Raw genomic sequence first — 55,829 nt, forward strand, 5'->3', positions numbered from 1 at the left:
AATGCTCTTACCTCACGCTTGAGAATCCACACCATCAACGACAGGCCTGCATAAAGACCTGCGCGTCTTCGCGATGATGCGAACAATTATCTCAGCCAGATAATCAATTTGATTAATGTGATGATATCGTCCGTCCGGACAGGGCAAGCCCCAACCGTCGATACGATACCGCCACGGCATCGATTTAAAAACCCATTCACAATGTCAAAGACAGCGACCGAAGCCGCCTACCCGCCAAATGCGGGATCCGCTTTCGTTTCATCTATCGGATCAGGTGCCTGGTGGAGCCTATCGGGATCGAACCGATGACCCCCTGCTTGCAAAGCAGGTGCTCTCCCAGCTGAGCTAAGGCCCCTAAGGGGCATGGTGGGCCTGAGAAGATTTGAACTTCTGACCTCACCCTTATCAGGGGTGCGCTCTAACCAACTGAGCTACAGGCCCACGCGCGCCGCGCCGGCCTTAATGGCCGCGAGGGGCGTAAGCCGGCTCAGGCAAACAACCGAGCAGGCATAAGCCCGCTGGCTGCATCCGATTGATGAAAGGACATGAGGACGACGGCATTGTTCTTTGGAAACCGCGAAGCACTTCCGACGGCTAGCGCCGGCGCTTTCGCGAAGATCCTTAGAAAGGAGGTGATCCAGCCGCAGGTTCCCCTACGGCTACCTTGTTACGACTTCACCCCAGTCGCTGAACCCACCGTGGTTGGCTGCCTCCCTTGCGGGTTAGCACACCACCTTCGGGTGAATCCAACTCCCATGGTGTGACGGGCGGTGTGTACAAGGCCTGGGAACGTATTCACCGCGGCATGCTGATCCGCGATTACTAGCGATTCCGCCTTCATGCCCTCGAGTTGCAGAGGACAATCCGAACTGAGACATCTTTTGGAGATTAGCTCACCCTTGCGGGATAGCTGCCCACTGTAGATGCCATTGTAGCACGTGTGTAGCCCAGCCTGTAAGGGCCATGAGGACTTGACGTCATCCCCACCTTCCTCCGGCTTATCACCGGCAGTTTCCTTAAAGTGCCCAACTAAATGATGGCAACTAAGGACGAGGGTTGCGCTCGTTGCGGGACTTAACCCAACATCTCACGACACGAGCTGACGACAGCCATGCAGCACCTGTCACTAGGTCCCCGAAGGGAAGGAATCTGTCTCCAGAAACCGTCCTAGGATGTCAAAGGCTGGTAAGGTTCTGCGCGTTGCTTCGAATTAAACCACATGCTCCACCGCTTGTGCAGGCCCCCGTCAATTCCTTTGAGTTTTAATCTTGCGACCGTACTCCCCAGGCGGATAACTTAATGCGTTAGCTGCGCCACCCAAGCTCTATGAGCCCAAGCAGCTAGTTATCATCGTTTACGGCGTGGACTACCAGGGTATCTAATCCTGTTTGCTCCCCACGCTTTCGCACCTCAGCGTCAATAATCGTCCAGCAAGTCGCCTTCGCCACTGGTGTTCTTCCGAATATCTACGAATTTCACCTCTACACTCGGAATTCCACTTGCCTCTCCGATATTCTAGCCATCCAGTTTCAAGGGCAGTTCCGGGGTTGAGCCCCGGGATTTCACCCCTGACTTGGAAAGCCGCCTACGCGCGCTTTACGCCCAGTAATTCCGAACAACGCTAGCTCCCTCCGTATTACCGCGGCTGCTGGCACGGAGTTAGCCGGAGCTTATTCTCCAGGTACTGTCATTATCATCCCTGGTAAAAGAGCTTTACAACCCTAAGGCCTTCATCACTCACGCGGCATTGCTGGATCAGGCTTTCGCCCATTGTCCAATATTCCCCACTGCTGCCTCCCGTAGGAGTCTGGGCCGTGTCTCAGTCCCAGTGTGGCTGATCATCCTCTCAGACCAGCTAAGGATCGTCGCCTTGGTGAGCCTTTACCTCACCAACTAGCTAATCCTACGCGGGCCCATCCAAAGGCGATAAATCTTTGGTCCGAAGACATTATCCGGTATTAGCTCAAATTTCTCTGAGTTATTCCGAACCTAAGGGCAGGTTCCCACGCGTTACGCACCCGTGCGCCACTCACCCCGAAGGGTTCGTTCGACTTGCATGTGTTAGGCATGCCGCCAGCGTTCGTTCTGAGCCAGGATCAAACTCTCAAGTTTGTGTCACTCACCTACCGATCACGATCCGAAGATCGCCAGACCGACAAGCAAGAGCTTCAAGGAGCCGATACCTGCACTGTCAAACGTAATGGATACGAATGAACATGCATCATCACAGGCCGAGCGTGGAGCTCGACCAGGATGTGGCGATCGGCTTGAGTTAACCGGTTACCGGAGCCTTGAGGTCCCCGGACCGGGCGCCGTCGCCCACATGTCCCTTCATCAAAAACCAACGATGTCAAAGAGCCACTCAACATTAATAGGCGGACAGCTAAGTGATCCCCGATTTACACCGGGGGACCGGCTATCCGACTGATGTTGGCGACCGCTTGCGGCGCGTTCCCCGTGGGGCGTCTCCGCTGCGGTGAGAGGGCATATATGGGGGGTCTCAGATTCGGGCAACCCCCTTTTTGCAATTTTGTTTCACTTTTTTCGCGAGGCCCCGGAAACCGCGGCTTTGCGTGCCTTCTCGTGTCGCACAGGTGGTTTGCCCCGCCCCGGCCCGCAAGGGGGCCAAGTGCGTAAAGGGGGCAAACAGGGCGCAAAAATCGTCCGAAGCCGCCCTCCCCGTTTGCCTCTTTCTTCATTTTTCACGGTTAACGGCGGCTTCGTGACCGAACAGGTGCCGATCGAGCGTCCGCAGGACGATTCGGGATTCGCTTCCCGTGTGCGCAGCGCGCTTGCGTGGCGTTGGGGCAGCCAGGTCGCGGCGCAGCTGGTGACCTGGTGCGCCACGATCGCGGTGTTCCGTATCCTCGACCCCAGCGATTACGGCTTGTTCGCCATGACGCAGGCGGTGCTCGCCGCGCTGAACTTCCTCAACGGCTATTCCTTCGCGACCTCCCTCATCCAGGCGGACCACATCGACCGCCGGAGAATCGGGCAGGTGTTCGGGATGCTGATTCTGGCCAATGTGGGAATCGCGGTGGCGCAGGTCCTGCTCGCGCCCAGCCTTGCCGACTATTACGGGCAGCCGCTGGTGGCGGACATGCTGCGGATCCAGGCGATCGCCTATCTCGCGACTCCGTTCGTCGCCCTGCCCAGCGCGCTGCTGGCCCGGCGAATCGAATTTCGCAGCCAGGGACTGGTGAACCTGCTGTGCGCTTTCGTGGGTGCGGGCATCGCGCTCGGCCTCGCGCTCATGGGCTGGGGCGTGTGGGCGCTCGTCTATGCGCCCATCGGCATGGCAGTGGTCCGGGCCATGGGCCTGACCATCGCGGCCCGCCTGCTGGTCTGGCCGGTGTTCGATTTCCGGGGCGCGCGCGACATCGTCACCTTCGGCGGCGCGCTGACCATCTGCCAGCTGCTGTGGATCGTGCAGAGCCAGAGCGACATCTTCATAGCGGGTCGCACCTTCTCGACCCATGATCTGGGCATCTATGCAGAGGCGCTGTTTCTGGCGCTGGTCATTACCGGCCGCTTCCTGCCGCCGGTCAACGACGTGACCTTCCCCGCCTATTCGGAACTGCACAAGGGCGGCAGGCCGCTCGGCCCGTTCTTCATCCGCACCTTCCGCACCGTCGCGCTGGTTACCGCCCCGCTCTATTTCGGCCTCGCGCTCACGGCCAATCCGGCGATCGTCACGCTGGGGGGAGAGAAGTGGGCGGAAATGGGCCCGATTCTCGGCAGCCTTGCAGTGGTGATGCCGTTCTTCGCGCTGCAGATCGTGTGTTCGCCCGCGACCAACGCGACCGGCAAGCCGCGCATCTACCTCCTGTCCAGCGCGGCGGGCGCAGTCATCTTCCCCGCCTGCTTCGTGATCGGCATGGCCTATGGCCCGCAGGGGCTGGCCCATGCCTGGTGGGTCGCCGCGCCGGCGCTGCTGATCGTGACGCTCGCCCTCACCCTGCCGGTCATCCGGGTTTCCTTGCGCGAACTGCTGGAAGAACTCGCGCCGGTGGCGGTCGCGTCCGGACTCATGTCGCTGGTCGTCTGGCTGCTGGGCCTCGCGGTCGCGGACCTGGCCGATCCGCTGCAGCTTCTGATCCTGATCCCCGCGGGCGCGGTGACCTACAGCCTTACCCTGCTCCTCGCCTGGCCGCGCCTGCTGCAGGAAAGCTGGGCGATGCTGCGCAACCGGAACGAGCCGGTGGACACGATGCTGCAGGCCTGACCGGCCGCAGCCCCCTTCCCTTTCGACCCCGGCCCTCTCTGTCCCGGCCCTCTCTTTGCCGTCCATCCCCCGTGTGGTATCGTCCCGGCCGGGAAGGATGACCGCCATGAAACGCTGGTCCTTGATTGCACTGTGCGCGCTCTGCGCCGCCACCAACGGCGTTGCGGAAGACGACGGGAACGCGAACCCCGTCACGCCGTCGCCCCCGGCCACGCTGGCAGAAGCCGCGCCCGATTTCCACGTGATCGAAAGCACACCCGACCGGATCGACCGCATGACCGTGCCGGTCACCATCGCGGGCGGCGGTCCCTATCGCTTCATGGTCGATACCGGCAGCCAGGCGACCGTGGTCACGCGGCGCATCGTGGACGAGCTGGCACTGGAATCCGTCGGACGCGCCACAGTGGTCGGCATGGCCAGCCGCGCGGATGTGGAGCTGGTCCGGGTGGAGGGCCTCAGTTTCGCGGACCGCACCTTCGACGATATCCACGCGCCGCTCCTGGAACAGGGGCATATCGGCGCGGACGGCATTCTCGGCCTCGACAGCCTGCAGGGGCTGCGCGTCCTGATCGACTTCCGGGCGGAAACCATCGCGGTCGGCGATCCGGAAGTTCTTGGCGCCAGTCGCGGATACGAGATAGTCGTGCGCGCCCGGCGCAAGCTGGGCCGGCTGATCATCACCGATGCCAGGGTGGACGGGGTCAGGGCTTCCGTCATCGTGGATACCGGCGCGCAAGGGAGCATCGGCAACCTCGCCCTCAAGCGCCGCCTGCGCGCCCGCGAACTGGCCGAGGTGGAAGCGACCGACGTCAACGGCGGAAAGATTCGCGGCAAGCGCGACTATGTCCGCTCCTTCCGGATCGGCAGGATGCATCTCAACAATCTGCCGATCGCCTTTACCGATGCGCCGGCCTTCGATGCGCTGGGCCTGAACGATCGCCCCGCGCTGGTTCTGGGGATGCGCGATCTGCGCTTGTTCGACCGGATCGCGATCGATTTTGACAGCCGCCGCGTGCTGTTCGACCTTCCTGAAGAGGTCGCATCGCCGGGCCCCGCGATGCGCCAGCTTTCCCCGACCCGCATCGGGACCTGACGCCTCGGCTCGCGCGCCCGCGCGCCGGGGGCGCGAGCCCACGCGGATTTGCCAATCCGGGCGCCACCCCCCACATGGCGCGGGAATGCCGCCCGACCCAGCCACTCTGCCCCCGAGGGATCACGACAGCTGGCAGACGGTCCGCCGGTTCCTCCCCTATCTCTGGCCCAAGGACCAGCCGGGCCTGCGCTGGCGCATCGTCGGCGCGCTGGTCTTCGTGCTGCTGGCCAAGGCCGTCACGCTCGCGATTCCCTTCGCCTACAAGGAAGCGGTCGACGCGATGGCGGAACCGGTCGGGGAAGCGGCGATGGCGGCCTTCGCGCTCGTCGCGGCCTATGCGCTGGGACGGTTCGGCGGGGTCGCCTTCGACCAGGTGCGCAACATCGTCTTCGAACGGGTGGGACAGGAAGCGACCCGGCACCTGGCGGAGGACGTGTTCCACCGGCTGCACCGGTTGAGCCTGCGCTTCCACCTGTCGCGCCGGACCGGGGAAATCACCAAGACCATCGAACGCGGCACCAAGACCATCGATTCGATGCTCTATTTCCTGCTGTTCAACATCGCGCCCACGATCATCGAACTCGTCGCGGTGGGGGTCATCTTCTACCTCAATTTCGGGTGGGAACTGGTGGCGGCGACCGGCTTCACCGTCGTCTCCTATATCCTCGTCACGCGCTGGATCACCGAATGGCGGACCAAGCTGCGGCGCGAGATGAACGATCTGGACGGCCGCGCGCTGGACCGGGCGGTCGATTCGCTGCTGAATTACGAGACGGTGAAGTATTTCGGCGCCGAGGCGCGCGAGGAAGCACGCTATGCCGAGGCAGCGAGATCCTATGCCCGTGCGGCGGTGAAATCGGAAAACTCGCTCGCCACGCTCAACATGGTGCAGGCGCTCATCACCAACCTGCTTATGGGCGGCGCGATGGCCTACACCGTCTGGGGCTGGAGCCAGGGGCGCCTCACCGTGGGCGACCTCGTCTTCGTGAACACCTACCTGATGCAGCTCTTCCGTCCGCTGGACATGCTGGGCTGGGTCTATCGCACCATCCGCCAGGGCCTTGTCGACATGGCGGAGATGTTCCGCCTGATCGACACCGACGTGGAAGTGAAGGACGTGCCCGGCGCCCCGGCCCTCGTCTCCGGCAATGCGAGCGTCGCCTTCGAGGATGTCGTGTTCGGCTACGAGAAGGACCGCACCATCCTCCACGGCCTGAGCTTCGAGGTGCCGGCGGGCCACACCATCGCGCTGGTCGGCCCGTCGGGTGCGGGCAAGAGCACGATCGGGCGGCTGCTGTTCCGCTTCTACGATCCCTGGCAAGGCCGGATCACGATCGGCGGGCAGGACATTTCGCAAGTGACGCAGAGTTCGCTGCGCGCCGCGATCGGCATCGTCCCCCAGGACAGCGTCCTCTTCAACGAGACGATCCGCTACAACATCGCCTACGGCCGCGAGGGCGCGACCGAGCACGACGTGCAGCAAGCGGTGTCGGGCGCATCGATCGAGCGGTTCATTCGCACTTTGCCGGCCGGCCTCGACACCGAAGTCGGGGAGCGGGGCCTGAAGCTGTCGGGCGGGGAAAAGCAGCGCGTCGCCATTGCGCGCACGCTGGTGAAGAACCCGCCGATCCTGCTGCTGGACGAGGCGACCAGCGCTCTCGATTCAGGCACGGAAAGGGCGATCTTGCGTACCTTGCGCAGCGTTTCGGAGAAGCGCACCACCCTCGCGATCGCGCACCGCCTCTCCACCATCGTCCACGCGGAACAGATCCTCGTAATGGACCACGGCCGCGTCGTCGAACGCGGCCGCCACGCCGATCTCCTGCGCCATGACGGCCTCTACGCCGAGATGTGGGCCCGCCAGGTCGCGGACGATCACGCGTCCGCGCACCCGGCGGAAATCCTCGACTAATCGCCCGTCGCAGCGCGCGCCCGACCGGTCGCGAGGTCAAGCTCTGCGGCCGGGATCACCTCGACGTCCGGCCGGAAGGTCCGCAGATCGTCGAGGAAATACTGCGAGTCCCCGACGATAATGACCGTCGCGTCGGATGCGCCGACATAGCGCTGCGCCGCGGCCGATGCGCTTTCCGGCGTCACCGTCCCCAGCTTCTCCGCATAGTCCACGGCCTCCTGAGGAGAGAGGCCGTTCAGCGTCAGCGCGCCCACGATCGAGTTGAACCCGCCCGACGTCTCCAGCGAACGCGAATAGCTCCCCGTCAGGTAGCGCGTGCGCTTCTCGATCAGGTCCGCGTCCAGCGGCTCCGTCCCGAGCCGGTCGAACTGCTGCAGGATGATCTGCGCCACCTCGTCGGCCGTCTCGTTCTTGGTCTGCGACGACGCCGTCAGGAAGGCGTCGTCCGTCCTGCTGCCGAAGCCGCTATAGGCGCCGTAGCTGAGCGAACGATTGGTGCGGATCTCCTCGAACAGCCGCCCGCTGGACCCACCGCCCAGAATGGCATTCGCCACCTGCAGCGCGTAATAGTCGTTGTCCTGCCGGTCGAGCGTGCGCACCGCGGCATAGACCGCAGCCTGCCCTGCATCGGGCAGGTCGATCACCACAGTCCGTGGCGCACGTTCCTCGCCCGCCCGGTTCTCCGGCAGCTCGGGCAGTTCGCCGGTCGATTGCCAATCCCCGAACAGATCCTGCGTCAGTTCGACGGCCCGTCCCGTGTCGATGCCGCCGCTCACGATGAGCGTCGTCGCCTGCGGTTGCCACCAGGTCCGGCGATAGGTCCGCAGGTCCTCCGCCGTCACGCGGGCGATCGTCTCCGGCGTGGACGTGATGCCGTATGGCGCATCGCCATAGAGGATCGCCGTGGACGCAAGGCTAGCCAGCTGGCCGGGATCGTTGAGCGCGATCTTGATGCCTTCCAGCGCGCGATTACGCTCGAGTTCCAGCTTGTCCTCGGGATAGGACGCGTCCCGGATAATCTCGACCATCAACCGCCCGGCGGCCTCAAGCGTCGCGACCGGGGCGGTCACGCTCACCAGCGTGCCTTCGGTGGACGGGCTGGCCGAGAAGTTCGCGCCGAGACTTTCGAACGTGGCGGCGATTTCCTCTTCGGTCCGGGTCGAAGTGCCCTGTTCCGCAAGCGTCGCTGCGAATTCGGACACGCCCGCATTCTCGCGCCGTTCGGTGATGACCCCGCCCGGCAGGACGGCCGTGATCGTGGCGATCGGCGTATCGCCGGTCTGCGCGGCGATCACTTTTACGCCGTTTGCGAACTGCGTCTCGACGATTTCGGGCGCAGCGACTTCCGGCTTCTGGCCGGGAGCGGGCGGTTCCATGCGCTGCCCCTCGGGCAGGACCGTTCTCGGTTCGCTGGTCACCGGCGGCAATGTCCGGAAGGTCGGCATCGGAACCGGGTTGCGGTACTTGGACGGATCTTCCTCCCCGGCGGAGTAGCGGATATCGACCCGCGAATCCGCCTTCAGCCAGGTCTGCGCCGCGCGCAGGATGTCGGCTGCGGAAACTTCCCGCATGGCCGCCAGCAGTGCGTCCGCGGCGCGCGGGTTGCCGGTCTGCACCAGCGCCTCGCCCAGTTCCTGCGCCCGGCCGGTGGCGGTCTGCCGGCGGCTGAGAGCGCTCGAGAAATACGCGTTGCGCGCTTCGTTCAGTTCCGCCGCGGTCACTTGCGTGGTTCGCGCCCGTTCCATTTCCGCAGCAAGGATGCCTTCCACTTCCTGGCGATCGCCGGTCGGGCTGACGAAGGCGAACGCCCCGAAATATCCCGCTTCTTCAGAAGGGCTGGCGAACAGCGCCTTGTCCACCGCCTTGCCCGAGCGGATGAGAGCATCCTGCAGGCGGCTGTTCGCGCCGCCGGAAAGGATCTCCTCGAGCAGCAGCAGCGCGGGCATGTCGGGATGGTCGGCGGCGGGCAGCTTCCAGACGCTGCCGACGATCGGCAGCGGCACGTTGGGGTACGTCGCCTCGACCAGTCGCGCGCCTTCGCGCATCGGGACCGGGGTATCGATTTCCAGCGACACCGGATTTGCGCGGGCCGGGATGTCCGCGAAATACCGGTCAACCAGCGCGCGCAGATTGTCCTGCTCGAAATTGCCGGCCACGATCAACGTGGCAGTGTCGGGACCGTAATAGGCCTCGTGGAAGGCCAGCGCATCGGCGAGCTGCGCGGAATCGAGCTGTTCGATATCGCCGATGGACGGACGACGGTTGGGCAGGATGTCGTAGGCGTTCTCCGGCATCACCAGCCGGAAGAGCGGGCCGTAGGGCTGCGATGCGACGCGCTGGCGGAATTCTTCCTTAACGACCCCACGCTCGCTTTCGAAGACCTGTTCGTCGATCACCGGCAGGGCCATGCGCTCGCGATGGGTCCAGAGCATCGTCTCGAGATACTCGGCCGGGACGATCTCGAAATAGTTGGTCCGGTCCGGGCTGGTGCTGGCGTTGCGGGTGCCGCCGACATCGGCGGTCAGGCCGTAGATGAGGTTGTAGGGCATGTTCTCGGTCTTGCGACTGAGAATATGCTCGAACAAATGCGCGAAACCGGCGCGTCCTTCCGGATCGTGCTTGGCCCCGACATCGTACCACATGGAGGTGTAGACATTGGCGGTCGTCTGGTCCTGCAGCGCGATCACGCGCAGGCCGTTGTCCAGCGTCCATTCCTCGAACTCGATTTCCGGCGCGACGATTTCGGCCTGCGGCGCGTCCTGTGCCGCTGCGGGCATCAGCGGCGCGAAGGCGAAAGCGGCGGCACCGAGCAGATAGCGAAGTTTCATGATGTGCGTCCCCCTGTGGATCTGCCCGACAGTAGACCAGCATGGCCCGGCCGGTTCAACAGCCGATAACGTCATTGGTCGACCGACCGCCTCCCTTGGCAGAGCGGGTGGCAGCACGAGCAGCGAGCCTGCCGGTTGTGTTGCACTGCACCATAGGGTAGGGCGCGGCCTTTCCGGAAATTCCCGTTCAAACATCAGAGATCGCCCATGATCGACACAGCCGCCATCCGGCGCGACTGGTTCTCCAACATACGCGCCGACATCCTGGCGGGTATCGTGGTCAGCCTCGCCCTCATCCCCGAAGCCATCGGGTTCTCGATCATTGCCGGGGTCGATCCGCGGGTTGGCCTCTACGCATCCATCGCCATCGCGATGATCATCGCGTTCACCGGCGGCCGTCCGGGGATGATCAGCGCGGCCACCGCGGCGGTTGCCGTTGTGGTGGTGCCGCTGGTGCGAGACTACGGGGTGGACTACCTGTTCGCGGCCACGATCCTGATGGGCATCTTCCAGGGGATCGCCGCGCTGCTGCGTCTCGACCTGCTGATGCAATTCGTGTCGCGTAGCGTCATCACGGGCTTCGTCAACGCGCTGGCGATACTCATCTTCACCGCCCAGCTTCCCCAGCTCATCCCCGGCAATGAAGGCGTCGGCCCGCTGGCCTATGCGATGGTCGCAGGGGCACTGGCGATCATCTACCTGCTGCCGCGCCTGACGACGGCCATCCCGAGCCCGCTGGTCGCGATCGTCGTCCTGACGGCGCTGACAATCTACCTCGGCGCACCGGTCAACACGGTGGCGGACATGGGCGAGTTGCCCGAAGGCCTCCCCTACCTCGTCCTGCCCGACGTGCCGCTGACCTGGGAAACGCTGCGCATCATCGCACCCTATTCGCTCACCATGGCGGCGGTCGGCCTGCTCGAATCGCTCCTGACCGCGCAGATCGTAGATGACATGACCCACACCGGCAGCGACAAGCGACGCGAAAGCGCGGGACAGGGCGTGGCGAACATCGCCGCCGCCTTCTTCGGGGGCATGGGCGGCTGCGCCATGATCGGCCAGTCGGTCATCAACGTGACCAGCGGCGGCCGCGGCCGGCTGTCAACCTTCACCGCCGGTTTCGCGCTGCTGGTGTTCCTCGCCGTGCTCGGCCCGATCGTCGGACAGGTGCCGATGCCCGCGCTGGTCGCGGTCATGATCATGGTCAGTATCGGGACCTTCAGCTGGAACTCGATCCCCAACCTCGGCAAGCACCCCTGGCAGAGCTCGGTCGTCATGGTGGCCACCGTCATCGTGGTGGTGTGGACCCACAACCTCGCACTCGGCGTGCTGGCGGGCGTCATCCTGTCCGGCGTGTTCTTCACCCAGAAGGTGATGGGCATGTTCGAGGTCGTCCGCACCCGCGAAGGCGACACCGCGACCTATACCGCATCGGGCCAGATCTTCTTTGCAAGCGTCGACCGGTTCGAACGCGCGCTGGGCCCGGAAAGCCTTCAGCCCGATCCGGCCGATCACGTCATCATCGACGTGCGCGGCGCGCATTTCTGGGACATCTCGGCCGTGGGAGCGCTCGACAAGGTGGTCGAGCGTATGCGCCGCAACGGGCGCAGCGTGCAGGTCGTCGGCCTCAACCGGGCGAGCAGCGATCTCGTCGACAGGTATGCCCTGACGGACAAGACCGGGGTCGAGATCGGGCTCGCGCCGCACCCTTAGGCAGGGCGCGACACCTGGCGACCCTGGGCCTACAGGATGTACTTGCTGAGGTCCGTATCCTCGGCGAGGTCTTTCAGCCGGTCGCGGACATAGGTCGCATCGACCGTCACGGTTTCGCCCTGGTGGTCTTCCGCGTCGAAGCTGATGTCTTCGAGCAGCCGTTCCATCACGGTCTGGAGCCTCCGAGCGCCGATGTTCTCCACGCCCTCGTTCACCTGCGCCGCAATCTTCGCGACTTCGCCGATCGCGTCTGACGTGATGTCCAGCTGCACGTCCTCTGTGCCGATCAACGCGCGATACTGCGCCACCAGATTGGCCCGGGTTTCCGTCAGGATGGCGACGAAATCCTCCTCGGTCAGCGCGCGCAGTTCCACCCGGATCGGCAGGCGGCCCTGAAGTTCGGGAAGCATGTCGGACGGCTTGGCGACGTGGAAGGCGCCGCTCGCGATGAAGAGCACGTGGTCAGTCTTCATCGGGCCGTACTTGGTGCTGACCGTCGTGCCTTCGATCAGCGGGAGCAGGTCCCGTTGCACGCCTTCACGGCTGACCGATCCACCGCGTACGTCGCTGACGGCAATCTTGTCGATCTCGTCCAGGAATACGATCCCGTTCGTTTCCGCATTTTCCAGCGCGACGCGGGCGACGTCGTCCTGGTCCATGCGGCGGTCGGATTCTTCCTCGACCAGCTTGTCCCACGCGTCGGGGACCTTCAGCTTGCGGCGCTTGGTCGGCTGCTTGCCGAAGGCCTTGCCCATCATGTCGGACAGGTCGATCATCCCGATATTGCCGCCCATCCCGCCAAGGTCCATCGGCATGGAAGGCGCTTCGGTCACTTCGATCTCGACCTCGGTATCGTTCATAGAATTGTCGACGATCCGGGCGCGGAAACTCTCGCGCGTCGCTTCGGACGCGTTCTCGCCCACGAGCGCATTGAGCAACCGGTCCATGGCCGCCTTGCTGGCGAATTCGCGAACCGCTTCGCGCCGGCGGTCCTTTTCCAGCCGAATCGCTTCCTCCACGAGGTCGCGCGCGATCTGTTCGACGTCGCGGCCGACATAGCCCACCTCGGTGAACTTGGTCGCCTCGACCTTGACGAAAGGCGCATCGGCCAGCTTCGCGAGGCGGCGGCTGATCTCGGTCTTGCCGCAACCGGTCGGGCCGATCATCAGGATGTTCTTCGGCGTCACTTCGTCGCGCAGTTCCGGACCCAGCTGCTGCCGCCGCCAGCGATTGCGCAGCGCGACCGCCACGGCCCGCTTCGCGTCCTTCTGTCCGATGATGTGTTCGTCGAGTGCGGCGACAATCGCCTTGGGTGTCAGTGCTTCTGTCATCGCGCGGCATTTGGGGGCCGATGCCGCCACGCGCAAGGCGGGCAGGCGAACGGACGAGACGTCAGGCGGTGCAGGCCAGCTTGCTGTTGTACTCGGCATGGGCCGCGACGATCTGCGCGATGTCGTCCGGCTGCGGCGTCGCATCCTCGACCCTGCGCTCGAACGTACCGCCCAGCACGATCCCGTCGGGACGCGGAAACATGTAGCCTGCCCGCGAGGTATAGGCGTGGCGGATCTCGGGCTGCGGCAGCAGGATGGCGAGTTGCCCGCGAACGGGGATCATCCCGTCGTCTCCGAAAAGCTCCCGTGCGCCAAGCCCGGTACAGTTGAAGACCAGCGTCTCCGGCAATGCGGCGACGTCTTCGGGGGATTCGAGCATGCGCCGTTCGATGGTCGCACCGCCGATCAGCACGTCGCGCAGCGTATGTTCCAGCCAGCGTCCGGTCTCGACATACATGGTGCGCCATTCGCGGACCAGCGGGACGGGAAAGGGATGCTCGCCTTCGCGCAGGATGCGATGCGCAGGCATGATCTGCCGGTCGAATTCCTCGAGCGGGGCGCCGCGGGTCTCGTTGTAGGTGGTAAGCCAGCGGACGCCGGTATCCTCACCGACGCTGATCTGGAACCGGCGATAACTGTAATCCATGGCAGCGGCATATTGCGCGCGCCATTCCGGCGTGACCGCGTCGTCGTCGTAATGCGTTGCCGGGCTGATCTGCCCGCCGGCGATATTGGATGTCGTATCGGGCGGGAGGTCGCGGGCGTAGATCGCCACGTCGCGTCCCGCTTCCTGCAGCAGTTTCGCCGTCGTCAGGCCGAGCGCGCCGGCACCGAGCACCGCCACGGGTCCGGAATGGTCCCGCAAGCCCAGATCGACCGCGAGGCGCGAACTGCCCCAGCTCAGCGTAATTCCCGCGCCGCCGTGGCCGTAATTATGGACCACCCGCGTGCGACCCAGCGCCTGTTCGCGCACGACGAAGCCCGCGCTCCGGTACGGGCGCAATCCGGCAACGGACCGAATGACGTGGTCCGGGGAGGCCAGCACTGGCGGAAGGCAGAGGGCAGGCTGCGTGGCGGCCGGAACGCCGGATCGGACGCAGGCCGGGAGCGACAGGGACGCGCCGGCCAGCACGGCACCGTGCAAGGCGCGCCGTCGGTCGATTGCCGAAATTGTCGCGATGGGGAAGCTCCGATGACCTGGCAGTGCGCCGGGCGGGAGGGTACCGGCCGCGACGAACCCCGGCAAGCGGAACGCGTCAGACCATCTCGAGCGTCACGTTCTCGTTGGTGAAGACGCACACATCCGCGGCAACCTGCATGGCGCGACGAGCGATCTTTTCGGCGTCGTCCTCATAATCGGACAGCGCGCGCGCGGCGGCGAGAGCATAATTGCCGCCGGATCCGATCGCCGCAATGCCGCCTTCCGGTTCCAGCACATCGCCATTGCCGGTCAGCACCAGCAGGCTGTCCTTGTCGGCGACGATCATCAGCGCTTCCAGATTGCGGAGATACTTGTCGGTGCGCCAGTCCTTGGCCAGTTCCACGCAGGCGCGCATCAGCTGGCCGCTATACTGCTCCAGCTTCTTCTCGAGCCTCTCGAACAGGGTGAAGGCGTCCGCCGTCGCCCCGGCGAACCCGGCGACGACCGCGCCGTCCTTGCCGATCCGGCGGACCTTGCGGGCATTGGGCTTCATCACGGTGTTGCCCATGGACACCTGCCCGTCGCCCGCGATCACGGTCTTGCCGTCACGGGTGACGCCGATGATGGTGGTGCCGTGCCAGGGCGTGAGCCCGTGCGAATTGCTGCGGTCGTTCATGCCGCGCGATATGGGTGCGTGGCGGAGACGGTCAAGCGAAGGACGCGCCTATTGCGCGGGTCCGCCCACCCCCGGTGCACCGACCGAGCCGATATTGCCGAACAGGTCTTCGAGGAAGCCCCGCTCGCGGCCGAGCGTCGGCGTCTCGTCCCCGTCGGGGCTGAGATAAGCGACCTGTTCGATCCCGCTGCGTTCGGCGGCAACGACGTTTCCGGCGGCGTCGAACCGGACGGCCAGCACGTCATGCTCCTTGATCCGCGGACGGATGAAGGGCGCGCGGCCCGTCACGGAAGACACGTAATACCAAGTCGGTTCGCCGAACTGGCTGGTGAAGGTCGGGCGGCCCAGCGTCGCTTCGACCGACTGCTGGTTGTCGATGCCCGGCTGGACGGACGAAGACAGCAGGCTGTCCGCGACATAGCCGCGATTCTCGCGAATCGAGGAACATCCGCCCAGTGCCGTCGCGCCTGCCAGCACGGCCGCCGCCAACATCGTCTTGCGATCCATCATCCTGCGAAAACCTTCTGTCCTTCAACCGCGCGCACCGCTTGGCCCACGTGGTCCCGTCACTATATGGAAGCCGCCATAAGCCCCCGCGCGCCAAGGCGCAATGCGTGCGCCGCTTCGACCATCCTGCCTTGATCGGCGCTGAACCCGGAGACCTGCCATGTCTTTCCTGTCCCGCCTTCTGGGCACCGCGCCCGATCCGAAGGACGCTCTGCGCCCGCTGTGGCACGCCGTCGTCACGGAAGCGCGCCGGCCGGCCTGGTACGCGCAGCATGGCGTTGCCGACACGGTGGACGGGCGCTTCGACATGATCTTGGCCGTGATGGCTCTCGTCATCCTGCGGCTTGAGCGCAATCCGGAGCGCGTGACCGACACCGCAAGGCTGACCGAGCTGTTCGTGGACGACATGGACGGCCAGTTGCGCCAGCAGGGCATTGGCGATCCCGCCCTTGGCAAGCGGATGGGCAAGATCGTGGCGGCCGCGGGCGGACGGATCGGCGCATTTCGCGACGCACGCGCGGGCGAACGCAGCCTCACCGACGTGGTGGAGAAGAACGTGACCCTGACGGAAGGCTCCGATCCGCAGGCAACGGCACTGGCTTTCGAGCAACTGGCGGGACGGCTCGACGGCCTGTCGGAAGAAGACGTCATGGCAGGGAACATCGCACCATGAGCACACCCGAATTCAGCCGACCGGTCCGCGCCAGGGCGCTCCCGGCAAAGCCCGTCGAACTGACCGCGGACGAGGCCGAGCGCCGCGCGCTCGCCGCGCGCTTCGCCATCGTCGCCGTCACATCGCTCGACGCGAACGTGGCTCTCAGCCGCGAAGGCGATGGCGTCCTTGCCGAAGGCGAACTGCGCGCCGAGCTGGTCCAGTCATGCGCGGTGTCCGGCGACGATTTCCCGGTATCGATCGACGAGACGTTCGCACTTCGCTTCGTCCCGCCGCAGCCCCAGCCCGAAGAGGAAGGCGCCGAGATCGAGATCACTTCCGAGGATTGCGACGAGATCGAGTTCGAGGGCGACAGCTTCGATCTGGGCGAAGCGGTGGCGCAGACATTGGGGCTTGCCATCGATCCCTACGCGGAGGGACCCGGCGCCGACACGGCCCGCAAGGATGCGGGCCTGAAGGACGAGGACAGCCCGAGCGGCCCGCTGGCAGAAGCACTGGCGGGCCTGAAGAAGGACTGATCAGAACGGGATGTCGTCGTCCAGATCGTCGTAGTTCGAGCCGCCGCCCGAACCCTGGCCGGACGATCCGCCGTCGCGCCAGTTGTCGCCGCTCTGGCCGCCGCCGCCCTGGTTCCAGCTCCCGCCGGACGAAGACCCGCCGCCGCGCTGGCCACCACCGCCGCCGCCACCGCCTTCGCCACGCCCGTCGAGCATGGTCAGCGTGCCGTCGAAACCGCGCAGGACGACTTCGGTGCTGTACCGGTCGTTACCCGACTGGTCCTGCCACTTGCGGGTCTGCAGCTTGCCTTCGATGAAGACCTTGCTGCCCTTGCGCAGGTAGTTCTCGCACACGTTTATCAGGCCGTCGGAGAAAATCGCGACCGAATGCCATTCGGTCTGTTCCTTGCGCTCGCCCGTGTTCTTGTCCTTCCACTGCTCGCTCGTCGCGATGCGGAGGTTGCAGACACGGCCCCCGTTCTGGAAGCTGCGCACTTCGGGATCCTGCCCCAGATTGCCGATCAGCATGACTTTGTTGAGTGACCCGGCCATCTGAAATTCCTCTTGCTACAGTCCGAGCGCCAGCGCGCTCCAATAGGTGATTCCCGCAAACACATAGGCGAGCGCGAACAGATAACCCAACATGAAGATGGGCCATTTCCACCCATTCGTTTCGCGCCGAGCCACCGCGATGGTGGACAGGCATTGCGGCGCGAACACGAACCAGGCGAGGAAGGCGAGCGCGGCCGGCAGGGTCCAGCGGGCGGCGATCTGGTCGCGCAGGGCGGTCTCGGTCGCTTCCTCGCTCTCAGCCTCCACGGCATAGGTGGTCGCGAGCGAGGCGACGGCCACTTCGCGCGCCGCCATGGCCGGCACCAGCGAGAGGGTCATCTCGCGATTGAAGCCGACCGGTTCGAACGCGGGCTGCATGAAGCCGGCGATCTGTCCGGCGGCGGACGCGTCGAGCTGGCTTTCGCCCGGCTCCGCCTTGGGGAAGGTCAGCAACAGCCAGAGGATGACCGTGGCCGCGAAGATGATGGTGCCCGCGCGGCGCGTGAACACCCAGCCGCGCTGCCACAGGCCGATCAGCAAGTCCTTGATGCGCGGCCACTGGTAGCGCGGCAGCTCCATGATGAATCCGCTCGCTTCCCCCTTCGAAAGCGTCCCGCGCAGCACCAGCGCCACCACCAGCGCGCCGACGATGCCGGCAAGGTAGAGGGCGAACAGGACGAGGCCCTGAAGCCCGATACCCGGACCGACACTGGTCGAAGGGATCACGGCCGCGATGATCACGGCATAGACCGGCAGGCGCGCAGAACAGGTCATCAGCGGGGCGATCAGGATCGTCGTCAGCCGGTCCTTGGGATCGGCGATGCTGCGGGTCGCCATGATGCCCGGAATGGCGCAGGCGAAACTGGAAAGCAGCGGAATGAAGCTGCGGCCCGAAAGTCCGACCCCGGCCATCAGGCGGTCCATCACATAGGCTGCGCGGGCCATGTATCCGCTCGCTTCCATCACCAGGATGAAAGCGAACAGGATCACGATCTGCGGCAGGAAGACGAGCACCGAACCCACGCCCGCGATCACGCCTTCGGTCAGGAAATCGCGGAAGAAGCTTTCCGGCAGGGTCGCGACAGCCAGACCGCTCAGCGATTCGAAGAAGCCTTCGATCAGGCCGATCAGCGGATCCGCCCAGGCGAACACCGCCTGGAACATCACGAACAGCAGGCCGAACAGGATGACCGGGCCGATCCAGGGATTGAGCAGCACCTTGTCGAGCCCGGAATGCAGCCGATGCCCCGTGCTGCGGGCCAGGATCGCGCCCCGGGCGATGTTGCGCGATGCCAGCCGCCGCTCCGGAAGCGTGAGGTGCGGGCGATGCGCGACCGTGCCGTCACGCGGGAGGCCTTCCATCGCCTGCGTCAGTTCTTCCAGCCCCCTTCGCCGCACCGCCACGGTCGAAACGACCGGCGCGCCCAGCGCCTCAGACAGCGCTTCGGGGTCTAGCGCCAGCCCGTCGCGCTCGGCGAGGTCCACCATGTTGAGTGCGATCACCGTGGGCATGCCCTGCTCGAGCACTTCCTGCGCGAAGGTCAGGTGCTGCTCCAGGTTGGCGGCATCGATCACCACGATCAGCATGTCCGGCCGGGCCTCGCCCTCGAAATCGCCCATGACGATCTGGCGGGTGACTTCCTCGTCCGGGCTGGCGGCATCGAAGGAATAGCTGCCGGGCAGGTCGATCAGTTCGACCGGCTCGCCCGTCGGCAGGACCATGCGGCCCGCCTTCCGTTCCACGGTCACGCCGGGGTAGTTGGCGATTTTCTGCCGCGCACCTGTCAGCGCGTTGAACAGGGCGCTCTTGCCGGCATTGGGATTGCCGACAAGCGCGGCACGTCGCAGCTTGGTCATAGTCCCTCGACGGTCATGGCCAGCGCGTGGGCGCGGCGGACGGCGATTTCGGCACGGCCGATGCGGATCGAAAGCGGATCGCGTCCACCAAACATGCCGCGGTGCCCGACGGCGACTTCCGCGCCCTCGTCGATGCCGAGCGCGCGCAGGCGCTTGCCGTCCGCTTCGCTCAGGACGGACCAGTCGATGGAAACGATGCGCGCGGGCGTGCCCCGCTCCAGATTATCCAGCGTCATGCCCCGCCCCTGCCGGACGGGACGTCATTTTGCAACCGATTATCAATAGCGCCCGAGGGCGTCCGGATCGTCAGCTTGCCGGGTAGCGCAGCCGGCCCAGCAAGCGGGTCAGGCTGAACCTTTCGCGGTCGGAGCCGGTCCATTGCGCCTTTGCCTTTTCGAACCGCATGATCCCGTCGATCCGCCTGTCGAGAAAGGCGTGCGTGTCCGCCTTCCCATCCGATGTATCGTCCGCGAAGACCGCCAGCGTCGCACCGTAGATCGAGGCGAGGATCGCACGCTTGGTGTAATGGTTGTAATCCGTCGCGGTATCGCCGGCGAGCCGCCACATCCTGTCCGCGCTGTTCCAGCCGACCTTCAAGGCGCGCGGCGCGTTCTGGGGCATGGCCATGATCGCGGTCGCACGGCGCAGCGCTTCTTCCTGCCCGGCGATCGCGTCCAGCCGGAAAAGGACGAGCGTGCGGATCCGGTCGCGGATCTTCATCTCGGCGAGCTTTTCCTTCGGCAGTTCCGCCGCCATCGCCGCGTCGACCGAATCGACCCAGGCGACGATCATTTCCATCGGTCCGCCCTTGTATGCCAGCCGCGCCACGTCCGGATCGACGCCGGACATTTCGGCTGCCGTGGTGACGGCGATATCGGTCCACCCGTCGAAGACCGCGTTTTCCGCGACGACCGGCGCGAGTGCGACGCGCAGCTCGTCCAGCGTCATGTCGGTGTAATCGGGCGTTCCGGTCATCGTCTCGTCCATCATTGCGTCGGGCCGAAGGTCTGTTTGGAACCCTTGCCGGCGCGATCCTCGTCCGCCTTTTCCAGCTCGTCCAGCAGGCGCGTGTTCGCGGTCATCAGGGACACGTAATCGCGGGCCGAACGGCCGGACGTATCGGTCCGGTCCGGGTTGGCACCATTGGCCAGCAGCAACCTCACCAGCTCGACGTCCCGCCGATGGACCGCTGAAATGAGCGGCGTCTCGCCCGCCGAATTGGTTACGTCTACCCGCGCGCCTGCCTTCAGCAGGACTTCGACCCCGTCCACGTTACCCTGCGCCGCCGCGATATCGAGCGGCGTGTTGCCCTCGGCATCGGCGATGTTGGGGTTGGCGCCCTTCTGGATCAGGAAGCGCATCCACTGCGTGTCGCGACGCTGGGTCACGATATGCAGGGCGGTCTGCCCGCTCTTGCGCTCCTTGGTGTTGACCAGCACGTTGCCGGGCGTCGACAGCATCTGCGTCGCCACGGTTCCGTCGCGGTCCTTCACTGCCTGGAGGAAGTTGTAGCCGTCGGTGTGTTGCGCCGCGGCCGGCGTCGCTGCCAGCGCGAGCGCAGCTGCGGGAATGAGGAGCCGGAAAATACCGTGTGCCATCGATTGCGGACCCTGTCTGAAATCACGAAATAGGACGTGTACGTCCCTTGCGAAAGGGCGATTAGCAGACCATGAAGCCGAGGACCATGCACCAGATAATCCGAACCCTCCTGCCCTGCGCCGCGCTGGCCCTGGCGGCCTGTGGCACATCCGAAACCGACGACGCGCCGATCGAGGCCGAACTGGGCGCCGACCTTCGCGGCAGCGGCATCGGCGGACCATTCGAACTCACGGGCGAGGATGGCCAGACCGTGCGCTGGGACGATTTCGACGGCCAGTACCGCATTATCTATTTCGGCTACACCTTCTGTCCCGATTTCTGCCCGACTGACGTCTCGCGCGCCATGGCGGGGCTCAAGACGTTCGAGCAGGAACATCCCGAGCGCGCGGCAAAGGTCCAGCCGCTGTTCGTGGGAGTCGATCCGGAACGCGACACGCTTCAGGCGCTGCGCGAATTCACCGACCAGTATCATCCGCGCCTGATCGGGATGACCGGGGAACCGGAAGTCCTGCAGGAAACCGCCAAGGCCTTTGCTGCCGATTTCAGGAAGCGCGAACCGAACGAGGAAGGCGGCTACCTGGTCGACCATACCGTCATCACCTACCTGTTCGGCCCCGATGGGGAGGCGCTAACCACGCTCGCCACCGATCAGGGTCCGGAAGCCGTCGCCCGGCAACTCGATTCATGGGTGCGCTGAGGGACCGGTTCTGGGAACTGCCGCTCGCCGAACTGGACGAAGGCGAGTGGGAAGCCCTGTGCGACGGGTGCGGGCGGTGCTGCCTGCACAAGATCGAGGACGAGGATACCGGCGCGATCGAGGACACGAATGTCGCCTGCAAGCTACTCGACACCCGGACGGCGCGCTGCAGCGACTATCGCAACCGCAAGGCCTTCGTGCCGGACTGCATGCGGCTGACCCTCAGGATCGTCGAGGATGTCGAGTGGCTGCCGAAGACCTGCGCCTATCGCCTGCGCGCGGCGGGCAAGCCGCTGCCGGACTGGCATCACCTGAAGACGGGCGACCTTTCCTCGGTCGAACGCGCCGGTGTCTCGGTCGCCGGTCGAGTCATCAGCGAAACGAAGGCCGGTCCGCTCGAACACCACGTGGTCGAGTGGGACTGACGCCATGATCGACTGGCTGCGGCGCGACCGGGCGGACCCGGTGGTCGAGATCGACGGGCGGGAGCTGCCGCTCGCGCTGCGCCGCCATCCACGCGCGCGGCGCATGACCATGCGGCTGGCCCCGGACGGATCGGAAATCCGCATCACCCTGCCCCCGCAGGGGCGGACGGCCGAAGCTCTGGAATTCGCGCGCTCGCGTAGCGGCTGGCTGGGCCGGCAGCTGCAACGCACGATCGTGAGGGAAGCCCCGGGCAATGGCAGCACGCTCGCCTATCGCGGCCGGGACCATCGCGTGCTCTGGGACGCGAAGGCCGCGCGCGGCGTCCGTGTGCTGGACGGTGAAATGCACCTCGGCGGACCGGAAGACCGCATTGCGGACCGGCTGGAACGCTGGTTGCGGCAGGAAGCCGTGCGCCTCTCCGCCGTGGATCTCGCCTTCTTCTGCGACCGGGCCGGGATCGAGGTGCCCGCCATCCGCCTCTCGCGCGCCCAGCGCCGCTGGGGCAGCTGCAGCAGCGCCGGGACGGTCCGCATCAACTGGCGGCTGGCGATGGCGCCCGATGCGGTGCGCCGTTCCGTCGTCGCGCACGAGACCGCGCATCTCGTCCATTTCGACCACAGCCGCGCGTTCCACGCCCTGCTGGACCGCATCTACGACGGCGATCTTCCGGCGGCGGATCGCTGGCTGAAACAGCACGGGCGCGGCCTCTACGCGCCATTCGGCTAGCATTCAGCGCGCCAAGCCTATATCCTTGCGGGCAATGCGCTTTTTCAAAAGACTCAACCCCGTCCCCGGATTGAAGGACTTCTGGACCGAATTCCGCCGCCCCCAGCCCTATCGCGTGCCGATCCTGCTGGTGTCCTGCCTGTTCACCGGGACGATCATCTGGATGGGCATTCCGAAGGGCGGCATGGCCCCGGCGGAAGAGCCGGACGTGATCTATATCACGACCTTCTCGCCCGACCGCTCGCTGGAGGAAATCCGCCAGAGCAACCTCGCCAACCAGGAACGCAAGGAAGCGCGCGAAGCTGCGCTTGCCGCGCGGGAAGAGCGCATCAAGGGCCTCTACCGCGCGCTCGGCCGGGCGACCGGCGTCGACGTAGACGAGATGGAACGCGAGATCGCCCGCGAGGAGGCCGCACAGGCCGCCGAGGAAGCGGCGCTGCGCGAAGAGCTGATGCAGAACATCCCCGCGCCGTCCGCGACCGGCTCGCGCGCAACCGGGTCCGCCCCTGCGGAATGACGCCGACTGGATGGCGGCAGCCGCGCGGCTGGCCGCCCGCGCGCGGCCGCTGAGCCGGCCCAATCCCGGAGTGGGCGCGATCGTCGTGAAGGACGGCCGCGTCGTCGGGCGCGGCTGGACCCGGCCGGGCGGACGTCCCCACGCAGAGGCGATGGCGCTCGACATGGCGGGGCCGCTGGCAACGGGCGCTACGCTTTACGCGACGCTCGAACCCTGCATGCACGATTCACCGCGTGGGCCAGCCTGCGCGGACCTGATCGCCCGGTCCGGCCTCGCGCGCTGCGTTTACGCGGTAGAGGATCCCGATCCGCGCACCGCCGGCGCGGGTGCCGCGCATATCGGAACCTCCGGAACCGTCGTGGACAAGATCGACTGCCCGCAGGCGGAGGACAGCCTTGCCGGCTATCTGATGCGCAGCCGGCGGGGGCGGCCACATGTCACGCTCAAGCTCGCCATGTCGCTCGACGGGCGGATCGCGCTGCCATCGGGCGAAAGCCGGTGGATCACCGGGGCCGTCGCCCGTGCGCATGTCCATTCGCGCCGGGCCATGGCCGATGCCATCCTGGTCGGGGGCGGAACCTGGCGCCAGGATCGCCCCCGCCTCGACGTGCGCCTGCCCGGCCTCGAAAGCCGCAGCCCCGACCGTGTCGTGCTGACGCGCGGCGAAGTGGACGGCGCGCACGCGATCGCGGAGCCGCAAGCCATCGCCGGCCTGGACGGCGTGCAGTATCTCTACATCGAAGGCGGCGCGAAGGCGGCCGCTGCGTTCCTCAGCGCCGATCTCGTCGACCGGCTGGAAATCTACCGCGCACCGATCCTCGTAGGCGAAGGCCTGCCGGCGATCGCCGATATCGGTCTCGCCGATCTGGCGCAGGCGCACGGACGCTGGCGAGAGGACGAAAGCCGGCAGCTTGGCAGCGACAGCTGGCACGTCTATCGCCGCGTGCGATAAGGGGAACCCGCCATGTTCACAGGCATCGTCACGGCCATCGGTACGATTACTCAGGTGGAACGCCGCGCCGATCTGCGCGTGCGCATCGCCTGCCCGTACGATCCCGATACGATGGCCATCGGCGCGTCGATCGCCTGTTCCGGCGTGTGTCTGACCGTGGTCGATCGCGGCGGGCAGGAAGGCGATGCCTGGTTCGCGGTCGACGTGTCGCAGGAAACCGTCTCGCGCACGGCGAAGGGCCAGTGGGAAACGGGCCGCCGACTGAACCTGGAGCGGGCGCTGAAAGTGGGCGACGAACTGGGCGGCCATCTCGTCACCGGCCATGTCGATTGCCTCGGCACGATCCGCATGGCCCGCGACGAAGGCGGCTCGACCCGCCTCGCCATCCGCGCACCGGCGGAATACGCCCCCTTCCTCGCGCCCAAGGGCTCGATCACCATCGACGGCGTCTCGCTGACCGTCAACGACGTGCGCGACCAGGCCGACCGCAGCTGCGATTTCGCGCTCAACATCATACCCCACACCGGTGAGGTAACGACGCTGGGCGCGCTGGAGGAAGGCGACACGGTCAATCTGGAAATCGACGTGCTCGCCCGGTACCTGAAGCGCATGCAGGCCGTCCGCGGCTGAACGGACGGCCGGACGTCAGCGTCCGCCCGGCGGATCTTCCTCGGACAATGTCGCAGCATGGCGCAGCAGCCGCTCCGCCCCGATCTCGCCGATCAGCGCGTAGGCGAACGGGCCCTCTTCCCAATAGGCGATCGACGCACCCTCGCGCCGCGCCAGGACGGGCAAATCCTCGGCCGGCGTTTCGGCCCGTGCGGCGAACAGGGTCAGTCGCGCTCCGTCCTGCGTTACGACCGGCACGGTGAGCGCATTGCCGAGGTCCGAAGGATCGAGCTGCACGGCGCCGACCCGCCAGTTTTCCGGCAATGCGGGCAGTTCCAGCCCGGCCCCCGCCGCCAGCCGGCCCGCGTCCCGCGGATCGGGTACGCCGACCATCGCAGCTTCGCGCGCGCGGCTCGCCGCATGCGAAGCGTGCGCTTCGTCCACGATTTCCGAAGCCTGCGCCGTGGGCGAAAGACCGACGGCGAATTCGTGGCTCAGCCAGCCGGCACCGAACATCAGGGCCAGCGCGGCGACCCGGCGCCAGTGGCGCGTGGGTTCGTTGTCGTTGGAGGGCTGCAAAGCCGGCGTGCCTGTTTCACCCTGCTTCAGCCTGCGCCCGATCAGCGTGCCCTTGGTGCTGCCACCATGGCGTTCGAAGCGCATATCCGGCCAGTTCCTGCGCCACCTGCGCGCCACGACCCGCTCGCCGGGCCTCGAGGCATCGTCCAGCAGTACCATGCCGCCGGGCGACAGGCGGTCGAACAGGGTTTCGGCAGCGCCGCGCACGAAGGGATGGATCGCCCAGGGCGGACCATCGATGATGATGAGGTCGATCGTTTCCGGCACGTCCTCCAGCGCATACCAGCGCCCGGGCCAGTCGCTGGCATCGGCGGAAAGCGGTGCCCAGCGCAGATCCGCCTGGCCGCCTTCTTCCGCGACCCAGCGAGCCGTCGCATCGACGAAGCCACGATGCTGGTCGTAGCTGACCAGCCGTCCGCCGCCGTTGCGCTCGAGGGCCTTGGCGCAGACGAGGGTCGATGCCCCCGCGCCGAGTTCGACCACGACTTTCGGCCGTATCTCCTCCACCGCATCGACTATCCGGTGGAGAAGACCGGTATCCGCCTTCCAGCTGCCGAGGTTCGGCAGAGAGTCCGGGCCAAGCCCTACTCGCTCCAGTAATCGCGCCTTGCTCCGCTGCGTCCCGCCCCAGAGGCTGTAGAGCAGCCAGGGCCAGCCGATCGCGCCATAGGCAATACGGTGCGCCACATCGGAGAAGGACGCGCGCGTCGCGTCTTCCGTATCATCCGGCAACGCCAGCAGGCGCGTGGTGTCTCGCGACGTCATGGGCAGGTCCTGTCCAAATTCAGCGGTGGGGTGGCGCCCGCCTAGTGCGCCTCCTTTCAATCCGCAAATGCGGTGCCGCACGCGCCTGAGAGTTAGGCCAAAAAGCCTCGAGACTACCGGGCCAGTTTCTCGACCACGTAGACCTTCGAGCCGTTGTTCTCCTCGTACCCCGTCAGGTGGGGGCCGTGCTCGTCGTGGAGGACCTTGACCTCGCCCGCCTCCGCGCTCCTGTCCACCAGCTTCGCATAGTCGGGTTCGGCCAAGCTCAGATCGTTGACGGAGAACGCCAGCAATGCGCCGGGGCGCATGGCCGTGATGAGATCGCCGTAGAGCGAAGGCGGCGCCGCGCCCTTGCTGATGACACCTGCCGCGACGATCACCGGATACTGCGCGTAGCGATCGGGCAGCGGGGCATCGGGCTCGATCAGGTCGAGCGTGCGGTAAACCTCGCATTCGCGGGCGCGGTCGAGCATCTTCTGCGACAGGTCCGCGCCGTCGATCCGGCTGAAACCCGCCTCGTCCAGCGCGACGCCCGAAAGGCCCGTGCCGCAGCCATGGTCCATGACGGCCACGTCGCGATCGGGCACCAAGCGGCCGAGCGCATCCGCGATGCGGGTGGGGGTGAGATAGCCATTGCCCACGACATCGCTGTCGTAGTCGTCCGCCCATTTGTCGTAGAGTTCGCGCATCTCCGCGTCGCCGGAAGCGGTGTAGATGCGGTCGAGGTCCTTGTCTGCCATGCGAGTCCGTTCCTTCCGAGTTCTCGTATGGTCGCGAAGCGTTAGGCTTCGTCCGGGGGGCAGGTCAAACGCAGTGGACGGTATTCGCGGCGCGGGACCGCGATTTGTGCTGTCCTACACGGACGAAATCTGGCCTGAGTGGGGAGATGCAGCCTGCCGCGCCCCCTTTCCGGATTTATTTTCGCGCCCGTACGCCGCGCGCCATGTGGTGTGATCGTCGGCGCGCCACAAAGGCCACGGTCCGGCGTGTGCCAGAGCCACGAAATCGGCCGGCGGCCGCGGGTTTGCGGGGGGAGCCAGGATTTTCGGAAAGACCGGTCAAGCGGTCCATGTCTCGCCCGAGTCAGGCGGTCACATCGGCGAGCGCCGCGATGAACTTCTCGACATTGCCCCGGGTCAGGCCGGCGATGTTGATTCGGCCCGATCCGGCCATGTATACCGCATGGTCCTTGCGCATGGCGGCAATCTGGTCCGGCGTGAGGGCGAGCATCCCGAAGAGGCCGTTCTGCCGGCCGAGTTGCTGCAGGTCGAGCCCGGGCACCTCGTTGTCGGCTGCGGCCAGCCGGTCGCGCACGGAGCGCAACCGGGTGCGCATCGAATCGAGTTCGTCGTGCCATTCGCGCGTCATGCCCTCGTCCCGCAGCACCACGCGGACCGCTGCGCCGCCATGGTCCGGCGGCATCGACCAGTTGGCCCGTGCCAGCGCGTTGGCGTTGGACATGATCGCCGGCAGGTCCGAACCATCCGCCGCCTGGACGAAGAACGCGCCCACCCGGTCGCGATAGAGGCCGAAGTTCTTGTCGCAGCTATATGCCACCAGCGCTTCGGGCACCCGCGCCAGCACGGTGCGAAGGCCCGCCGCGTCTTCCTCGAGCCCCTGCCCCAGGCCCTGGTAAGCGCTGTCGATGATCGGGAGGACGGGACTGTCCGCGAGAGCCGCGGCGATGCGGTCCCACTGGTCCTGCGTGTACTCGACGCCGGTCGGGTTGTGGCAGCATGCATGCAGCAGCACGGCATCGCCCTCGCCCCCGTTGCGGATCGCGGTCAGCACGGCTTCCAGATCGGCATCGCCGTCGGGCGTCGCGTGCGGAAAAGTGACCGTTTCCAGGCCCACATCGTCGAGGATCTGCTTGTGGTTCGGCCAGCTCGGCACGCCGAGATGGACCCGCGTCACGCCGGCCTTTTGCGCCAGGGCCACCGCGAGCCGGACCGCGCCGGTCCCGCCCGGCGTCTGCATTCCGGCGATCCGGTCAGCGGCAAGGTCCGCGCCGAAGATGTAGGGCACCAGCGCATCGACGAAGTCGGTGTCGCCTTCGGGCCCCAGATAGCTCTTGCTGTCCTGCTCCTCGAGCAGCTTCGCCTCGGCCTGCTTGATCGCCCGGAAGACAGGCGTCGCGCCGTCGTCCGTGCGGTAGACCCCGACGCCGAGATCGATCTTGTCCGCCCGCTCGTCCTCGGCAAACAGCTTGATCAGCGCCAGCAGCGCATCGGGCGATTGGGGTTCGAGCTTGTGCAACATGCCGACCCCTTGCCGTGCAAGGGGCGGCGCTTCAACTGGAAATATGGAGTATGCAGCGGCTCAGAACGGCAGCCACTTATGCTCCTTGGAGAACTTCATGTAGCCCGCATTGATGCCCAGCCGCAGCCCGGCACCCACGCGGATCGGGATCAGCACCTTGTCGCCCTTGCGCAGGTAACTCGCCGTGACCCCGCCGATGGCATAGGCGTTGCCCTCGCCCGACGGGAAACGGGAATAGAGCTCTTCCGTGTCGTAGAGGTTGTAGACCAGCACGAAGGTATTGCCGGCGTTGCCGCCGACATCGAACCCCACCGACGGCCCCGTCCAGTAGACTGGGCGCTGCCCTTCCACCTTGTGGAACAGCGTTCCAGAGCCGTAGCGCGCCCCCACGATGAACGCGCCGCCCGCCTCACGGCCGACGATGTAGGCATTGGGCTCGCCCTGGTCCTTCAGGACGCGCTGGATCATTCGCGCGATCTCTTCCGCACCTTCGCCGAAGAGGCCCTCGGCCGCACCGATCAGGTCGTCTTCCTTGTAGGTGGTACCTTGCGCAGCAGCCACTTCCGGGCTCGCCGCGGCCTGCGAGGCGGCAACGGATGCATCGGGCGAGGTCACGACCGGATCGGACCAGCTCGGCGCGACGTCGGCAGCTTCGTCGAAGGCATCCTCGAAGCCTGGCTCCGCCACGGGCCGGGTCACGGTCGGGCCCGATTCGGGAGGCCGGGAACTGGGCGCGGCATCCTGATCCGGCGTGTAGTAATACGGCTCGCCCGGCTGCTCGGCCAGGTCGGCATCGATCGCGGCGTTCGGATCGACCTCCTCGATCGGCTGCGCAGAGAGCGGCGCGGCAAAGATGGCCATGGATGCGAAGGCGGCGGCCAGGGCGGCCCTGGCGCGCTTCGGTGCGAATGAAAGCATGCGATGGTCCTCCCGTCGAACTGTCCCGCACGACCCGGCTGGCCGTGCGAACCCGCGCCCATCAGAGTCCTATGATGCTGACCCGGCAATGAATGCGCGCCGAAGCGAATCCAAAACGCGGCGAACCGAGTCCTCCCCGACCGAAATCGGAAAGCTCAGCCCCCTTGATGCCCCCCGCACGCACCGCTATAGGCCGCCTCCCGATCCGCCCGTGCGGACGCGGAGACGTGGGTGAGTGGCTGAAACCAGTTCCCTGCTAAGGAACCATACCCTATTCGGGTATCGAGGGTTCGAATCCCTCCGTCTCCGCCATTCTCCCCTGTTTTCTATGAACAATTTGCAACGATGTGCGCATGTTCCCAAAATCGCTCCCTAAATGGAACGCTACTGCGCGAGTCCTTCGCGGTGAAAGATAGCACCATTGGATACCAATCGAAGCGATGGCGTCATACGGATCCTAGATAAGCGTTTGCGCGGAGCGCCTTTGGCATTTCGTGTCCCTTTGCAAAGTCTGCGGCAAACAAAAAGCAAGTAATACGCCAGTCAAGGCATACCGCCGGAGGGCGATCGATTCCTCTCACGCCGGGAACTTACAACGGTTTGTGCAAGCGCTTGCAAACATAAGACATGTTTCCGGCCTTCGTCCGGTGGCGTACGCTCCATCACTATAGCCATCGTATATCTAGGGTGGTCCGTGACTTGAAAAACTTTGCAAGTCACAAGGTGGAGCAAAGTTATGGAAAGCCTGAGGCAATCCCCCTCGCACGCAGGCTATTCGCATGGGCCAGGCGACGTGTTCGAAAACCCGAATGGCTGGCTCGGCGCGCTGAGCAGCAAAGAACGCGAAGCGATAAAAGAGATCGCCGAGAAGCCGCGCGAAATAGCTGGCAAGACCGACTTCCTCGCCGAAGGTGAGAACGATGGGCGGCTGCATATCTTGACCGAAGGCTGGGCTGTCCGATACCTTACCGGTGCCAACGGCTGGCGTCAGATCGTCGCGGTGAACCTGCCCGGCGATATTCTCGACGCGGAGCGGTTGTATCTGGACCGCACGCGGTTCGGCCTGGCAACGATCACCGATTGCACCGTACTCCAGCTTGACCGACAGCAACTGCGCGAACTGGCGCAGAATAGCCCTGCAGTCTGTCGCGCCTTTGGCGCCGCGGTGGCGATCGAAAGGTGCGGAGCAGGCGAGAGCGCAGCCAGGCTCGGTCAGAGATGCGCGCGCAACCGGATGGCGCATTTCTTCTGCGAGATGGCAGCGCGCCTTGACAAAATCACCGCTGCCACGTGGCGCGGACACCATTTTCCGATCACTCAGGAGCAGCTTGGCTGCATTCTGGGAATGTCGGTCGTACACGTCAATCGGACGCTGCAGGACCTGCGAGCGGACGGGCTGATCGAAGTGCGTGCGCAGCGCATGCAGATACTCGACAGGGAGAAGCTCGAACAGATCGCCGAATTCGATGACAGCTACCTGCATCTGGAGCCGGTACGCCCCCGGTCCCGGACCGATGACAGCGAGGCGAATGTCGCTACGATCGTGTCGGATGACAATCTTCGCGAAGTGGCGTCGGAAGAACTCAGGCACCGATACAAGAACCTGCTGGCAGTCGTCCAATCGCTCGTGCGACAAACCTTGCGCGACGACGTCGAAATCTCGACGTCCCGAAAGGTCTTGCAAGGACGCCTCGAGGCGATGCGACGTTCGGTAGAGGCATTGACGCCGGGATCCTGGCACCGCGGTTCGCTTGCCGACACGATACGGCGGGCAATGGAGATCACCGAAGGCAGTGACCGCATCTCGTGCCACGGACCGGACCTGCAACTTGGCGGCAAGTCGCTCATGACTCTCGCCTTGGCGCTTCACGAGTTGCAGACAAACGCGATGAAGCACGGTGCGCTATCGAATGATGGTGGTAGCGTCCGTCTGTTCTGGAAGATCGTCGAGAGCGATGAGGGACAGCGTTTGTGGATGCAATGGACGGAAAGCGACGGTCCGGAAGTCAGAAAACCGGAAAGGACCGGCTTTGGGGCGCGTCTCCTTTCGAGCGCAGCGGCGCGCTCACTTTCCGGAGAAGCGGTGCTTGATTACACGCCGGAAGGCCTGACATGGCTCCTGATCGCGCCTCTCAAGACTTTGTCGAAAGACTAGGCGTTCACAGTTTCCTCAGCATCGCCTGTCGAACGCGCGCGAGAAAGAAGGTCGATCCTGCCGAGCAGGCTTTGAGCCTCATCGAGAGCAGAGCGAACTTCGGCAAAGCTCGAACGAATTTCGTTGCGTGCCTCGGTCGCTCTTCGATGCGTGCGGTGAAGGTTCATCACGAGTTCGGATGAATGTAGCGCGTCCTGCCCCACCAGCCGGCATCTTTCGAGCACTTCGAAGAACGGCAGGTTGAAAAGGAAACGGCCGGTCGCGTCGGTAATCTCGAATGCGCACAGGGTCGGCTCCCGCCGCGCGACAAGCAATTCGGACCACATCGCGCACGCGGCCGTCGATGCCTGGTCCAGCGCCTCCTCGGCACTGCCAAATTCGATTCCCAGTTCGTCCGGAACGAGCGTATCGCCATTGCGAAAATGGAAGAAATAACGGGCCAATTCGGGTCCTGTCGTGTAACGTGTTCGAGATAAAGGCTTTTACGCGAACGTAGCTCGCCCCGTTTCGAACCCTAGAACGTTGAATTCGCGCATCACGCCACACCTTCATCAAGGATGCAACAGGGCATACGATGCCAAATTTTGTTAACAAGAAACACGATCACCGGTCCGAAACGCCGATCTGCGCCATCGGTGCTTCCGCAGGTGGTATACCTGCCCTGCAGAAGTTCTTCGGCGCAATCGATCCCGATTTGGGCCTGGCCTACGTGGTGATTGTTCACCTTGCTCCGGATTACCCGAGCCATCTTTCCGAAATACTGGCGAAATGTACGGACATGCCGGTCAATCAGGTGTCCGACACGCCAGAACTTAAACCGAATTGCGTCTACGTGATTGCGCCCGACTGCGAATTGATCGTCAAGGGAAACGAAATCCGTTCTCGCCCTTTCACGGAACCGCGCGGCAAACGATCGCCGATCGATATGTTCTTTCGCTCGATCGCCTCCGCTCGCGGTGACGGGTTCGCGGTCGTCTTGACCGGAGCGGGCGCTGACGGCTCGGTCGGGGTACGTGACGTCAAAGAAGCCGGCGGATTGATACTGGTTCAGGATCCCGCCGAAGCCGAATTCCCGATGATGCCACGCAGTGCCATCGCGACCGGAGTTGCAGATTTCGTCGAACCCATTGCAGGCCTTGCAAAGCGGATCAGGCAGACCTCGCGGAGCAAGCACGAACTGCGTGAGACGCCGAACGAAGACGCCGAACTCCAGGTGGGCAAGATCCTGTCGTTCCTTTATGCGCGAACCGGGTACGATTTCAGCAGCTACAAGTCCGCGACCGTGCACAGGCGGATCGGGCGGCGAATGCAGGTGACCCGCCAGCCCGCACTGGTCGATTATGCACGCTATCTCAGTGAAACACCGGAAGAGGCACAGGAACTCTTCGGCGACCTGCTTATTTCCGTGACCTCGTTTTTTCGGGACCGCGAGGCGTTTGTCGAACTGGCCGATTCCGTCATTCCATCCCTGTTGAACTCGCACGGAGAAACGGAGCCGATCCGGATATGGTCGGTCGGCTGCGCAACGGGTGAGGAAGCCTATTCCATCGCCATACTGTTGCTGGAAGAGGCCGACCGGCGGGGAATTCAGCCCAGCGTGCAGATATTCGCGAGCGACCTCGACGAGGGTGCGCTCGCGACGGCCAGGGAAGGTCGCTATCCGCGCTCGATCGAGGCCGATCTTTCGGACGAAAGACTGCAGCGTTTCTTCGTCCGCGAACTCGAACATTATCGCATCCGCAAGGAGGTTCGCGACATGGTCCTGTTCGCACATCACAGCGCCATGAAGGATCCGCCCTTCCTGCACATGGATATGGTCAGTTGCCGGAACCTGCTGATCTATCTCGAGCGGGAGATGCAGGGACAATTGCTGGCCCTGTTCCATTATTCGCTCAGCCCGGGCCGTTTCCTCTTTCTCGGGTCGGCGGAAACCGCGGATGCGCGCCCGGAGCTTTTTGCCACCCATTCGCGCGACCGGCGTATCTATACCGCCAAACCGCGCAACAAGGGCTCGATCGAATTCCTCGGCCAGTTGCCGCGCAAGTGGCATCGCGACGGTACCGGGTCCGCCAAGCGCAGGGGCGACAGACAGGAAAACTCGTCGGGATCGGCTCATGTAGCAAAGCTGGAAGACGTTGCGCCGCCATCCGTGCTCGTCGACGAAGACCACCGGGTACTCAATCTATCTCCTCGGGCCGGTCGCTTCATCATGCCGCCGACAGGACCGCTCAGCCAGGAACTCCCGGATCTCGTGCGGCCCGAACTTCGAGCAGAACTGCGAAGTGCGCTGCATCGGGCGTTCGCCGAGCTGTCTTCGCACTTCACGCAGCCCCTGAATGTCACCTTCGATGGAAAGACCCACCGGGTGACGCTGTACGTCGCTGCCAGTGCACCGGAACCCAACATCGCGCCGCAAGCACTTGTCGTCTTCATGGACGGAGGCGAAGTGCCTTCGGAAGACCAAACTTCCGAGAGCAACGGGCCCGGTATCGCCAGCGAGATCCAGCGCCTGCGGGAGGAACTGCGAGCAGCGCAGGAGCGATTGAGTACCAGCCGCCGGGAGCATGAGACCTCGTTGCAGGAATTGCGCATCGCCAATGAGGAATTGCAGTCCATCAACGAGGAGTACCGTTCCACTGCCGAGGAACTGGAAACGAGTAAGGAAGAGCTTCAGTCGATCAATGAGGAACTCCAGACGGTAAACGGCGAACTCAAGAACAAGCTCGACAGTATCGCCGGGGCGCACAGCGATCTGCAAAATCTGATCAATGCGACCGAAATCGGAACGCTTTTCCTGGACGGCAAGCTGCGGATCAAGATGCTGACCCCCGCGGTCGAGCGGCTTTTCAGCGTAACCGGCTCGGATGTCGGACGACCGATCACGGATTTCACGCACAAGCTGGTTTACGATGGAGTGGAGCACGACGCCCGGAGGGTTCTCGACGACCTCGTTCCACTGGAAAGCGAAGTGCAGACGAAGGACGGACGCTGGCTCATGATGCGCCTGCGGCCCTACCGGACGCTGGAGGATCGGATCGAAGGGATCGTCGTCAGCTTCGTCGACATAACGAAGCGGCGCGAAGCCGAAGAAAAGCTGCGCCTAAGCGAGGAACGTTTCCGGGCACTGTTCGAAAACATGGACGACGGTTTCCTGCTCGTCGCGCGCGACGATGCCGTCGAGGGACAGAGGCTCAAACTGCTTGAAGCAAATCCGGCGGCGCGAAGGCTGCTCGGTTCGGCAGTGGAAGGGGATTATGTAACCGACACGAAAAACGGGATCGACGACCTCTCTCAAAAGCTGCTGGAACTGGTCAACCAAAGCCTTGAGCAACGAGAGACGCGGAGGGCGTCCCTTGACGACAGGACGGAGCATGTCAGCCTGCAGTTCAGCGCGACACCCTCGGACGGCACGAGGGCCATTCTGTCGTTCCGGATAATGGCGCGGAGCGAATGACGAAAGAGGACCGGATCGCGGTGCGATCCGGTCCTCGTGCCTGCCCAATCATTCGATGGCCGAAATGCGCAGACCAAACGGGTAGATCAGTGTCCGCCGTAGTAGTGGCGCACATCGGCGCCATATCCACGGCCGTAATCGATCTGGTCGCCGGCGCGGTGGCTCGGCGCGTCTTCGAGATCGCGCTCGGTGATATTCACGACGTAGCCGTTCTCGTCCTCGTCGTAATCGAGTTCGTCCCAGGGAAGCGGATAGTGCCGTTCGCCCATGCCGAGAAAGCCGCCGAACGAGAGGACTGCATATTCGACGCGTCCACTGCGCTTGCCGACCATGAAGTTTTCGATCGAGCCAAGCCGGTTGCCGTTGCGATCGTAAACCGCCGTGCCTTCAACCCGGTCGGACGCGATCAGGCCGCCAGTCTCGTTGCGATCCCGTCGGCTCATCGTATTCCGGCCACCTCGTCCGGAAGTCCGGTCGCGATCATTGCCGCGCCAGTCCGAACGACTGGAGCGTGTCCCGCTGCTGTATTGATTGCGGTCATATGCCATGGTTCAATTCCTTGTTGTCTGATGAGACCGGCGCCCGCCGTCGATAGGGGTGCCGGCTTGAAGTTGCGGCTCTACGAATTGCCCGACTTGGACGTGGAACTCTTGCCGCCGCTCTTGCTGGAAGAACTGTCATCCGATCCATCGGAGGAGCTGGAGCCTCGGTTCGCTTCGCGGTCTCGGCGCCACTCGTCGAAATCCTGGCCCATGCGTTCTTGACGATCCCGGCGATATTCGTCGTAATCGCGATCGAATTCGCGCATGTGTCGTTCGCGAAGCGAATGGTAGTGATCGTCGTCTCCGCCGCGGGAGCGGGAGCCCTGACGGTCGCGATAATCGTCACGTCCGTATCCGCCGGAACTTTCGTTGCGGTCGTAGTTCCGGTCGTCGTCGTAATTGTAGCCGCCGCCGGAACCCGAATAGGACCCGCCGCGACCGCGGGACATCCCGCTTCCCGGACGACTGCCGAAATTGCTGTCTCCGTCCCGGTACCGATCGTCGCCCGATCCGGAGCGATAGCCCCGGTCGGAACCGTAATCCTGTCGGGAGTAACCGCCGCCGGTTTCCTGATTGTCGCGCCGATAGCCGTCATTTCCGCCCCAACGGTCTCGACCGCCATCGTCGTTCCGATAGTCCTGATCGTAGCCGCCGTCTCTGCGGTTGTTTCGTCGTGCCATTCGTTCTCTCCTTTTTGAACAGCGTTGTCCCGAAAGAACGGAAGCGACAGAATTCCTTTTCCTTTTTGACCTTTCTTGGTGCCGGATAGCCTATTTGAATCGGCTTGCCTTCACGCGAACTCGTCAGCGCTTGGGCTGCGCCAGGCGACGGTGCATCTGTGCCACCAGTTCGTCCGGAAGAAGGTCAGCGAAAGCATCCTGAACCTTGTTCATGAAGCCGCTGACCTCCTGCGTTTCCCCGGATAGGATCGCATCGTATCCGTCGCGTGCGACCTTTGCAGGATCTGCCTTGTTGTCCATCTCGCCGGCGTTCGTGTTCTCCATGCCGGCGCGCTCGAAGAAGAGCGTATCCGTAACCCCCGGCATGAGGCAGGATATGACCACATTCGTATCCTTCATTTCGTTCGCGAGCCCGACGGCAAAGTCGTTCACGAAGGCCTTCGTCGAATTGTAGACGAGCTGGTAAGCACCGGGCATGTCACCTGCGATCGAACCGGTCAGCAGAATTCGCCCCTTGTCCCGCAGTGCCATCTTCGCACCGATCTTGTGCACCAGCGACACCGTCCCCTTGATGTTGGTATCAATGACGTGGGCAATATCGTCCCATTCCTGAAGGAAGAAGGCATCGCCTAATCCGTGGCCAGCATTCGCGATCAGCGCATCGACATCTCGTTCGCCGATCGCGTCGACGAGCTGCTCAACGCCATCTCTTGTCGCTAAATCGGTCTCGATCCGTTCGACGGATGCCGCTCCGGCTTCACGGGCGACACGTTCCGCATCTGCAAGGTCGCGATCGGCGACAAGCAACAGGTCGCAGCCGTCCTTGGCCGCCAGACGGGCAAGCTCCAACCCGATCCCGCTGGAGGCGCCGGTCACGACACAGAAGCCCGAGAGTTTCTCGACAGGGTTCTTGCTCATGTTGCCTTCTCCCCGGCGCTCATATCCGGCTTCAGGACGACCTTCGTCCAGCTGTCCTGTTCATCGTGGAAGCATTTGTAGCCGCGCGCCGCATCTTCGAGCGGCAGACGGTGCGAGATAAGGAATGTCGTATCCAGGGTACCGTCCTCGATCTTTTCGAGAAGGTCCTTGGTGTAACGCTGCACATGGGTCTGACCGCTGCGGACCTGCAGGCCCTTTTCCATCAGGGCGCCGAGCGGGAACTTGTCGGTCATCCCGCCATAGACGCCCGGGATCGACACACGCCCACCGGGTCGAACCGCCAGGATCGCCTGCTTGAGGACGGACGCACGGTCTGCACCCATCCCGATCTTCTGCTTCGCGATGTCGAGCATGTTGTCGACCGCAAAGCCGTGCGCCTCCATTCCGACCGCATCGATCACCGCATCCACGCCGATCCCGCCGGACATTTCCATCAGGGCTTCTCGGACGTCCGTCTTGCGGAAGTCGATCGTTTCGGCCCCGAGTTGCTTCGCGAGATTGAGCCGATTTGGGTAATGATCGATCGCGATCACCTTGCTCGCGCCCATTACGATGGCCGACTGGATCGCGAAGAGGCCGACCGGCCCACAACCCCACACGGCAACCGTATCATCGGGCTGAATTTCGGCGTTCTCCGCCCCCATCCAGCCGGTCGGGAGGATGTCGGACAGGAACAGGACCTTCTCGTCTTCGAGGTGATCCGGGATCACGATGGGGCCGACGTCCGAAAAGGGAACGCGGACATACTCCGCCTGACCGCCCGAATATCCTCCGGTGAGGTGCGAATAACCGAACAGCGCAGCCATCGGATGGCCATACAGCGATGCCGACATGTCCTGCTTCTCAGCCGGGTTCGAATTCTCGCAGGCGGAATATTGCTGGATCTTGCAGTGGAAGCATCCGCCGCAGCTGATCGTGAAAGGCACGACGACGCGTTGCCCCTTTTCGAGGGTGCTGTCCGAGCCGGTTTCCACCACCTCGCCCATGAATTCGTGTCCTAGGACGTCTCCGGGTTGCACGCCCGGAATGACCCCGTCGTACAAGTGGAGGTCGCTTCCGCAGATCGCGGTGGACGTGATCTTCAGGATCGCGTCGCGCGGATTGATGATTTCGGGATCGGGAACCGTGTCCACGCGAACGTCGTGCGTGCCGTGCCATGCGAGAGCTCTCATTGCTCGTTCTCCTGTTGCTTGGCTTTTCGGGTGTTGTCCTTCCGATGCGCGGAGGTGGCGATTTCGCCGGTTTCCATCAGCATCTTGAATCGCTTGAGATCGTGCCGCGCCTGGACCTCCGGCTCGCGCTGGAAAGCCTTTGCGATGACCCGGCCCAGGCTTCCCGCCGGCGGATCGTAGAACATGACCAGAGACACGCGGGTGCCCCTGTCGCCGGGCGCATCCGCGAAAGTAACTTCGCCATTCGTTTCGATGTCCGATCCCTCGACCGAACGCCAGGCGATGGTCTGGTTCTCGACATCGGAAACGACTTCCGTGCGCACCTCCACGGTCTGGCCGGCAGGCGCCTTGATCACCCAGATCCGGGCGTCACCATCCTTCCGGATTTCGTCGACATTTTCCATGAAGCGCGGGAGATTTTCGAAGTCGCGCCAGAATTCATACAACTCGGACCGACCTTTGCGGATCGTGACCGTTCTGCCCAGGATCGGGTTGTCGGTTCCCGGTTTCCTGCGTGTGAATAGCGGAGCATCGTCGCTCCCACCCTTGTGACGGCGGGACAACATCGCGCCGAAAGCCGCGCCGCCTGCAACGAGGGCGAGCCCCGCTACTGTTCCTGCGATTCCGATTTCCTGTCGTTTTTCCATTTTCTGGTTCCTTCCGTGTCAGTCCTGCTTCACGCTTTCGCGATCCCAGAACCGGAGCTTCCCGCATTTTTGGATGAAGTCGTCCGCTGCCTCGGTGCCGCGGGAAAGATCGACGAAGCCATCGTCCATCCAGTCCCAAACGCCGGCGGTCTCGAAGAGCGGTCGGACCTCGGGCACGTACGCCACGAACTTCGCATGGGCGAAGGCGTCATTGACGAAGTCGACGCTGGGCTTGTCGGTGTTGTAGCGACGTGCGGACTCCTCGTTCATCACGACCGCCACCGCGTCGTAGGTGACCGAAGGTCCGCCATCGATTTTTTCGTCGGCGGGCATCAGCGTACCGTCCGAAAGCTTCGCTCCTGAGACATGAGGCGCGACGATTTCGACCATCCCGCCGGCCCCGGTGGCGGCCTCCTTCAGGGCCTTGACGATGTCGGCATCGGCCCCCTCGGCAATGTAGACGCCGAGCTTGCGGCCCTTGAAGCTGTCCGGGCCGTTCTTGATGATCGAAAGCGCTGGGCTCTCCGGTAGGTCCGCGACCGGTTGGCGTGCGGCCACGACCTTGTCGGGCATCGACGTGAGCCCGAGCCCGTCCGCAACTTCCTTTGCCAGGTCTTCGTCGATGTGACGAAGATGGCCGACCATCCGCTCCCGTATGTCCGGCCGCTCGCACTTCGACAGTTCGAATGTCAGCGCATTGGCCATGTGCGTCTGCTCGACCGGGGTCTGGCTGATGTAGAACTGGCGCGCCTGGCTGTAGTGATCGGCAAACGTCTCGCTGCGGATGCGTAGCTTGGGTCCCGACACCTTTGCCGGATAACTCTCGAAGCCGCGGTTCGGGCAAGCGCGCGGACCGCGATCCTCGCCCGTATCTCCACCCCAGCTGTTGGGTTCGTAATTCGCCCGGCCCTTGGGGTTGGTCATCGCCATGTGCCCGTCCTGCTGAAAATGGCGGACGGGGCACTTCGGGGCGTTGATTGGCAAATGCGTGAAGTTGGGTCCGCCAAGGCGCTTCAGCTGCGTGTCAAGATAGCTGAAGTTGCGGCCCTGCAGCAGCGGATCGTCCGAATGGTCGATACCCGGCACGATGTTCTGCGTGCAGAAGGCCACCTGCTCGGTCTCGGCGAAGAAATTGTCGACATTGGCGTCCAGCGTCAGCGTGCCGATGATCTCGACCGGAACCTGTTCCTCGGGGATGATCTTCGTCGCGTCGAGCACGTCAAATTCGAACTGTTCGGCGAATTCCTCGTCGAACACCTGGATGCCGAGATCCCATTGCGGGAAGTCGCCTGCATCGATTGCGTCCCACATGTCACGCCGGTGAAAGTCGGGATCCATCCCGTTCACCTTCAGCGCCTCGTTCCAGATCACCGATTGCAGTCCGAGCTTCGGCTTCCAGTGGAACTTCACGAAATGGCTCTCGCCATCCTCATTGACGAGCCGGAAAGTGTGAACGCCGAAACCTTCCATGAATCGGAATGACCGCGGGATGGTCCGATCAGACATGATCCACATGATCATGTGCATCGATTCCGGACTCAGGGTGACGAAATCCCAGAAGTTGTCGTGCGCCGTCTGTGCCTGCGGGAAGCCACGGTCGGGTGCCGGTTTTGCAGCGTGGATCAGGTCCGGAAACTTGATCGCATCCTGGATAAAGAACACCGGGATGTTGTTGCCGACCAGATCCCAGTTTCCCTCCTGCGTGTAGAATTTGGTGGCAAAGCCTCGCACGTCACGCGCCAGGTCGGGCGATCCCTTGTTCCCGGCGACCGTGGAGAAGCGGGTGAACGTCGGCGTTTTCACGCCCTCTTCGTTGAAAATCCGCGCGCGCGAATATTGGGGTATCGCCTTTTTCAGTTCGAAGTGACCATGCACGCCGTAGCCGCGCGCATGGACGACGCGCTCCGGAATGCGCTCATGATCGAAATGAAAGATCTTCTCGCGGGCAATATGGTCCTCGAGAAGTTGCGGCCCACGCTCGCCTGCGGTGAGCCAGTTCTGGTCGTCCGCAACCGGATGCCCCTGAGCCGTCGTCATCACATCATCGTCGCCTTCCGGCTTCTGATGATTGGCGCCTCCCTCATCGAGGTTCAGCTGGTCGGGCATCTAATTCTCCTTGCTTTGAAGCCTCCCCTCCAATGAGGGGGCAGGAGATTCGTTGCACGATGACCGAAAAAATACGGCGATCGGTTGGAATATGTCATTTGTTATATTATACGCTCATAATAATAACATTCATCAGTAGTTATCAAATGAGGTCAAACGTAGTTTAGCTGAAACGTTTTTCTCTCTGGCGATTTGCGGAAAAGGACCAGCAGAACGCTGACGCAAACTGCAAGGAGAGAAACATGGCTGAACCCAAAAACCTGAGCGATTGCTATGCCGACGAACTGGCCGATCTTTGGTCGGCGAACGACCAGATGGAAAAGGTCGTCAACGATCTCGCGGAAAAGGCTGGCGACAAGACACTCGGCGAGCGTCTCAAACGTGCTGCGGAGGGGATCGCAGACCACACGAAGAGCTTGAAGGCACTGCTGGACGAATGCGGTGTCGAAGAGAAAGAGCACTGCAAGGGCATGGAGGGGCTCGTCAAAGAGGCCCGGAAACATGCACTCGACGCGGACATCGACGATGACGACGTTCGTGACGTCCTTATCGTCGCGCAGTACCAGCGCATGTGTCATTACGGCATTGCGGGTTTCGGTACCGCCAAGGCTTTCGCGGAGGCTCTGGGCAAGGACGAGCACGTAACCGAACTCGATACCATCACCGAAGAAATCTACGACGCGGACGAGAACATGTCCGATTTAGCCGAGCGCAGTGTGAACCTGGCGGCCAAATGACCGTTTCCGGCCGGGAGAGGGCGGTAGCCTTGCCACCCTCTCCCATTCCCGTCGTTCGGAGCGGGCATAGCGCCAGACGATCGGGCTCGCGGCACTGGTACCACCACGCCAAAGAAATCCTCGCAGGACCACCCTTTCAGGAAAAGGCCTTCCTGCGGGGGATCGCTGGCGATGCGCTGGATCGTCTTGACTACTGCGTCGCCATTCCGGCCCGGGACGAGGCTCGTCGCCTACCGTATGCGCTCTCGGCGCTCGCCAACACGATGCAATGTGCTTCGGCGAAGGGCGCGGTGATCGTCGTTGTGAACGACACGCAGGATGGCTCGGCCCGTCTCGCATTCGAATCGTTGGTCAGACACGATCTCGCGGGACTGGTCGTCGCGGTCGATTTCGAACGTCCGATCCGCAACGCTGCCCATGCGCGGCGACTGGCGTTGGATTTGGCAGCTCGCGCTGCACCATTGGGCTGTCTCCTGACCACCGATGCAGACACGACGGTTGGTCCGGACTGGGTCCCAAGGTGCCTGTCCGAACTTAATTCGGGTTTCGATCTGGTATGCGAAGATGTCATGCTCGACGAGGCCGAGCTTTCGGTCCTTCCTCCGCAAGTGCGCCAGGCCGGGGACGCCGAACGCGCCTATTTCGAAGCCTGCCGTCGTTTGTGGGACGTCTGGACCGGAGACACATCCGCGGCGTCCTTCCTGCGCCCCTCCGGCGCCAGCATGGCCATGCGAACCGATGCGTATCTTTCTGTCGGAAGGCTTCCGGTTCCGGATGTCGGCGAAGATCGTGCCTTGTGCGATGCCATGATGGCTGAACGCCGCTCTGTCCGTGGGCTTGCGAATTTCGGAACGCGTACCTCCGCCCGTTTGTCCGGCCGTGCGACAGGAGGCTGCGGGACTGCCCTCGCGCAAAGGGCCGCCATTGCGGACCCGCCGTGCGACGAAAGACTGAAGCCCATCTGGCACTTGCGCGAGCAGAGTTTGAGAAGCGGGCCGCTTTCGGGGGGCGAATCTGTTGCCGATAGCCTCCCACCCCTCAGACTGAGCGAAGTGCTTCGGGAATTGGCCATCGCCCAAAAATTGCTGTCGACCTACGGTATCCGCGATGCCGCCTGACCCGCGTGATGCGACATTGGAGCGCGTACTGTCCGAATGGGCAATCGGCAGCGACAAGCAGGACGGCTCGCTCGAGCATGAGATGGAGCGGCTTGCCGATGCCGGTTGGCTCCGGGCCTGTCTGCCGAAGTCCCACGGTGGCGAGGGATGGGGAACCGACCATTCCGGCACGCACAAGGCTTTCGATGCTCTGCGGACCCTCGGCCGGGCGAACCTGTCGGTCGCGCGGCTTTTCGAAGGCCATATGAATGCCGTGAAGCTCGTGTTCCTCTACGCATCGGACCGTCGCAAGGACGACGTTGCGGACGCTGTATCGGCCGGTCTGCTGCTCGGTGTGTGGGGCGCCGACGACCCCGATCAGCCGCTTCGATTTGCGCAGGAATGCAACCATGTGGCACTGTCAGGGGCCAAGCGGTTCGCGTCCGGTCTCGGCCTTGTCGGACAGGCGGTTGTGACTGTCGAGACCGATGCGGGCCAGCAGATGCTGTTGGTTCCGACCGACAACGAAGAGCGGGCGGACCCCACAACCTGGGTCATGGCCGGAATGCGTGCCACGCGATCGGGACGGTATGCTTTCGATAGTCTCCAAGTCCGGGAAGCCGATCTGCTCGGAACACCCGGGGATCTTTTGACGGAGCCCTATTTCGAGGGCGGAATATGGCGCTATTGCGCCGCCCATCTCGGGGCGGCGGAAGCATTGTACGCGCTCCTTCTGGACGGACTTGCTGCCCGCGATCGCGCGGAAGATCGCGACCAGCAGCGCAGAATTGTGGACGCGGCCACAGCGATCGAGACTGCGCGTCTCTGGCTTCTGCGCGCGGCGGACGAGGTCGAGCGCGATGGCGCCCAACCCGTCAAGGCTGCGCTTTCTTTGCTGGCTCGTCAGGTCACCGAGGACGCCTGTCGCGAAGTGCTGTACACCGCCGAGCGAGCCTTGGGCATGGCCGTGCATGTGGAGGGCAGCGCTCAGGAACGCATCGCGCGGGACCTGCGGCTCTTCCTCTGTCAGGCGGCGCCGGACGCGAAACGGGTGCGGGCGGCGCGGGCTCTGGTGGAGCGGCGGGTCAGGCCGGAGGAGTTGTGAGCATACCGGTGGTCGCGGACGGGACGATGCTGCGGGCGACGGGTGGCGCCTCGCGGGTTTCGCTCGATTTTGTCGCGCCTTCTCAGGATCTTCTGCTCGTCATGCCGCATCCGGACGACGAGGCTTTGGGGTGCGGGATGGCTCTAGCGGCGGCGGTGGAGAGCGGGCGGCGGGTGGCGGTCCTATTGCTGACGGACGGGGAGAATTCGCACCCGAAATCGGCTGCCTTCGACACCGAAACTCGCAGGAACCTCCGCCTTTGCGAGCTTCGCACGGCACTGGAGATACTCGCGCCGGGCAACGAAATCCCGCTGGTGCGTGCCGGCTTCCCCGATGGTCGAAGCGTCACCGAAAGTGCGGAAAAAGCGCTCGATGGGTGGCTTTCGAAGCGGTGCGTCGCGCGGGCCCGCACGATCTGGTCCACCTGGGGCCACGATCCCCATTGCGATCACCAGGTCGCCGCCCACGCGGCTCGGTGCCTTGCGCAAAGGCTCGGGGCGGACCTGTGGAGCGTGCCGGTCTGGGGCCGGTTCGGGGACCTGCCGGTTCCGGACGAGTTGTACCTTTTCGCGGACGATCGCTTCGCCGCTCGCAAGCGCGACGCCATCGCAGCCCATGCCTCCCAGATGACCGATCTCATCGCCGACGATCCGGACGGCTTCGTCATGCCGCCCGCGCTGGCGGAGCACTTCGCGTCCCATCCGGAAATCTTCATACGGGAGCGCCCGGATGCCTGACCGGCGCCGCACCTTCGACGATTTGTTCCTGAACGATGCCGACCCCTGGGGCTTCGAGAGCAAGCCGTACGAAAAGGCGAAGCGCGCCGCGACGGTGGAAGCAATCGCGGTCCCCCCACCTGCGCACATCCTGGAAATCGGCTGCGCGAACGGCGTGCTGACCGCGGACCTGATCGCGCGCGGGTACCGGGTCACGGCGATCGACATTTCGGCCCATGCCCTGACCCTGGCCCGGGCGCGCCTGCCGAACCGGGTCGAGGCGCGCTTGATCCAGGGCGAGGTTCCCTACGACTGGCCGCGCGGCATATACGATCTCGTCCTGATTTCCGAAGTGCTCTACTTCCTGACCGCGGACGAAATCGCGGAGGTCTCGCGCGCCAGCTGGGGCAGCCTCCTGCCGGGCAGCGAGTGCCTGCTGGTCAACTGGACCGGCCCGAACGATCTGCCGGTCGACGGAAACCGCGCGGCGGACCTCTTCGAGCGGGCGATGCCTTGGGCCGCTTCGATGCGACAGACCGAAGACCTCTATCGGATCGACCGCCTGTACAAATCCCCGACCGGACCCGACCGCTAGGAACGAGGAGACCGCCATCCGACAGATCATGATAAGCATTCCGCAGGACCATGCCGACAGGGCAAGGACGCTCGTACGCGAGTGCGGCGCCTCCCTCTTCGCCGACCTCGCCTCCCGCGTCGACGAGCGCGACTGCCGCCTCCTGGTCCTGGAAGTCCCGAACGGACGGGTGGAAGACATCTTCGCGCGGCTGGAAGAGGTCGAGCCGCTGCGCGCCAGCTTCATTCCGCAAGGCATCATGTCACTGCGCCCGCCGGCGGACGAGGCGGAACAGGCGATGACCGACATCCAGCCGCGCAGCCCGCTGGAAATCTTCCTCGGCGGGTTGCAGAGCATCGGGTCGTGGACCGGCTTCCTCGGCTATTCGGCCGTCGCGGGGGTGATCGTCTGGGTCGGCCTCTTCACCGAAAGCGTATTCCTGCTGGTGGCGGCGATGCTGATCGCACCGTTTGCGGGTCCCGCCATGACCGCGGCGCTCGCCACGGCGCGCGGCGACCGCCGCCTGCTGGGCCGTTCCCTCGTCCGCTACGTCGGCGCGCTCGGTACCAGCATCGTGATCGCCTTTGCGCTCAGCATGGTCTTCGACCAGCAGATCGCGACCGGCCTGATGGTGCAGACCAGCCAGCGATCGACGGTGTCCTTCCTCCTCCCGCTCGCGGCTGGGGTCGCAGGCGCACTCAACCTCGCCCAGTCGGAACGCAGCAGCCTCGTCAGCGGAGCGGCAACCGGCATGCTGATCGCGGCCGCGCTGGCACCGCCGGCGGGCCTCGTGGGCATGGGCCTCGCCATCGGGCAGACCGATCTCGTCATTTCCAGCCTGTGGGCGCTCGCGATCCAGATCGTGGGGATCAACCTGGCGGGCTTCGCCGTCTTCCGCCTGCACGGCATGAAGACCGAAGGCGCCCGCTATCCGCGCGGCCGCCCCGGCCTGTCCCTCCTTTCCCTCGCGGTCAGTATCGGCGCGCTGGCCGCGCTGCTGGCGCTGCAATTCGCGGAAGTTCCGCAATACCAGCAATCCTCCATCGCCCAGCGGATTTCCGCCGCGGTGAAGGACGACCTCTCGGGGCGTGGCGGGGTCACACTGGTATCGGTGGATTCGCAATTCAGCCGCGCCCGCCCGCAGGGACAGAACCCTGTCTGGGTCACGCTGCACCTGCACGGGGACCTGTCGGAAGGCGCCCGGGAAGACCTCGCGCGCGAACTGTCCCGGAAGGTCGAACGCGAGTTCGGCGTCGAGGCCCTCATCGAGATCACCGCCCTGCCCTGATCCGCCGCCCATGGTCCGTGACCGGGCGGCACACACGGGGACTGCCGAAGGAGGAGAGGATGAACCTGCTGCTAGCCATCATGGCCGGGACGCTGCTGGTCCTGACCATCGTCAGCGGGTGGATAAAGGAACGGATGTGGGGTTCCGAAACGCTGGCCTGCCTGCTGGTGGGACTGGCGATCGGGCCGCTCGGCTTCGGCGTCCTCTCGCTCGATCCCGCGAGGTCGGTGCACGATCGGGAGATATGGACGCACGCCACGCGCTTCACGCTGGCGCTTTCGGTGATGAGCGCGGCGCTCTCCATTCCCGGCGGCTTCCTCACGCTCAATCGCTGGCCGCTGTTCGTGCTGCTGGGGCCCGGCATGCTGGGCATGTGGGTGCTCGCCAGCGGATCGGCCTGGCTCGCGCTCGGGCTTTCCCTGCCGCTCGCGCTGCTGGTGGGCGCGGTCGTAACGCCCACCGATCCGGTGCTGGCGCGCAGCATCGTGGCGGGGCGCCTTGCGAAAAAGCGGGTGCCGGAACGGTTGCGCGTCCTCATCACGGCGGAAAGCGGCATCAATGACGGGCTGGCCCTGCCGCTGGTCATGGTCGGGATCGTGCTGCTCGATGGCACCTCCCGTCCGGTGGAGACATCCCTGCTCTACCTCGTCTGGGAAGTCCTCGGCGCGCTCGTGCTCGGCTGGCTGCTGGGCAAGGGAACCGGCGCACTGTTCCGGTTCGCGCACGAGCGCGATTTCGCGGAACGCGAGTCCCTGACGGCCACGACGCTCGCGCTCGCCCTGCTTGCGCTCTCCTGCGTCGCGCTGCTCGGTGCCGACGGCATCCTGGCGGTCTTCGTTGCGGGCGTGGTCCTGCGCCGCGCCATGAAGCAGGAGCACCAGCAGGCGCACGAGCATTTCCAGGATGCGGTCGACCGGTCTCTAACCCTGCCGATCTTCGTGGTACTGGGCGCCAGCGTGCCGATCTCGGGCTGGCTCGAAGGCGGCTGGCCGCTCGTTATTGCGGCCCTGTGCATCGCCCTTTTCCGGCGTGTCCCCATCTGGCTGGCCCTGCAATTGCTGGCCAGGCCCTATGCCGGCAAGTCCCATGCGCTGTTCGCAGGCTGGTTCGGCCCCGTCGGCGTCGCGGCCCTGTTCTATGCCTGCGTGGCGCTGGAGCACCATGCCACGCCGATCGTCTGGCATCTCGTCAGCCTGACCGTGTGCATTTCAGTGGTGCTGGCCGGCCTGACCGGCACGCCGCTGACCCGTCAGTTCCCGGAGACCGGCGACGACGCGGACGGTAGCGACGGGGACGACCGGTAGGCCCGCCCTGCCGTGCCGCCAGTCAACCGAGCCTGGCGAAATTGGCGACGCCGGGTGCGCTCTTCCGGGTCGGGCGCGGCGCGGACGAGGTGATTTCCGCCAGCCGTTCCATCGCGCCGGTCACCGTGGCCATCCGGCTTTCGTCGATCCTGTAATAGACGAGCTTGGCATCCTTGCGGGTCTGCACGAGGCCCGCATTGCGCAGGACCGCCAGTTGCTGCGACAGCGTGGGCTGGCCGATCTCGGCGGCATCGTCGATCTCTCCGACGTTGAGTTCCGTCCCCGCCAGGGCCTGCATGATGCGAAGGCGCACCGGGTGCGCGAGGGCCTTCAGCGCGTCGACGATTTCCGCGTCGGTCATTTGCGCGTGCCCCGCCCGGTTTCCTTCATGAACCAGTCGGTCTGGCCCTTCGCGGCGAAGACCGTATCGAGCGACGCGTCTGGCTGCGCGAGGAGCGCGTCGCCCGGCGTCCAGTTCGCGGGCGCCAGCACCGGCCCGTCATCGACCGCCTGCAGCGCGTCGAGCGTGCGGAGCATCTCTGGCGTCGAGCGGCCGACATTGGCGGGGTAGCAGGTCATGGCGCGGACGATGCCCTGCGGATCGATGAAGAAGGTGGTCCGGACCGTCGCGCTGTCGTTGTCGTTCGGCGCGACCATGCCGTAGGCGCGCCCGATCACCAGCGTGGGATCCTCCACGATCGGGAACCGGACCTCGATGTCGAAGCGATCGCGGATCAGGCGCAGCCAGGCGAAATGCGAGAACAGGCTGTCGACCGACAGCGCCATGAGCGCGCAGTCGCGCTGCGCGAACTCATCCGCGGCTTCTGCGAGGGCGACGAACTCGGTCGTGCAGACCGGGGTGAAGTCGGCCGGATGGGAGAACAGGATCAGCCAGCGGCCACGAAAATCGGACAGCCGGACATCGCCCGCCGTGCTGCGCGCCGAGAAGTCGGGCGCCGCATCGCCGATGCGCAGTCCTGCGTAGGGTGCTTCGCGTGCGGGGCTGGGTTCCAGCGTCATCGGTACGCCATACCACTTGACAGCGAGATAGCAACACATATAAACGGTTTATGTAATTGAGTGGAGATGCTGAATGGCCGACCCGAACTTAAGTTTCGCCGCCGCGCAGATCGAGCGCGCGCAGGCCGACAAATGCCTGCGGCCTTCGATCGCCGGGTTTTTCGACGAAGCGACGAATACCGTTTCCTATGTCCTGCACGATCCGCGCAGCAACGAGGCGGCCATCATCGACTCGGTCCTCGATTTCGAAGCCGCTTCCGGCCGTACTTCGAACGGGTCCGCAGACCGCATTATCGAATATGTCACTTCGAATAATCTGAAAGTGACTTGGCTGATCGAGACGCATGCCCATGCGGATCACATCTCGGCCGCCCCCTACCTTCAGGAACGGCTCGGCGGGAAGCTGGCCATCGGGCGCGACATCATCCGCGTGCAGGAAGTGTTCGGAAAGCTGTTCAACGCCGGAACCGATTTCGAACGAGACGGATCGCAGTTCGACAAGCTGTTCGACGACGGCGAGACGTTCAGGCTCGGCGAGCTGGAGGGCATCGCGCTCCACGTGCCCGGCCACACGCCGGCGGACATGGCGTTCATCGTCGGCGATGCCGCCTTCGTAGGCGACACGATTTTCATGCCGGACTTCGGGACCGCGCGCGCCGATTTCCCGGGCGGCGATGCTCACCAGCTCTACCGCTCGATCCGTCGCCTGCTCTCGCTCCCGGACGACACGCGCCTGTTCCTGTGCCACGACTACAAGGCACCGGGCCGCGACGAATACGCCTGGGAAACCACCGTCCGCCAACAGCGCGAAGAAAACGTCCACGTGAAGGACGGCGTGAGCGAGGAGGATTTCGTCGAGATGCGGACCTCGCGCGATCGCACCCTCGCCATGCCGAAGCTGATCATGCCGTCGGTGCAGGTGAACATTCGCGGCGGGCGCCTGCCCGATCCCGAGGACAACGGGGTGAGCTACATCAAGATACCGGTGAACGCCGTATGACCCTGCCCGGATTCCCCGACGCCGCACCGCTTGCAGGGCTTGCGGGCGGCGTGCTCATCGGCCTCGCGGCTGCCATGATGCTGCTCGCGCTGGGCCGCATTGCGGGTGTCTCGGGCCTGGCGGCCAAGGCGGTCGGTTTGGGCGGAAGCGGCCTCGCCATGGGCGGCGCGTGGATGTTCGTCCTCGGCCTGCCGCTGGGGGCCTTGGCCGTGATGCTGGCATCGGGCGGGATCGAGGCGACATTCGCCAGCCCGGCCGTGCTGGTCGTCGCAGGGCTTGTTGTGGGCGTCGGCACGCGGCTCGGCAGCGGCTGCACCAGCGGGCACGGCGTGTGCGGGGTCAGCCGCCTGTCGGCACGCTCGATCGTCGCCACCCTCACCTTCATGGCCACCGGCCTCGCCACGGTCGCGATCATGAACGCGCTCGGGCTGGAGGTATTATGATGCGGACCGCACTTTATTCCCTCCTGTCCGGAACGCTGTTCGGGGCCGGTCTCGCCCTTGGCGGGATGACCGATCCGGCGCGGGTGCGCGACTTTCTCGACATCTTCGGAGACTGGGACCCCACGCTCGCCTTCGTGATGGGCGGCGCGGTCATCGTCATGGCGATCGCCTGGCGCATCGTGCCGCGCATGGCGAGCCCCCTCGCCGGCGCGCAGTTCCACCTTCCGGGCAAGGCCGACCTCACGCCCCGCCTCATCGCCGGCGCGTCCCTGTTCGGCATCGGCTGGGGCATTGCCGGCCTCTGCCCCGGCCCCGGCATCGCCGCGCTCGTCATCGAGCCTTCGGCCGCCGCGATCTTCGTGGTCGCGATGCTCGCCGGCATGGCCGGGGTTCGTCTGGTGGAAGGAGCAAGCACGTGAAGATCGCACAGGTTAGCGAGACTTTCGCAGTCGCGCCCCAAATCCTGCCGGGGGACATGCCACCCCTTGCGGAGGCCGGCTATCGTACGGTCATCTGCAACCGGCCCGATGGCGAAGAGCCCGGCCAGCCAAGTGTCGATGCGCTGCGGGCCGCCGCCGAGGCTGCCGGTATCGCATTCCACCACATCCCGGTGTCGGGCGGCGATTTCCCGCAAGTCGCGATCGGGGCATTCGCCAGGGTCCGCGAGGAATCGCAGGGCAAGGTGCTCGCATTCTGCAGGTCCGGCACACGGTCCATCACGCTCGATGCGCTTGCCAATGTCACGAATGAAAGCGCCGAGACGCGCCTCGAACGGGCCCGGCACGCGGGGTACGACCTGTCGGCCATGCGCGACCGGCTCGGCGAATAACGAAAAGGTACGGGAGAGTACGACATGGCAAACAGGATTCACCACAAGATCGTCATCATAGGCGGCGGTTCGGCGGGGATCGCCACCGCGTCCTCGATGCTGAAACGACGTCCCTCGCTCGACATCGCGATCGTCGAGCCGGCCGAGGACCACTACTACCAGCCCGGCTGGACGATGGTTGGCGGCGGGATTTTCGAAGCGCCCGCGACGCGGCGCCCGATGGCGAGCGTCATGCCGAAGGCCGCGACCTGGATCCGCGAGGCGGCCGCCTCCTTCCAGCCAGAGGACAGCCAGGTCACCCTGTCGGACGGCACGGTGCTCGGATACGATGTCCTGGTCGTCGCGCCCGGTATCCGTCTCGCTTGGGACAGGGTCGACGGCCTCGAGCAGGCGCTCGGCACGAACGGGGTTACGTCCAACTATCGCTACGACCTGGCACCCTACACCTGGGAACTGGTGCGCAACCTGAAGTCCGGGCGCGCGATCTTCAGCCAGCCGCCGATGCCGATCAAGTGCGCCGGCGCCCCGCAAAAGGCGATGTATCTTGCGTGCGACGCGTGGATCGAACGCGGAATCCTGGCGGATATCGACGTCGAGTTCCGCAATGCAAGCGGGGTGCTGTTCGGCGTCAAGGAATACGTCCCGGCGCTGAGGGACTATATCGAGAACTACGGCATCGACCTCAAACTGAACCAGACGCTGGTCGCGGTGGACGGGCCGGCACGGCAGGCCGTCTTCCGGACCGAGGCTGGCGAGGAGACGGTCGAATTCGACATGCTTCACGCCGTGCCGCCGCAAGTCGCGCCGCAATTCGTCGCCGACAGTCCGCTCGCGAACACGGAAAGCGGCTTCGTCGATGTCGACAAGTTCACGCTGCGCCATGTGCGCTACCCCAACGTGTTCGGCGTGGGCGATGCCGGGTCCACGCCCAATGCCAAGACCGCGGCCGCTGCGCGCAAGCAGGCCCCGATCGTCGCGGTAAACGCGCTGGCCGCGCTCGACGCCAAGCAGCCGGTGGCCGAATATGACGGATACGGATCGTGCCCGCTGACCGTGGAGCGCGGGAAGATCGTGCTGGCCGAGTTCGGATACGACGGGAAGCTGCTGCCTAGTTTTCCCAAGTGGGTTATCGACGGGACGAAACCGCGCAAACTCAGCTGGCTGCTGAAATCCGAAGCGTTGCCGTGGATCTACTGGAACGGCATGCTCAAGGGGCACGAATGGATGGTCAAACCGCACATGGGGAAAGCGGCCTGATCGTGAACGATAGTCCTGCGGAAGCGGCTCCCGACACTTCCCGCCTGCCGCGCAGCCGCAAGCCCGGATTGCTGGCCCAATACCTGCCGATCCTGGAATGGGGCCGGACCTACAACGGCTCCGTCCTGACGAACGACATGGTCGCGGCGGTCATCGTCACGATCATGCTGATCCCGCAGAGCCTCGCTTACGCCCTGCTCGCAGGGCTGCCGCCGGTCGTGGGGCTCTACGCATCGATCCTGCCGCTGGTCGCCTATGCGGTCTTCGGCACCAGCCGCACGCTGGCGGTAGGACCGGTTGCGGTCGTGTCGCTGATGACGGCCAGCGCCGCCGGGGCGGTCGCGGCACAAGGCACCGCGCTCTATCTCGAAGCCGCGATCACGCTGGCCGCCCTGTCGGGCGTGATGCTCGCCGTGATGGGCTTTCTGCGCCTGGGGTTCCTTGCCAATCTCCTGTCGCATCCGGTCATCAGCGGCTTTATCACCGCCAGCGGAATCCTGATCGCGACGAGCCAGCTCAAGCATATCCTCGGCGTTACCGCAGGCGGCGACAACTGGCCGGAAATGCTGGGCGGGCTGGCAAGCGCGATCGACACGATCAATCCGTGGACGCTGGCGATCGGCATTCCCGCAACGCTGTTCCTGTTCTGGGTCCGCAAGGGGCTGAAACCCGCACTGGTAAAGTTGGGCCTGACACCGCGCGCCGCCGACATCGCGGCCAAGGCGGGGCCGGTGGTGGCAGTGGTGGTCACAATTCTCGCGGCGATCGGGCTGGACCTCGATGCGCGCGGGGTGGATCTCGTCGGCGCGATCCCGCAGGGCCTGCCGCCCTTCGCCCTGCCCTCCACCGACCTCGGCCTGATCGGCCAACTCTGGGTGCCGGCGCTGCTGATCTCCATCATCGGCTTCGTCGAGAGCGTTTCGGTGGCGCAGACGCTGGCCGCCAAGCGCCGCCAGCGGATCGCCCCGAACCAGGAACTGATAGGTCTCGGCGCATCGAACATCGCCAGCGCCTTTTCCGGCGGTTATCCGGTCACCGGGGGCTTCGCCCGCTCGGTCGTCAATTTCGATGCAGGGGCGGAAACGCCCGCGGCCGGCGCCTACACCGCCATCGGCATCGCACTGGCGGGCCTGTTCCTGACGCCGCTCCTCTACAGCCTGCCCATCGCGACACTGGCCGCGACCATCATCGTCGCCGTGCTCAGCCTCGTCGATCTCAAGACGCCGGGCCAGCTGTGGAATTATTCCAAGGCCGATTTCGCCGCGCACATGGCGACGATCCTCATCACGCTGCTCTCCGGGGTGGAGATGGGCGTGATCGCGGGCGTCGGCGTCGGCCTGCTGCTTTACCTCTGGCGCGCGAGCCGTCCCCATGCCGCCATCGTCGGCCGCGTTCCCGAAACGGAGCATTTCCGCAATGTCGACCGGCACAGGGTCTTTACCGTGCCGCATGTCCTCTCGATCCGGATCGACGAGAGCCTGACCTACCTCAATGCTCGGTGGCTGGAGGAATACGTCCTGGAAGAGGTCGCCGACCGGCCGGACGTGCGCCACGTCATCCTGATGTGCAGCGCCGTGAACGAAATCGACGCCTCGGGCCTCGAAAGCCTGGAAGCGATCAACCACCGGCTGGCGCATTCGGGGATCGGCCTCCATCTTTCCGAAGTGAAGGGCCCGGTGATGGACCGGCTGGGGCGGACGCATTTCCCGGACGAGCTGAATGGCCGCGTGTTCCTGTCCCAGAACCGGGCTTTCCGGGAACTGGCGCGCAATGGCGGACCGCCCGAAGCGCGGACGCCCGACATCGAACGCGGCCTCATCTGACCTGCGATGTGGGGGCTCCTATGGATTGCCGGCGCTACGGGGCGCAACAAATGACGCAAAATTCGAACACCAAGCGGGACGCTTTTCGCGCTAGGGTCCTGCCATCGAATTCGGGGATAGACGATGTTTGACGGTTTCGACGCACTGCTTCTGGCCCGCATCCAGTTCGCCTTCACGGTGAGCTTCCACTTCATCTTTCCCGCCTTTTCCATCGGTCTGGCGAGCTATCTCGCCGTGCTGGAAGGGTTGTGGCTGAAGACGGGCAAGTCGCTCTATCTCGACCTGTTCAAGTACTGGCTGAAGATCTTCGCGATCACCTTCGCCATGGGCGTCGTGTCGGGCATCGTCATGAGTTACCAGTTCGGCACCAACTGGTCGGTATTTTCCGACGTGGCCGGCCCGGTGATCGGCCCGCTCATGGCCTACGAGGTGCTGACCGCCTTCTTCCTGGAGGCGGGGTTCCTCGGCGTCATGCTGTTCGGCATGAATCGTGTGGGCAAGAAGCTCCACTTCGCCGCCACGCTGATGGTGGCGGTCGGCACCTTCATCAGCGCGTTCTGGATCCTGTCGGTCAACAGCTGGATGCACACGCCGGTCGGTTACGAGATGGGTGCGAACGGGCAATACCTGCCGGGCGACAGCTGGCTCGCCATCATCTTCAACCCCAGCTTCCCCTACCGCCTCGTCCACACCGTGCTGGCGGCCTACATCACCACCGCTTTCGTGGTGGGCGGCGTGGGTGCCTGGCACTTGCTGAAGGACCGGACCAACCTGCACGCACGCAAGATGTTCTCCATGGCGATGTGGATGGCGGCGCTGGTCGTGCCGGTACAGATCTTCGCAGGCGACCTCCACGGCCTCAACACGCTGGAGCACCAGCCGCAGAAGGTCATGGCGATGGAGGGGCACTACAAGAGCTATCCCGACGGCGCGCCGCTCTACCTGTTCGGCATCCCGAACGAGAAGGAGCAGCGGCTCGACTATGCAGTCGGCATTCCCAAGGCGTCCAGCCTGATCCTGAAGCACGATCCGGACGCGCCGCTGGCCGGGCTCGACACGATACCCGATGACGAGCAGCCGCCGGTGCCGATCGTGTTCTGGTCGTTCCGCATCATGGTGGGCCTGGGCTTCGCGATGCTGGGCGTTGGCCTGTGGAGCCTGGTCGCACGCTGGCGCGGCAAGCTTTACGACTGGAACTGGCTGCACAAGGCGGCGCTGGTCATGGCGCCGAGCGGCTTCGTCGCCGTGCTGGCCGGCTGGATCACGACCGAGGTCGGACGCCAGCCCTACGTCATCTACAATCTCATGCGCACGGCCGATGCCGCCAGCCCGCTCGACGCGCCGGCCGTCGGCGCATCGCTGCTGGCCTTCGTGGTCGTCTACTTCTTCGTCTTCGGCGCGGGCGTCTGGTACATCCTGCACCTGATGCACAAGCCGCCGCATACGGGCGAATACGGCGTGAAGCGCGGGGACAAGGGCCCGATCCGCACTGCCGGCATCACCCCGGGCCCGACGCAGGACCCGACCGACCAGACCGTCAGGGACCTGCTCGGCCCCGCGAAGGAACCGGAGAACGTGCCATGAGCGTCAATGCGGACCTGACGACCATCTGGGCCTTCATCATTGCCTTCGCGGTCTTCGCCTATGTCGTGATGGACGGGTTCGACCTCGGCATCGGCATCCTGTTCCCGACCTTCGAGGTGGGGCCAGAGCGCGACCGCGCGATGAACTCGATCGCCCCCGTCTGGGACGGGAACGAGACCTGGCTGGTGCTGGGCGGCGGCGGACTGTTCGCCGCCTTCCCGCTCGCCTACGCCGTGATCCTGCCGGCGACCTATCCGCTGATCATCGCGATGCTGCTGGGCCTCGTCTTCCGGGGGGTCGCGTTC

General features: G+C 64.6%; 52 protein-coding genes, 3 tRNA genes and 2 rRNA genes (2 of these 57 only partly in view). 30 read left to right on the plus strand and 27 right to left on the minus strand.

The features are described 5' to 3' along the window. The 4 genes from AB1K63_RS07610 to AB1K63_RS07625 form a co-directional block, all read right to left on the minus strand. A 23S ribosomal RNA gene (locus tag AB1K63_RS07610) occupies window positions 1-21 on the minus strand (it extends 2,770 nt beyond the left edge of the window). A gap of 258 nt (window positions 22-279) precedes the next feature. Further along, window positions 280-355, minus strand: a tRNA-Ala gene (locus tag AB1K63_RS07615). A 9-nt stretch (window positions 356-364) separates the two neighbouring features. After that, window positions 365-441 (minus strand) — tRNA-Ile (locus AB1K63_RS07620). Between the two features lie 184 nt (window positions 442-625). After that, window positions 626-2,112, minus strand: a 16S ribosomal RNA gene (locus tag AB1K63_RS07625). Together the 16S and 23S rRNA genes with 2 tRNA genes alongside form the textbook arrangement of a ribosomal RNA operon. 610 nt (window positions 2,113-2,722) lie before the next feature. On the opposite strand from AB1K63_RS07625, the gene AB1K63_RS07630 reads away from it, so the two are divergent. From AB1K63_RS07630 to AB1K63_RS07640, 3 genes are all read left to right on the plus strand, one after another. Continuing rightward, entirely contained in the window at window positions 2,723-4,225 is a 1,503-nt protein-coding gene (locus AB1K63_RS07630; protein WP_366959444.1) for a lipopolysaccharide biosynthesis protein, read from the plus strand. A gap of 106 nt (window positions 4,226-4,331) precedes the next feature. Next, on the plus strand, window positions 4,332-5,318 hold the full coding sequence (locus tag AB1K63_RS07635; RefSeq protein ID WP_366959445.1) for an aspartyl protease family protein: 987 nt from the start codon (window positions 4,332-4,334) through the stop codon (window positions 5,316-5,318). A gap of 85 nt (window positions 5,319-5,403) precedes the next feature. Further along, entirely contained in the window at window positions 5,404-7,230 is a 1,827-nt protein-coding gene (locus tag AB1K63_RS07640) for an ABC transporter ATP-binding protein/permease (protein WP_366959446.1), read from the plus strand. On the opposite strand, the gene AB1K63_RS07645 is transcribed toward AB1K63_RS07640, so the two are convergent. Next, a complete protein-coding gene (locus tag AB1K63_RS07645) occupies window positions 7,227-10,058 on the minus strand; it encodes a pitrilysin family protein (protein ID WP_366959447.1) in 2,832 nt (943 codons plus the stop codon). The two genes, AB1K63_RS07640 and AB1K63_RS07645, sit on opposite strands and share 4 nt — an antisense overlap. A 207-nt stretch (window positions 10,059-10,265) precedes the next feature. On the opposite strand from AB1K63_RS07645, the gene AB1K63_RS07650 reads away from it, so the two are divergent. Continuing rightward, window positions 10,266-11,771, plus strand: a complete 1,506-nt coding sequence (locus AB1K63_RS07650; RefSeq protein ID WP_366959448.1) for a SulP family inorganic anion transporter — start codon at window positions 10,266-10,268, stop codon at window positions 11,769-11,771. A gap of 29 nt (window positions 11,772-11,800) precedes the next feature. On the opposite strand, the gene hslU is transcribed toward AB1K63_RS07650, so the two are convergent. The 4 genes from hslU to AB1K63_RS07670 form a co-directional block, all read right to left on the minus strand. Further along, entirely contained in the window at window positions 11,801-13,102 is a 1,302-nt protein-coding gene (hslU, locus tag AB1K63_RS07655; protein ID WP_366959449.1) for an ATP-dependent protease ATPase subunit HslU, read from the minus strand. Window positions 13,103-13,163: 61 nt separating this feature from the next. After that, window positions 13,164-14,246, minus strand: coding sequence for an FAD-dependent oxidoreductase (locus tag AB1K63_RS07660; RefSeq protein ID WP_366959450.1), 1,083 nt, complete (start codon window positions 14,244-14,246; stop codon window positions 13,164-13,166). Between the two features lie 112 nt (window positions 14,247-14,358). Beyond that, window positions 14,359-14,919 carry an ATP-dependent protease subunit HslV gene (gene hslV, locus AB1K63_RS07665; RefSeq protein WP_366959451.1) on the minus strand — a complete coding sequence of 187 codons (561 nt, stop codon included), beginning with the start codon at window positions 14,917-14,919 and terminating at the stop codon, window positions 14,359-14,361. Window positions 14,920-14,967: 48 nt separating this feature from the next. After that, window positions 14,968-15,429 carry an outer membrane protein assembly factor BamE gene (locus AB1K63_RS07670; protein ID WP_366959452.1) on the minus strand — a complete coding sequence of 154 codons (462 nt, stop codon included), beginning with the start codon at window positions 15,427-15,429 and terminating at the stop codon, window positions 14,968-14,970. Between the two features lie 157 nt (window positions 15,430-15,586). Here AB1K63_RS07670 and AB1K63_RS07675 point away from each other — a divergent pair, with 157 nt between their 5' ends. Next, window positions 15,587-16,099, plus strand: coding sequence for a ubiquinol-cytochrome C chaperone family protein (locus AB1K63_RS07675; protein WP_366959454.1), 513 nt, complete (start codon window positions 15,587-15,589; stop codon window positions 16,097-16,099). Then, window positions 16,096-16,617: a DUF177 domain-containing protein gene (locus tag AB1K63_RS07680; protein WP_366959455.1), complete on the plus strand. Its 522-nt coding sequence runs from the start codon at window positions 16,096-16,098 to the stop codon at window positions 16,615-16,617. Before AB1K63_RS07675 ends, AB1K63_RS07680 begins: the two co-directional genes overlap by 4 nt. Here the strand turns inward: AB1K63_RS07680 and ssb are convergent, their stop codons facing one another. The 5 genes from ssb to AB1K63_RS07705 form a co-directional block, all read right to left on the minus strand. Further along, window positions 16,618-17,148, minus strand: coding sequence for a single-stranded DNA-binding protein (gene ssb, locus AB1K63_RS07685; RefSeq protein WP_366959456.1), 531 nt, complete (start codon window positions 17,146-17,148; stop codon window positions 16,618-16,620). A gap of 15 nt (window positions 17,149-17,163) precedes the next feature. Then, on the minus strand, window positions 17,164-19,005 hold the full coding sequence (locus AB1K63_RS07690) for a ferrous iron transporter B (protein ID WP_366959457.1): 1,842 nt from the start codon (window positions 19,003-19,005) through the stop codon (window positions 17,164-17,166). Further along, window positions 19,002-19,241: a FeoA family protein gene (locus AB1K63_RS07695; RefSeq protein ID WP_366959459.1), complete on the minus strand. Its 240-nt coding sequence runs from the start codon at window positions 19,239-19,241 to the stop codon at window positions 19,002-19,004. The genes AB1K63_RS07690 and AB1K63_RS07695 overlap by 4 nt, the downstream gene beginning before the upstream one ends. A 70-nt stretch (window positions 19,242-19,311) precedes the next feature. Further along, the gene (locus AB1K63_RS07700) at window positions 19,312-19,980 is read right to left on the minus strand and encodes a COQ9 family protein (protein WP_366959460.1); all 669 of its coding nucleotides are present in this window, start codon (window positions 19,978-19,980) and stop codon (window positions 19,312-19,314) included. Between the two features lie 11 nt (window positions 19,981-19,991). Further along, window positions 19,992-20,603 carry an ankyrin repeat domain-containing protein gene (locus AB1K63_RS07705; RefSeq protein ID WP_366959461.1) on the minus strand — a complete coding sequence of 204 codons (612 nt, stop codon included), beginning with the start codon at window positions 20,601-20,603 and terminating at the stop codon, window positions 19,992-19,994. An 86-nt stretch (window positions 20,604-20,689) separates the two neighbouring features. On the opposite strand from AB1K63_RS07705, the gene AB1K63_RS07710 reads away from it, so the two are divergent. From AB1K63_RS07710 to AB1K63_RS07735, 6 genes are read left to right on the plus strand one after another with little or no spacing between them, the layout of a single operon-like run. Continuing rightward, a complete protein-coding gene (locus AB1K63_RS07710) occupies window positions 20,690-21,301 on the plus strand; it encodes an SCO family protein (RefSeq protein ID WP_366959463.1) in 612 nt (203 codons plus the stop codon). After that, the gene (locus AB1K63_RS07715; protein ID WP_366959465.1) at window positions 21,289-21,726 is read left to right on the plus strand and encodes a YcgN family cysteine cluster protein; all 438 of its coding nucleotides are present in this window, start codon (window positions 21,289-21,291) and stop codon (window positions 21,724-21,726) included. Before AB1K63_RS07710 ends, AB1K63_RS07715 begins: the two co-directional genes overlap by 13 nt. A 4-nt stretch (window positions 21,727-21,730) precedes the next feature. Then, entirely contained in the window at window positions 21,731-22,453 is a 723-nt protein-coding gene (locus AB1K63_RS07720) for a SprT family zinc-dependent metalloprotease (protein WP_366959467.1), read from the plus strand. A 34-nt stretch (window positions 22,454-22,487) separates the two neighbouring features. Then, a complete protein-coding gene (locus AB1K63_RS07725) occupies window positions 22,488-22,970 on the plus strand; it encodes a hypothetical protein (RefSeq protein ID WP_366959468.1) in 483 nt (160 codons plus the stop codon). Between the two features lie 10 nt (window positions 22,971-22,980). Next, window positions 22,981-23,922, plus strand: coding sequence for a bifunctional diaminohydroxyphosphoribosylaminopyrimidine deaminase/5-amino-6-(5-phosphoribosylamino)uracil reductase RibD (ribD, locus tag AB1K63_RS07730; RefSeq protein WP_366959470.1), 942 nt, complete (start codon window positions 22,981-22,983; stop codon window positions 23,920-23,922). Between the two features lie 12 nt (window positions 23,923-23,934). After that, window positions 23,935-24,552 (plus strand): riboflavin synthase, encoded by a 618-nt coding sequence (locus AB1K63_RS07735; protein WP_366959471.1) that lies wholly within the window; start codon window positions 23,935-23,937, stop codon window positions 24,550-24,552. Between the two features lie 15 nt (window positions 24,553-24,567). On the opposite strand, the gene AB1K63_RS07740 is transcribed toward AB1K63_RS07735, so the two are convergent. The 4 genes from AB1K63_RS07740 to AB1K63_RS07755 all read right to left on the minus strand — a co-directional run bounded on the left by AB1K63_RS07740 (window position 24,568) and on the right by AB1K63_RS07755 (window position 29,052). Further along, on the minus strand, window positions 24,568-25,875 hold the full coding sequence (locus AB1K63_RS07740) for a class I SAM-dependent methyltransferase (RefSeq protein ID WP_366959472.1): 1,308 nt from the start codon (window positions 25,873-25,875) through the stop codon (window positions 24,568-24,570). Between the two features lie 113 nt (window positions 25,876-25,988). Further along, the gene (locus AB1K63_RS07745; RefSeq protein ID WP_366959473.1) at window positions 25,989-26,615 is read right to left on the minus strand and encodes a methyltransferase domain-containing protein; all 627 of its coding nucleotides are present in this window, start codon (window positions 26,613-26,615) and stop codon (window positions 25,989-25,991) included. Window positions 26,616-26,958: 343 nt separating this feature from the next. Next, complete coding sequence (locus AB1K63_RS07750) at window positions 26,959-28,134, minus strand: aromatic amino acid transaminase (protein WP_366959474.1); 1,176 nt, start codon at window positions 28,132-28,134, stop codon at window positions 26,959-26,961. Between the two features lie 60 nt (window positions 28,135-28,194). After that, a complete protein-coding gene (locus AB1K63_RS07755; RefSeq protein WP_366959476.1) occupies window positions 28,195-29,052 on the minus strand; it encodes an EipA family protein in 858 nt (285 codons plus the stop codon). Between the two features lie 221 nt (window positions 29,053-29,273). On the opposite strand from AB1K63_RS07755, the gene AB1K63_RS07760 reads away from it, so the two are divergent. Beyond that, window positions 29,274-29,364, plus strand: a tRNA-Ser gene (locus AB1K63_RS07760). A gap of 424 nt (window positions 29,365-29,788) precedes the next feature. Then, window positions 29,789-31,207 (plus strand): HWE histidine kinase domain-containing protein, encoded by a 1,419-nt coding sequence (locus AB1K63_RS07765; protein ID WP_366959477.1) that lies wholly within the window; start codon window positions 29,789-29,791, stop codon window positions 31,205-31,207. Here AB1K63_RS07765 and AB1K63_RS07770 read toward each other — a convergent pair. Next, on the minus strand, window positions 31,204-31,650 hold the full coding sequence (locus AB1K63_RS07770) for a hypothetical protein (protein ID WP_366959478.1): 447 nt from the start codon (window positions 31,648-31,650) through the stop codon (window positions 31,204-31,206). The two genes, AB1K63_RS07765 and AB1K63_RS07770, sit on opposite strands and share 4 nt — an antisense overlap. 131 nt (window positions 31,651-31,781) lie before the next feature. On the opposite strand from AB1K63_RS07770, the gene AB1K63_RS07775 reads away from it, so the two are divergent. After that, window positions 31,782-34,661, plus strand: a complete 2,880-nt coding sequence (locus tag AB1K63_RS07775) for a chemotaxis protein CheB (RefSeq protein WP_366959479.1) — start codon at window positions 31,782-31,784, stop codon at window positions 34,659-34,661. Window positions 34,662-34,747: 86 nt separating this feature from the next. On the opposite strand, the gene AB1K63_RS07780 is transcribed toward AB1K63_RS07775, so the two are convergent. The 6 genes from AB1K63_RS07780 to AB1K63_RS07805 all read right to left on the minus strand — a co-directional run bounded on the left by AB1K63_RS07780 (window position 34,748) and on the right by AB1K63_RS07805 (window position 40,747). Continuing rightward, a complete protein-coding gene (locus tag AB1K63_RS07780) occupies window positions 34,748-35,104 on the minus strand; it encodes a PRC-barrel domain-containing protein (RefSeq protein ID WP_366959482.1) in 357 nt (118 codons plus the stop codon). A 176-nt stretch (window positions 35,105-35,280) separates the two neighbouring features. Continuing rightward, complete coding sequence (locus tag AB1K63_RS07785; RefSeq protein WP_366959483.1) at window positions 35,281-35,883, minus strand: hypothetical protein; 603 nt, start codon at window positions 35,881-35,883, stop codon at window positions 35,281-35,283. A gap of 123 nt (window positions 35,884-36,006) precedes the next feature. Next, window positions 36,007-36,801, minus strand: coding sequence for an SDR family NAD(P)-dependent oxidoreductase (locus AB1K63_RS07790; protein ID WP_366959484.1), 795 nt, complete (start codon window positions 36,799-36,801; stop codon window positions 36,007-36,009). Beyond that, complete coding sequence (locus AB1K63_RS07795; protein ID WP_366959485.1) at window positions 36,798-37,994, minus strand: zinc-dependent alcohol dehydrogenase; 1,197 nt, start codon at window positions 37,992-37,994, stop codon at window positions 36,798-36,800. The genes AB1K63_RS07790 and AB1K63_RS07795 overlap by 4 nt, the downstream gene beginning before the upstream one ends. After that, on the minus strand, window positions 37,991-38,641 hold the full coding sequence (locus AB1K63_RS07800; protein WP_366959486.1) for an SRPBCC family protein: 651 nt from the start codon (window positions 38,639-38,641) through the stop codon (window positions 37,991-37,993). The genes AB1K63_RS07795 and AB1K63_RS07800 overlap by 4 nt, the downstream gene beginning before the upstream one ends. A gap of 18 nt (window positions 38,642-38,659) precedes the next feature. After that, window positions 38,660-40,747: a catalase gene (locus tag AB1K63_RS07805; protein WP_366959487.1), complete on the minus strand. Its 2,088-nt coding sequence runs from the start codon at window positions 40,745-40,747 to the stop codon at window positions 38,660-38,662. Window positions 40,748-40,989: 242 nt separating this feature from the next. Here AB1K63_RS07805 and AB1K63_RS07810 point away from each other — a divergent pair, with 242 nt between their 5' ends. From AB1K63_RS07810 to AB1K63_RS07840, 7 genes are all read left to right on the plus strand, one after another. Continuing rightward, on the plus strand, window positions 40,990-41,484 hold the full coding sequence (locus AB1K63_RS07810) for a DUF892 family protein (RefSeq protein WP_366959488.1): 495 nt from the start codon (window positions 40,990-40,992) through the stop codon (window positions 41,482-41,484). After that, entirely contained in the window at window positions 41,481-42,602 is a 1,122-nt protein-coding gene (locus AB1K63_RS07815) for a hypothetical protein (RefSeq protein WP_366959489.1), read from the plus strand. The genes AB1K63_RS07810 and AB1K63_RS07815 overlap by 4 nt, the downstream gene beginning before the upstream one ends. Window positions 42,603-42,684: 82 nt before the next feature. Then, window positions 42,685-43,686 (plus strand): acyl-CoA dehydrogenase family protein, encoded by a 1,002-nt coding sequence (locus AB1K63_RS07820; RefSeq protein WP_366959490.1) that lies wholly within the window; start codon window positions 42,685-42,687, stop codon window positions 43,684-43,686. Further along, window positions 43,683-44,423, plus strand: coding sequence for a PIG-L deacetylase family protein (locus AB1K63_RS07825; protein WP_366959492.1), 741 nt, complete (start codon window positions 43,683-43,685; stop codon window positions 44,421-44,423). The genes AB1K63_RS07820 and AB1K63_RS07825 overlap by 4 nt, the downstream gene beginning before the upstream one ends. Beyond that, the gene (locus AB1K63_RS07830) at window positions 44,416-44,997 is read left to right on the plus strand and encodes a class I SAM-dependent methyltransferase (protein ID WP_366959493.1); all 582 of its coding nucleotides are present in this window, start codon (window positions 44,416-44,418) and stop codon (window positions 44,995-44,997) included. The genes AB1K63_RS07825 and AB1K63_RS07830 overlap by 8 nt, the downstream gene beginning before the upstream one ends. Window positions 44,998-45,025: 28 nt before the next feature. Further along, the gene (locus tag AB1K63_RS07835; RefSeq protein WP_366959495.1) at window positions 45,026-46,264 is read left to right on the plus strand and encodes a DUF389 domain-containing protein; all 1,239 of its coding nucleotides are present in this window, start codon (window positions 45,026-45,028) and stop codon (window positions 46,262-46,264) included. A gap of 59 nt (window positions 46,265-46,323) precedes the next feature. Then, window positions 46,324-47,568 (plus strand): sodium:proton antiporter, encoded by a 1,245-nt coding sequence (locus AB1K63_RS07840; protein WP_366959497.1) that lies wholly within the window; start codon window positions 46,324-46,326, stop codon window positions 47,566-47,568. Between the two features lie 22 nt (window positions 47,569-47,590). Here the strand turns inward: AB1K63_RS07840 and AB1K63_RS07845 are convergent, their stop codons facing one another. Continuing rightward, on the minus strand, window positions 47,591-47,929 hold the full coding sequence (locus AB1K63_RS07845) for a metalloregulator ArsR/SmtB family transcription factor (RefSeq protein WP_366959499.1): 339 nt from the start codon (window positions 47,927-47,929) through the stop codon (window positions 47,591-47,593). Continuing rightward, on the minus strand, window positions 47,926-48,588 hold the full coding sequence (locus tag AB1K63_RS07850) for a peroxiredoxin (protein WP_366959500.1): 663 nt from the start codon (window positions 48,586-48,588) through the stop codon (window positions 47,926-47,928). Before AB1K63_RS07850 ends, AB1K63_RS07845 begins: the two co-directional genes overlap by 4 nt. Window positions 48,589-48,661: 73 nt before the next feature. Between AB1K63_RS07850 and AB1K63_RS07855 the strand changes: the two genes are divergently transcribed. The 8 genes from AB1K63_RS07855 to cydB all read left to right on the plus strand — a co-directional run. After that, window positions 48,662-49,588, plus strand: a complete 927-nt coding sequence (locus tag AB1K63_RS07855; RefSeq protein WP_366959502.1) for an MBL fold metallo-hydrolase — start codon at window positions 48,662-48,664, stop codon at window positions 49,586-49,588. Then, a complete protein-coding gene (locus AB1K63_RS07860) occupies window positions 49,585-50,031 on the plus strand; it encodes a YeeE/YedE family protein (RefSeq protein ID WP_366959503.1) in 447 nt (148 codons plus the stop codon). The genes AB1K63_RS07855 and AB1K63_RS07860 overlap by 4 nt, the downstream gene beginning before the upstream one ends. Next, window positions 50,028-50,450 carry a DUF6691 family protein gene (locus tag AB1K63_RS07865; RefSeq protein ID WP_366959504.1) on the plus strand — a complete coding sequence of 141 codons (423 nt, stop codon included), beginning with the start codon at window positions 50,028-50,030 and terminating at the stop codon, window positions 50,448-50,450. The genes AB1K63_RS07860 and AB1K63_RS07865 overlap by 4 nt, the downstream gene beginning before the upstream one ends. Further along, the gene (locus AB1K63_RS07870) at window positions 50,447-50,860 is read left to right on the plus strand and encodes a TIGR01244 family sulfur transferase (protein ID WP_366959506.1); all 414 of its coding nucleotides are present in this window, start codon (window positions 50,447-50,449) and stop codon (window positions 50,858-50,860) included. Before AB1K63_RS07865 ends, AB1K63_RS07870 begins: the two co-directional genes overlap by 4 nt. Before the next feature lie 24 nt (window positions 50,861-50,884). After that, window positions 50,885-52,117, plus strand: a complete 1,233-nt coding sequence (locus AB1K63_RS07875) for an FAD/NAD(P)-binding oxidoreductase (RefSeq protein WP_366959507.1) — start codon at window positions 50,885-50,887, stop codon at window positions 52,115-52,117. After that, a complete protein-coding gene (sulP, locus tag AB1K63_RS07880) occupies window positions 52,081-53,940 on the plus strand; it encodes a sulfate permease (protein ID WP_366959508.1) in 1,860 nt (619 codons plus the stop codon). Before AB1K63_RS07875 ends, sulP begins: the two co-directional genes overlap by 37 nt. A gap of 123 nt (window positions 53,941-54,063) precedes the next feature. Further along, on the plus strand, window positions 54,064-55,524 hold the full coding sequence (locus AB1K63_RS07885; protein WP_366959510.1) for a cytochrome ubiquinol oxidase subunit I: 1,461 nt from the start codon (window positions 54,064-54,066) through the stop codon (window positions 55,522-55,524). Then, window positions 55,521-55,829, plus strand: the 5' end (the start) of a protein-coding gene (gene cydB / locus AB1K63_RS07890; RefSeq protein ID WP_366959511.1) for a cytochrome d ubiquinol oxidase subunit II. 699 nt of this gene lie beyond the right edge of the window; only the first 309 of its 1,008 coding nucleotides appear in the window; the start codon lies at window positions 55,521-55,523; its stop codon lies off the right edge, out of view. Before AB1K63_RS07885 ends, cydB begins: the two co-directional genes overlap by 4 nt.

The sequence above is a fragment of the Qipengyuania sp. JC766 genome, from assembly GCF_040717445.1.
Lineage (GTDB): Bacteria > Pseudomonadota > Alphaproteobacteria > Sphingomonadales > Sphingomonadaceae > JC766.

Bases quoted from the DNA above. Each gene is read 5' to 3' on its own strand.
- AB1K63_RS07855 (WP_366959502.1), top strand. From the start codon at position 48,662: ATGGCCGACCCGAACTTAAGTTTCGCCGCCGCGCAGATCGAGCGCGCG.
- AB1K63_RS07740 (WP_366959472.1), bottom strand. From the start codon at position 25,875: ATGACGTCGCGAGACACCACGCGCCTGCTGGCGTTGCCGGATGATACG.
- AB1K63_RS07810 (WP_366959488.1), top strand. From the start codon at position 40,990: ATGGCTGAACCCAAAAACCTGAGCGATTGCTATGCCGACGAACTGGCC.
- AB1K63_RS07815 (WP_366959489.1), top strand. From the start codon at position 41,481: ATGACCGTTTCCGGCCGGGAGAGGGCGGTAGCCTTGCCACCCTCTCCC.
- AB1K63_RS07790 (WP_366959484.1), bottom strand. From the start codon at position 36,801: ATGAGCAAGAACCCTGTCGAGAAACTCTCGGGCTTCTGTGTCGTGACC.
- AB1K63_RS07785 (WP_366959483.1), bottom strand. From the start codon at position 35,883: ATGGCACGACGAAACAACCGCAGAGACGGCGGCTACGATCAGGACTAT.
- sulP (WP_366959508.1), top strand. From the start codon at position 52,081: ATGGATGGTCAAACCGCACATGGGGAAAGCGGCCTGATCGTGAACGAT.
- AB1K63_RS07800 (WP_366959486.1), bottom strand. From the start codon at position 38,641: ATGGAAAAACGACAGGAAATCGGAATCGCAGGAACAGTAGCGGGGCTC.
- AB1K63_RS07765 (WP_366959477.1), top strand. From the start codon at position 29,789: ATGGAAAGCCTGAGGCAATCCCCCTCGCACGCAGGCTATTCGCATGGG.
- AB1K63_RS07875 (WP_366959507.1), top strand. From the start codon at position 50,885: ATGGCAAACAGGATTCACCACAAGATCGTCATCATAGGCGGCGGTTCG.
- AB1K63_RS07650 (WP_366959448.1), top strand. From the start codon at position 10,266: ATGATCGACACAGCCGCCATCCGGCGCGACTGGTTCTCCAACATACGC.
- ssb (WP_366959456.1), bottom strand. From the start codon at position 17,148: ATGGCCGGGTCACTCAACAAAGTCATGCTGATCGGCAATCTGGGGCAG.
- AB1K63_RS07805 (WP_366959487.1), bottom strand. From the start codon at position 40,747: ATGCCCGACCAGCTGAACCTCGATGAGGGAGGCGCCAATCATCAGAAG.
- AB1K63_RS07645 (WP_366959447.1), bottom strand. From the start codon at position 10,058: ATGAAACTTCGCTATCTGCTCGGTGCCGCCGCTTTCGCCTTCGCGCCG.
- AB1K63_RS07705 (WP_366959461.1), bottom strand. From the start codon at position 20,603: ATGGCACACGGTATTTTCCGGCTCCTCATTCCCGCAGCTGCGCTCGCG.
- AB1K63_RS07885 (WP_366959510.1), top strand. From the start codon at position 54,064: ATGTTTGACGGTTTCGACGCACTGCTTCTGGCCCGCATCCAGTTCGCC.
- AB1K63_RS07670 (WP_366959452.1), bottom strand. From the start codon at position 15,429: ATGATGGATCGCAAGACGATGTTGGCGGCGGCCGTGCTGGCAGGCGCG.
- AB1K63_RS07780 (WP_366959482.1), bottom strand. From the start codon at position 35,104: ATGAGCCGACGGGATCGCAACGAGACTGGCGGCCTGATCGCGTCCGAC.
- AB1K63_RS07680 (WP_366959455.1), top strand. From the start codon at position 16,096: ATGAGCACACCCGAATTCAGCCGACCGGTCCGCGCCAGGGCGCTCCCG.
- AB1K63_RS07820 (WP_366959490.1), top strand. From the start codon at position 42,685: ATGGAGCGGCTTGCCGATGCCGGTTGGCTCCGGGCCTGTCTGCCGAAG.
- AB1K63_RS07725 (WP_366959468.1), top strand. From the start codon at position 22,488: ATGCGCTTTTTCAAAAGACTCAACCCCGTCCCCGGATTGAAGGACTTC.
- AB1K63_RS07640 (WP_366959446.1), top strand. From the start codon at position 5,404: ATGCCGCCCGACCCAGCCACTCTGCCCCCGAGGGATCACGACAGCTGG.
- AB1K63_RS07865 (WP_366959504.1), top strand. From the start codon at position 50,028: ATGATGCGGACCGCACTTTATTCCCTCCTGTCCGGAACGCTGTTCGGG.
- AB1K63_RS07835 (WP_366959495.1), top strand. From the start codon at position 45,026: ATGATAAGCATTCCGCAGGACCATGCCGACAGGGCAAGGACGCTCGTA.
- AB1K63_RS07715 (WP_366959465.1), top strand. From the start codon at position 21,289: ATGGGTGCGCTGAGGGACCGGTTCTGGGAACTGCCGCTCGCCGAACTG.
- AB1K63_RS07635 (WP_366959445.1), top strand. From the start codon at position 4,332: ATGAAACGCTGGTCCTTGATTGCACTGTGCGCGCTCTGCGCCGCCACC.
- AB1K63_RS07755 (WP_366959476.1), bottom strand. From the start codon at position 29,052: ATGCTTTCATTCGCACCGAAGCGCGCCAGGGCCGCCCTGGCCGCCGCC.
- AB1K63_RS07745 (WP_366959473.1), bottom strand. From the start codon at position 26,615: ATGGCAGACAAGGACCTCGACCGCATCTACACCGCTTCCGGCGACGCG.
- AB1K63_RS07860 (WP_366959503.1), top strand. From the start codon at position 49,585: ATGACCCTGCCCGGATTCCCCGACGCCGCACCGCTTGCAGGGCTTGCG.
- AB1K63_RS07845 (WP_366959499.1), bottom strand. From the start codon at position 47,929: ATGACCGACGCGGAAATCGTCGACGCGCTGAAGGCCCTCGCGCACCCG.
- AB1K63_RS07695 (WP_366959459.1), bottom strand. From the start codon at position 19,241: ATGACGCTGGATAATCTGGAGCGGGGCACGCCCGCGCGCATCGTTTCC.
- AB1K63_RS07750 (WP_366959474.1), bottom strand. From the start codon at position 28,134: ATGTTGCACAAGCTCGAACCCCAATCGCCCGATGCGCTGCTGGCGCTG.
- AB1K63_RS07690 (WP_366959457.1), bottom strand. From the start codon at position 19,005: ATGACCAAGCTGCGACGTGCCGCGCTTGTCGGCAATCCCAATGCCGGC.
- AB1K63_RS07720 (WP_366959467.1), top strand. From the start codon at position 21,731: ATGATCGACTGGCTGCGGCGCGACCGGGCGGACCCGGTGGTCGAGATC.
- AB1K63_RS07735 (WP_366959471.1), top strand. From the start codon at position 23,935: ATGTTCACAGGCATCGTCACGGCCATCGGTACGATTACTCAGGTGGAA.
- AB1K63_RS07795 (WP_366959485.1), bottom strand. From the start codon at position 37,994: ATGAGAGCTCTCGCATGGCACGGCACGCACGACGTTCGCGTGGACACG.
- AB1K63_RS07830 (WP_366959493.1), top strand. From the start codon at position 44,416: ATGCCTGACCGGCGCCGCACCTTCGACGATTTGTTCCTGAACGATGCC.
- AB1K63_RS07840 (WP_366959497.1), top strand. From the start codon at position 46,324: ATGAACCTGCTGCTAGCCATCATGGCCGGGACGCTGCTGGTCCTGACC.
- AB1K63_RS07775 (WP_366959479.1), top strand. From the start codon at position 31,782: ATGCCAAATTTTGTTAACAAGAAACACGATCACCGGTCCGAAACGCCG.
- AB1K63_RS07850 (WP_366959500.1), bottom strand. From the start codon at position 48,588: ATGACGCTGGAACCCAGCCCCGCACGCGAAGCACCCTACGCAGGACTG.
- hslU (WP_366959449.1), bottom strand. From the start codon at position 13,102: ATGACAGAAGCACTGACACCCAAGGCGATTGTCGCCGCACTCGACGAA.
- AB1K63_RS07700 (WP_366959460.1), bottom strand. From the start codon at position 19,980: ATGACCGGAACGCCCGATTACACCGACATGACGCTGGACGAGCTGCGC.
- hslV (WP_366959451.1), bottom strand. From the start codon at position 14,919: ATGAACGACCGCAGCAATTCGCACGGGCTCACGCCCTGGCACGGCACC.
- ribD (WP_366959470.1), top strand. From the start codon at position 22,981: ATGGCGGCAGCCGCGCGGCTGGCCGCCCGCGCGCGGCCGCTGAGCCGG.
- AB1K63_RS07675 (WP_366959454.1), top strand. From the start codon at position 15,587: ATGTCTTTCCTGTCCCGCCTTCTGGGCACCGCGCCCGATCCGAAGGAC.
- AB1K63_RS07710 (WP_366959463.1), top strand. From the start codon at position 20,690: ATGCACCAGATAATCCGAACCCTCCTGCCCTGCGCCGCGCTGGCCCTG.